The 57671-nt window shown below is 46.5% G+C and carries 43 protein-coding genes, 2 pseudogenes and 2 riboswitches (1 of these 47 running past the window's edge); of the genes and pseudogenes, 31 read left to right on the top strand and 14 right to left on the bottom strand.

The features are described 5' to 3' along the window. Positions 1-548 carry the start of an ATP-binding protein gene (locus AZ66_RS01520; RefSeq protein WP_044353314.1) on the bottom strand. It extends 1495 nt beyond the left edge of the window, so only the first 548 of its 2043 coding nucleotides appear in the window; its start codon is at positions 546-548; the stop codon falls past the left edge of the window. A 244-nt stretch (positions 549-792) separates the two neighbouring features. On the opposite strand from AZ66_RS01520, the gene AZ66_RS32330 reads away from it, so the two are divergent. Beyond that, positions 793-987 carry a DUF6054 family protein gene (locus tag AZ66_RS32330; RefSeq protein WP_044353313.1) on the top strand — a complete coding sequence of 65 codons (195 nt, stop codon included), beginning with the start codon at positions 793-795 and terminating at the stop codon, positions 985-987. 327 nt (positions 988-1314) lie between these two features. Here AZ66_RS32330 and AZ66_RS01510 read toward each other — a convergent pair whose 3' ends face one another. Beyond that, positions 1315-1788, bottom strand: a complete 474-nt coding sequence (locus tag AZ66_RS01510) for a GNAT family N-acetyltransferase (protein ID WP_044353312.1) — start codon at positions 1786-1788, stop codon at positions 1315-1317. 272 nt (positions 1789-2060) lie between these two features. Here AZ66_RS01510 and AZ66_RS01505 point away from each other — a divergent pair, with 272 nt between their 5' ends. The 6 genes from AZ66_RS01505 to AZ66_RS01480 all read left to right on the top strand — a co-directional run bounded on the left by AZ66_RS01505 (position 2061) and on the right by AZ66_RS01480 (position 6523). Then, the gene (locus tag AZ66_RS01505) at positions 2061-2816 is read left to right on the top strand and encodes a cyclase family protein (protein WP_044353311.1); all 756 of its coding nucleotides are present in this window, start codon (positions 2061-2063) and stop codon (positions 2814-2816) included. Between the two features lie 168 nt (positions 2817-2984). Next, entirely contained in the window at positions 2985-3872 is an 888-nt protein-coding gene (locus tag AZ66_RS01500) for a GNAT family N-acetyltransferase (protein WP_044353310.1), read from the top strand. A gap of 200 nt (positions 3873-4072) precedes the next feature. Further along, entirely contained in the window at positions 4073-4405 is a 333-nt protein-coding gene (locus AZ66_RS01495; protein ID WP_021254132.1) for a PadR family transcriptional regulator, read from the top strand. Positions 4406-4407: 2 nt separating this feature from the next. Then, positions 4408-4980, top strand: coding sequence for a hypothetical protein (locus tag AZ66_RS01490; RefSeq protein WP_021259638.1), 573 nt, complete (start codon positions 4408-4410; stop codon positions 4978-4980). A 249-nt stretch (positions 4981-5229) separates the two neighbouring features. Continuing rightward, the gene (locus tag AZ66_RS01485) at positions 5230-5766 is read left to right on the top strand and encodes a pyridoxamine 5'-phosphate oxidase family protein (protein ID WP_044353309.1); all 537 of its coding nucleotides are present in this window, start codon (positions 5230-5232) and stop codon (positions 5764-5766) included. 13 nt (positions 5767-5779) lie between these two features. After that, entirely contained in the window at positions 5780-6523 is a 744-nt protein-coding gene (locus tag AZ66_RS01480; protein WP_044353308.1) for a YggS family pyridoxal phosphate-dependent enzyme, read from the top strand. Between the two features lie 83 nt (positions 6524-6606). On the opposite strand, the gene pdxR is transcribed toward AZ66_RS01480, so the two are convergent. Next, complete coding sequence (pdxR, locus tag AZ66_RS01475) at positions 6607-8037, bottom strand: MocR-like pyridoxine biosynthesis transcription factor PdxR (protein ID WP_044353307.1); 1431 nt, start codon at positions 8035-8037, stop codon at positions 6607-6609. A 200-nt stretch (positions 8038-8237) separates the two neighbouring features. On the opposite strand from pdxR, the gene glyA reads away from it, so the two are divergent. Further along, a complete protein-coding gene (glyA, locus tag AZ66_RS01470) occupies positions 8238-9497 on the top strand; it encodes a serine hydroxymethyltransferase (RefSeq protein ID WP_044353306.1) in 1260 nt (419 codons plus the stop codon). Between the two features lie 92 nt (positions 9498-9589). Here glyA and AZ66_RS01465 read toward each other — a convergent pair whose 3' ends face one another. Then, the gene (locus tag AZ66_RS01465) at positions 9590-10153 is read right to left on the bottom strand and encodes a CGNR zinc finger domain-containing protein (RefSeq protein ID WP_044353305.1); all 564 of its coding nucleotides are present in this window, start codon (positions 10151-10153) and stop codon (positions 9590-9592) included. A 245-nt stretch (positions 10154-10398) separates the two neighbouring features. Here AZ66_RS01465 and AZ66_RS01460 point away from each other — a divergent pair, with 245 nt between their 5' ends. The 7 genes from AZ66_RS01460 (at position 10399) to AZ66_RS01430 (ending at position 19950) form a co-directional block, all read left to right on the top strand. Then, positions 10399-11553 carry an epoxide hydrolase family protein gene (locus tag AZ66_RS01460; RefSeq protein ID WP_044353304.1) on the top strand — a complete coding sequence of 385 codons (1155 nt, stop codon included), beginning with the start codon at positions 10399-10401 and terminating at the stop codon, positions 11551-11553. A 1253-nt stretch (positions 11554-12806) separates the two neighbouring features. After that, on the top strand, positions 12807-14204 hold the full coding sequence (locus tag AZ66_RS01450; protein ID WP_231586691.1) for an extracellular solute-binding protein: 1398 nt from the start codon (positions 12807-12809) through the stop codon (positions 14202-14204). Then, positions 14185-15069: a hypothetical protein gene (locus AZ66_RS32325; protein ID WP_231586690.1), complete on the top strand. Its 885-nt coding sequence runs from the start codon at positions 14185-14187 to the stop codon at positions 15067-15069. The genes AZ66_RS01450 and AZ66_RS32325 overlap by 20 nt, the downstream gene beginning before the upstream one ends. Next, the gene (locus tag AZ66_RS32320) at positions 15066-15989 is read left to right on the top strand and encodes a sensor histidine kinase (protein WP_231586689.1); all 924 of its coding nucleotides are present in this window, start codon (positions 15066-15068) and stop codon (positions 15987-15989) included. The genes AZ66_RS32325 and AZ66_RS32320 overlap by 4 nt, the downstream gene beginning before the upstream one ends. Positions 15990-16009: 20 nt before the next feature. Continuing rightward, on the top strand, positions 16010-17593 hold the full coding sequence (locus AZ66_RS01440) for a response regulator (RefSeq protein ID WP_044353302.1): 1584 nt from the start codon (positions 16010-16012) through the stop codon (positions 17591-17593). A gap of 47 nt (positions 17594-17640) precedes the next feature. Further along, positions 17641-18747 carry a hypothetical protein gene (locus AZ66_RS01435; RefSeq protein WP_044353301.1) on the top strand — a complete coding sequence of 369 codons (1107 nt, stop codon included), beginning with the start codon at positions 17641-17643 and terminating at the stop codon, positions 18745-18747. Between the two features lie 366 nt (positions 18748-19113). Continuing rightward, entirely contained in the window at positions 19114-19950 is an 837-nt protein-coding gene (locus tag AZ66_RS01430; RefSeq protein ID WP_231586688.1) for a YdcF family protein, read from the top strand. 113 nt (positions 19951-20063) lie between these two features. Here AZ66_RS01430 and AZ66_RS01425 read toward each other — a convergent pair. Further along, positions 20064-21114, bottom strand: a pseudogene (locus AZ66_RS01425) (2,3-butanediol dehydrogenase). A 235-nt stretch (positions 21115-21349) separates the two neighbouring features. Here AZ66_RS01425 and AZ66_RS01420 point away from each other — a divergent pair. The 11 genes from AZ66_RS01420 to AZ66_RS01370 all read left to right on the top strand — a co-directional run bounded on the left by AZ66_RS01420 (position 21350) and on the right by AZ66_RS01370 (position 42024). Continuing rightward, entirely contained in the window at positions 21350-22378 is a 1029-nt protein-coding gene (locus AZ66_RS01420; protein WP_044353299.1) for a LacI family DNA-binding transcriptional regulator, read from the top strand. A gap of 88 nt (positions 22379-22466) precedes the next feature. After that, entirely contained in the window at positions 22467-23129 is a 663-nt protein-coding gene (catA, locus tag AZ66_RS01415) for a type A chloramphenicol O-acetyltransferase (RefSeq protein ID WP_044353298.1), read from the top strand. A gap of 236 nt (positions 23130-23365) precedes the next feature. Further along, the gene (locus AZ66_RS01410) at positions 23366-26473 is read left to right on the top strand and encodes a copper amine oxidase N-terminal domain-containing protein (RefSeq protein ID WP_044353297.1); all 3108 of its coding nucleotides are present in this window, start codon (positions 23366-23368) and stop codon (positions 26471-26473) included. A 567-nt stretch (positions 26474-27040) separates the two neighbouring features. Next, positions 27041-27127: riboswitch (cyclic di-GMP riboswitch) on the top strand. Positions 27128-27210: 83 nt separating this feature from the next. Beyond that, positions 27211-27966: a 4'-phosphopantetheinyl transferase family protein gene (locus AZ66_RS01405; protein WP_044353296.1), complete on the top strand. Its 756-nt coding sequence runs from the start codon at positions 27211-27213 to the stop codon at positions 27964-27966. Beyond that, positions 27957-34688, top strand: coding sequence for a non-ribosomal peptide synthetase (locus AZ66_RS01400; RefSeq protein ID WP_231586693.1), 6732 nt, complete (start codon positions 27957-27959; stop codon positions 34686-34688). Before AZ66_RS01405 ends, AZ66_RS01400 begins: the two co-directional genes overlap by 10 nt. Before the next feature lie 244 nt (positions 34689-34932). Beyond that, positions 34933-35292 carry a hypothetical protein gene (locus AZ66_RS01395; RefSeq protein WP_021254824.1) on the top strand — a complete coding sequence of 120 codons (360 nt, stop codon included), beginning with the start codon at positions 34933-34935 and terminating at the stop codon, positions 35290-35292. A 174-nt stretch (positions 35293-35466) separates the two neighbouring features. Then, positions 35467-37116, top strand: coding sequence for a methyl-accepting chemotaxis protein (locus AZ66_RS01390; protein ID WP_021259615.1), 1650 nt, complete (start codon positions 35467-35469; stop codon positions 37114-37116). A gap of 172 nt (positions 37117-37288) precedes the next feature. Next, positions 37289-38743 carry a spore germination protein gene (locus tag AZ66_RS01385; RefSeq protein WP_052648336.1) on the top strand — a complete coding sequence of 485 codons (1455 nt, stop codon included), beginning with the start codon at positions 37289-37291 and terminating at the stop codon, positions 38741-38743. A gap of 19 nt (positions 38744-38762) precedes the next feature. Continuing rightward, the gene (locus tag AZ66_RS01380) at positions 38763-39872 is read left to right on the top strand and encodes a GerAB/ArcD/ProY family transporter (RefSeq protein ID WP_021259613.1); all 1110 of its coding nucleotides are present in this window, start codon (positions 38763-38765) and stop codon (positions 39870-39872) included. Continuing rightward, entirely contained in the window at positions 39869-41008 is a 1140-nt protein-coding gene (locus AZ66_RS01375; RefSeq protein ID WP_044353293.1) for a Ger(x)C family spore germination protein, read from the top strand. Before AZ66_RS01380 ends, AZ66_RS01375 begins: the two co-directional genes overlap by 4 nt. 122 nt (positions 41009-41130) lie before the next feature. Further along, positions 41131-42024: a DUF2268 domain-containing protein gene (locus AZ66_RS01370; protein ID WP_044353292.1), complete on the top strand. Its 894-nt coding sequence runs from the start codon at positions 41131-41133 to the stop codon at positions 42022-42024. A 180-nt stretch (positions 42025-42204) separates the two neighbouring features. On the opposite strand, the gene AZ66_RS01365 is transcribed toward AZ66_RS01370, so the two are convergent. Continuing rightward, positions 42205-43059, bottom strand: a complete 855-nt coding sequence (locus AZ66_RS01365; RefSeq protein WP_044353291.1) for a helix-turn-helix transcriptional regulator — start codon at positions 43057-43059, stop codon at positions 42205-42207. Positions 43060-43228: 169 nt separating this feature from the next. Next, complete coding sequence (locus AZ66_RS01360) at positions 43229-43846, bottom strand: class I SAM-dependent methyltransferase (protein ID WP_044353322.1); 618 nt, start codon at positions 43844-43846, stop codon at positions 43229-43231. Between the two features lie 339 nt (positions 43847-44185). Here AZ66_RS01360 and fabF point away from each other — a divergent pair, with 339 nt between their 5' ends. Then, the gene (fabF, locus tag AZ66_RS01355) at positions 44186-45421 is read left to right on the top strand and encodes a beta-ketoacyl-ACP synthase II (RefSeq protein WP_044353290.1); all 1236 of its coding nucleotides are present in this window, start codon (positions 44186-44188) and stop codon (positions 45419-45421) included. Between the two features lie 89 nt (positions 45422-45510). On the opposite strand, the gene gntK is transcribed toward fabF, so the two are convergent. From gntK to AZ66_RS30320, 5 genes and pseudogenes are all read right to left on the bottom strand, one after another. Continuing rightward, a complete protein-coding gene (gntK, locus tag AZ66_RS01350; protein WP_044353288.1) occupies positions 45511-47058 on the bottom strand; it encodes a gluconokinase in 1548 nt (515 codons plus the stop codon). 34 nt (positions 47059-47092) lie between these two features. Continuing rightward, a pseudogene (locus AZ66_RS01345) lies at positions 47093-48435 on the bottom strand (GntP family permease). A gap of 146 nt (positions 48436-48581) precedes the next feature. Continuing rightward, the gene (locus tag AZ66_RS01340) at positions 48582-49259 is read right to left on the bottom strand and encodes a GntR family transcriptional regulator (RefSeq protein ID WP_044353321.1); all 678 of its coding nucleotides are present in this window, start codon (positions 49257-49259) and stop codon (positions 48582-48584) included. A 140-nt stretch (positions 49260-49399) separates the two neighbouring features. Next, complete coding sequence (gnd, locus tag AZ66_RS01335; protein ID WP_021259604.1) at positions 49400-50299, bottom strand: phosphogluconate dehydrogenase (NAD(+)-dependent, decarboxylating); 900 nt, start codon at positions 50297-50299, stop codon at positions 49400-49402. 533 nt (positions 50300-50832) lie between these two features. After that, positions 50833-50940 carry a putative holin-like toxin gene (locus AZ66_RS30320; protein ID WP_044353283.1) on the bottom strand — a complete coding sequence of 36 codons (108 nt, stop codon included), beginning with the start codon at positions 50938-50940 and terminating at the stop codon, positions 50833-50835. Between the two features lie 216 nt (positions 50941-51156). Beyond that, positions 51157-51264, top strand: a riboswitch (SAM riboswitch). Positions 51265-51360: 96 nt separating this feature from the next. On the opposite strand from AZ66_RS30320, the gene AZ66_RS01325 reads away from it, so the two are divergent. From AZ66_RS01325 to AZ66_RS01310, 4 genes are all read left to right on the top strand, one after another. Beyond that, positions 51361-52374: a methionine ABC transporter ATP-binding protein gene (locus AZ66_RS01325; protein ID WP_044353282.1), complete on the top strand. Its 1014-nt coding sequence runs from the start codon at positions 51361-51363 to the stop codon at positions 52372-52374. Next, positions 52364-53029: a methionine ABC transporter permease gene (locus AZ66_RS01320; RefSeq protein ID WP_028532156.1), complete on the top strand. Its 666-nt coding sequence runs from the start codon at positions 52364-52366 to the stop codon at positions 53027-53029. Before AZ66_RS01325 ends, AZ66_RS01320 begins: the two co-directional genes overlap by 11 nt. Positions 53030-53169: 140 nt before the next feature. Beyond that, positions 53170-54015, top strand: a complete 846-nt coding sequence (locus AZ66_RS01315; protein WP_044353281.1) for a MetQ/NlpA family ABC transporter substrate-binding protein — start codon at positions 53170-53172, stop codon at positions 54013-54015. A gap of 5 nt (positions 54016-54020) precedes the next feature. Then, positions 54021-55118 carry an iron-containing alcohol dehydrogenase family protein gene (locus tag AZ66_RS01310; RefSeq protein WP_044353280.1) on the top strand — a complete coding sequence of 366 codons (1098 nt, stop codon included), beginning with the start codon at positions 54021-54023 and terminating at the stop codon, positions 55116-55118. 112 nt (positions 55119-55230) lie between these two features. On the opposite strand, the gene AZ66_RS01305 is transcribed toward AZ66_RS01310, so the two are convergent. Both AZ66_RS01305 and AZ66_RS01300 read right to left on the bottom strand, forming a co-directional pair. Then, complete coding sequence (locus AZ66_RS01305) at positions 55231-56403, bottom strand: YhgE/Pip domain-containing protein (RefSeq protein ID WP_044353279.1); 1173 nt, start codon at positions 56401-56403, stop codon at positions 55231-55233. A gap of 106 nt (positions 56404-56509) precedes the next feature. Further along, complete coding sequence (locus tag AZ66_RS01300; RefSeq protein ID WP_021254806.1) at positions 56510-57031, bottom strand: TetR/AcrR family transcriptional regulator; 522 nt, start codon at positions 57029-57031, stop codon at positions 56510-56512. Between the last annotated feature and the right edge of the window lie 640 nt (positions 57032-57671).

Here is a 57671-nt window from a genome sequence, read left to right as displayed (position 1 = left end):
ATATAGTCCATCGTCTCCGCAAACGAAAAATGGGCCAGCGGCAATTCGGTAATGTGTCTCCCCCTGTGCGGATTCGTTTTCCATACAAGTGGAATAGGGGAGCGTGAGGCGAATACGAGGAGGACACCCTGTGACGACATCTTCGGCCAAAATGCATTCATAATCCAGCCTTCCAGCAGTGATATATGCTCGGAATTGTCAATAAAGATAGCGATTCGATGGGAAGCTTGAGCAGAAATAAGTACTTCGAGCGGATCGACATGCTGACGATTATAACGTTCTAATTGAATGGCTGACGCTAAATATTCGAAAAATCCTACGGGCGTCGTCAGGCATGAACGTCCGTCCAGCCAGATGCTCGTCCAATGTCGTTGTTGAACAGCAAGCATCATCTCCGTCATGAGCGAGCTCTTACCTATGCCGCCCATGCCAGATATGTATAGAATACGGGAAGGGGCTTGGGGGTCGTCGAGCCAGTCGATGACGTGACTCATTTCTTTGCTGCGCCCGATGAATGGTTTGGTATGTTCCAACCAATGGAGCTGCACGGTATCGGCTGCGCCTCCTTGTGATTCATTTATATCTCATGTTAACGATTCCCTTCTCATCTGGCAATATCGATAAGATGACCGACTGCTCCATATTCGTGATCGCCAAGAGCCGGATCGTAGCGTGGGCGAATGGTTGTAGAGGATGAATCATGATCTCTTTGTGAGGTATTTACATATTCTTTGAATCATTGGTAACATTGGATGTAGCTGTAATGCCAACACAAATACCAATACACTGCCTATGCAGCTTGGCGTTACAATTAAGGGCTACCGGGCAGCTCTCATTGTCATGATCGATAACTTACGAGGAGTAACCAATGTACGTGTAGTTGCGACAGGCAGTTCCGAGGGTTTGATCTTCAATTTCGATTGGGGTGCTGCGGACGATTTCGCATCCTCTGTAGAGAGCATACTTGAGGAGTATATTATAGATTAGCTTTAAAATCGTAACTGTGTAGAACCGAGCGGTATCAGGAGTATTTCCTGAGCTTCCTCGGTTCTTTTTATTATATACATGAACTGTGGGTCTATAATGGTTTTAAATATATTTATCTAGATGACGGTGTAGTAACGAGTATTCAAGATTAGTTTTCTTTATTAGTAATGAACCGAGAGGCAGATGGGATTTATCCTGTTTGCCTCTTTTTTGCTCGGCAAACTTATCGTTATATTCGGGAGATGCCACGAAGGCTAACTGCACGCATTCGAGAGCATATTGCCTGCTGTGGAACGCGTGCTTTTTATTTGCCAGGGAAGGAGGAGGTTATAGTGATAAACAGAAAATGTATTGCTCACCAATAGTACCCTTGCATCTTTGTCCAGTGTCGGTGAATCCGGTCTTGATGTACAACCGTTGCGCGGGGATATTTTTATGATTCACAGCCAGTACAATTTCGTTGCAATCCGGAAAATGTTCAGGTATAAAGCTCTTCAAAAGCTCTAACCCTGTTGAAGCATATCCCTGCCCCTGCTTCGCATAATCGATAGAGAAAGACGTAAGCAGCAGCGCTTGTGGATTCTCGGAATATTCCTGAACTCTTGCATTCTTATTCAATACAAAAAATCCTACCGGTTGATTGCCAGCTGTTATGACGATAGGGTGCTGACCATCAGAAGTATCCAATCGTTGATTCGGCATTGCAGCAAACTGTTTTTGCTCCGCAGGAAGTTGATAGGAGTGGAGTGCCTCCAAATATGCAGGTTTGTAAAATTGCAATTCTACTGTAACCTGTTTCATCTTCTCGATTTCACCTCAACTTATACAGGAATTTGGATGTAACCTTTTTGGAATCAGTGTAGCAATTTGAATGCACATTCTCAATGTAAACCTGAATCAAGGAAGCAACTTATCTCCGATGAAAAAGGAACCTTTTCGATATGGAGAGGATAATATTCCCTCCTTGTTGAATGTAAGGACAAGAGTTGTTGGTTATAGAGCTCCGTCTCGTTGCGATTCGAGCTGCATCTAACATTCGATATATCCGATCATTCGAAGGAGATGGAATGTAGATGAAGATGATAGACTTAAGCGTACCAATTAGTCCGCGCATTTTCGAGCCGCTTCCGGCTAAGATTGAATATTCCAGCCACAAGGAAGGCGCCCAGCAGGCGGCTGCCATACTTGGACTTAAGCCAGACGATTTTCCAGAGAGCCAAGCCTGGGCTACCGAAACGGTAACGTTGAACACGCATGCCGGTACACATGTTGATGCGCCTTGGCATTACTGGCCGACCTCGGAAGGCAAACCGGCAAGGACGATCGATGAGCTCCCGCTAGAATGGTTCTTCTCGGATGGCGTGCTGCTTGATTTTAGTCAGAAACCTTCCGGTTATGAGATTACGACGAACGACTTAATCGCCGAGCTGGAGCGAATCGGCTACAAGCTGAAGCCTCTGGACATCGTCTTGATCCGTACAGATGCGGACAAGCGCCTCTATGAGGAGCATTATGCATTTCTGCATGCCGGCGTATCTGCGGAGGCGACGCGCTGGCTGATTGATCAGGGCATTAAAGTAGTTGGAACGGATGGCTGGGGATGGGATATACCATTAAACCTGCAAGCTGAGGCCTATAAGCGTGAGCCGAAGGATGGGGTTCTGTGGGCAGCTCATTTCGTTGGCCAAGAGCATGAATATTGCCGGATTGAGAAGCTGGCGAATCTGGAGCAGCTGCCAGAGCCAACCGGATTTAAAGTATGCTGCTTCCCAGTAAAAGTCGAAAAGGCAAGCGCAGGCTGGGCGCGTCCAATTGCTATTTTCGAATGAACGACAACAGGACTGGAATCGGATTACAGGTAAGAGGTTCAGGAGATCGCATTTCCATTTCACAACTGGACCTTTGAATACCGACCATACCGACCCATATTATGTCTCGAGGGGAACGGGCATGGTGCTGGAGCATATTACTATAGATGATAAGGAGAAACTTACTTCATGTCGATCATAATTCATGCCATTTCTTATGAACGTGTTAAAGAATTAGCAGCCTTTATTGCTCGATTGAATCGAGAGAAGCAGCATCATGTTGGATTTTGTGGGGATCAGGAAGACGAAATTGCGGGCACGCTTTCCGAGGAGTTCTCTGATCTTGAGTTAGATACATCCTTCGTGGTTGCCTATGAACATGAACGAATCATTGGAGCCCTCGGCTTTGATGTCGACCTAGAACGCGGTGTGGCAGAGGTATGGGGGCCGTTCATCGATGAGGAATCGAGATGGAACGACATTGCACATGAGCTGTGGAGAGCGGGAATGAAGCAACTCGGTGACAAGGTAACGACACTGCACAGCTTCTATAATGAGGAGAACAAGCGGGCTCTGCAATTTATGGATGGCATACCGTCAGCATATTTACATTCCCATCTGGTGTTGAAATGTACGCGCTCATCATTTGCCTATGCGCCGGCCCATACCCTACAGGGGATCACACCGGACTATGTAAATGCATTTATTGCACTGCATGAGGCCTCATTCCCGAACACATATTACAGCGGACAAGAAATTATGAACCGGCTTCAGGACGACCATCGAATCTTTATTGCTGTGGATAGCAGCCAGAGCTTGCTTGGCTACGTATATGTGGAAGCAGACTGCGAAGCGCAGGAAGGAAATATCGAATTCATTGCTGTATCACCGCATGCGCAAGGACAAGGTCTCGGTACTTCACTGATACAAGAGGCATTGCGTTTCCTGCTCCTAGACAGGAAGATTGACGAAATCTCCTTATGTGTGGAGGAAGAGAATGGGAAGGCAATTTCCCTCTATCAGAAGGCAGGTTTTCAGCAGAAGCATCGGCTATTGTTTTATAAAATAACCCGATAAATATATGGATAATCCACAATAAACCCAATTAACCTTCACTGGATGTTGACCCTTATAAGGTGCGGCATGCGTGGAGGTTTTTTGATTGGGAGAATGATGAACAATACCTTACTTTAAATTGTACATTGCTTTATAAGGTATAGATCGTATATACTGTTCCTGTACCTAATAAAGTAAGGTATCAGCGAGGAGTGACTTTGTTGAACGTAGATAAGGAAATATTGCGCGGTTACATTGATACGATCATCCTGAGTCTGCTGTATCATCAGGATTTGTACGGATATGATTTAAGTAAGGAAGTGAAGAAGCAGAGCCAAGGTTCCTTCGAACTGAAGGAAGGCACGCTGTATCTCTCCTTCAAGCGTCTTGAGAACAATGGATACGTGACAAGCTATTGGCAAGAGGGAAGTGCAGCAGCTCGGAGAAAGTACTATCATCTCACCGAATCGGGCAGAGCCTATTTGAGTCATAAGAAGGCAGAATGGCTCTTTATGAAGCAATTAATGGATCAATTTTTAGAAGGAGTGGAATGATCATGACGATGAGCAAAGATACAGAACATAAAATGAAGCAGTTCATTAAGCAAAATACACAATTAAACATGGCGGGCAGCGATGAACTAACATACTTTGAGAAACTGGTTCAAAAAGCGAACGCTACGTTAGGAGAAGCGAAGAAGCAGGCAGCCAAATTCAAATGGACATCACAGAAAAATCGGGAAGCGCAAGAAGATCTGATGGGTTATATGTCCGATTACATTCAAGACCTTGTGGCCGAAGAGGGAATCTCTGAAGCGGATGCATTCGAGCGTGCGAAGGCCGCGTTCTCTGTGGAGAACCCAGATAATCCGCTGCTGCACAGTGAAGCGAAATGGCTGCATTATGGGGAGCCTGCTGTTGCGGAGGCGATAGGCCTCTACTACGGCGCGTTCATGTTCATTGGCTTAGCACTTGGTGCGCTTGTTGGCGTTATTCTGCAAATGGTCGTCCTGAAAGAGGGGATAGGCGTGCTGTTCTTTATCGTCACAGGTATTGGCCTAATGCTTGGCTTGGCACTCGGAATGATGAAGAATGCGCAGATCAGCTTGGGGCGGGATCGAATAGAATAAGCTCGCAGTTCATGTGGAGCCAGAGGAACCGGAATGAGTGACTTTCATTCCGGTTTTTTCATGGAGTGCGCCTAGCTCATCCTAAGCGGAACAGACTATACATGAATGCATTCCTAATTAGGTTTGACTAAGAGGGTATCGCTTACTGGCTAATATGGATTGCATCAATTCAGTGGTTATGGACATTTATACTCATTCCAATGGCTGATAAACTCACATCATAATCATAAATTCAATAGAGGTGAAGCCATGAATGGAGTACGTTACAAAATAAGAGAAGTGTTGGATAAGAGCAAAATTGAGTCATTTCTACGCCAAGCTCGAATTGGGCATCTTGGAATGGTCGATGGTCATCTGCCGTATGTTGTTCCTCTTAATTTCGTTTGGACAGATGGGAAGCTTTATTTCCATGGAGCCACTGGTGGGAGAAGAAATCAGGTTATAGGTGAAAACCCGGAGGTCTGCTTTACGGTTTGTGAAGAGTACGGGACGATTACAGATCCAGTACCAGCCAAGACGGACACAGCGTATATGAGCGTAATGATTTTTGGAAAGGCAGAGCCTATCGCCGATCTGGATGAAGCTACATACATGCTGCAGGAAATGATTGATAAGTATGTGCCTAGTTATTATAATCGTCCATTACCCAAGCAGCACGTGGACAAATACCGATCAGCCGTATTCGGTGGTCCGGTTCAGGTGTATCGAATAGATCCACATCATATCACCGCCAAAGAAAATCCGATTGAAGAGGGGAAAATGTTTGAGCCTGGAAAAACGGTGTAAAGAGGGAAAAGACATGGGCCATCTAGTTGAGGAGAATCTCAGAACTGTGAGGCAGCAGATGGAGTTGGCTTGCCAAGCATCCGGCCGCAAGATAGAGGACGTGAAGTTGTTGTTGGCGACCAAAACCGTACCGCTTGAAAAATTGCAGATGGCCATACAGGCGGGGGAGACTCTATTTGGGGAAAATAAAGCGCAAGAACTTCGGGACAAATTCCCGCTTATGCAGCTATCTAATCAGGTGGAATGGCATTTTATCGGACATTTGCAAACGAATAAAGTGAAGGACGTTGTTAAATATGTTACGCTCATTCATTCTGTAGACCGTTTGAAATTGGGGCAGGCTCTGAACCATCAACTCGTCAAAGAGAACAAGACTATGGATATTCTGGTGCAAATCAACACCTCCTACGAAGAAAGTAAATTTGGTGCTTCTCCGGAAACGGCACTGGAGTTGGTGGAACAACTGTCCCAGTTCGACACGTTGAATGTGAAAGGCTTAATGACGATTGGAAAACTAAATGCCACAAACGACGAGACCCGGCACTGCTTCCGATTATTAAAATCGATTCAAACCCAAGTTAGGGAGAAAAAGTTACCACGTGTAGAAATGGACATCCTCTCGATGGGCATGTCTGGTGATTTCAAGGTGGCTATCGAAGAAGGGGCTACTATCATCCGCGTAGGAACAAGCGTATTCGGGCAACGTTACTTGCCGGACAGCTATTACTGGAACGAAAACGCGCGCCAGGACGATTAGGAGAGAGACAGTAGAGCGCTTATCAACACAAATTTTCTACATGGTTGTTGTGAGCAAGTCAAGGTCGTGAAGGGGATGCTGGCTTATAAAAGCATCCCCGCTAGACGATAAATCCCTTCTTCAATGGCTGTTTCTTCTACTTTAGCAAAACCGAGTACCCAACCTTTTCGATCGCTTTCCAAGCAATACGTGCTAAGCGGGTAAACGCGGATTCCGTTTTCGAGCGCTAACTTTGTCACGGCTTCCTCGTCAAACGATTGATCAGCCTCAAGAAGCATATGCAATCCCGTTTCTACGCCGCTGAGTGTGAAGTGTTCGCTCAGACCAGTTGCGATAATAGCCTTCGTCATGGCTTCATGTCTACGACGATATACATTCCGAACTCGTCTCATATGACGCATAAAATGACCATGCTCGATAAAATGAGTAAGTGTTAATTGCTCCATAATCGGCAGATGCCGATAGGTTAATTCATGGACTTGGGCAATTTGACGAATGGCCTCTTTGGGTCCGACAATTGCCGATAACCGAATGCCAGGAGCGACCATTTTGGAGTAACTCATCATATATAGCGTGTTCTGAGGTCGCTGACTGAACAGCGTTGGGAGCGGGTCACCACGATATCGAAATTCACTATCGTAATCATCCTCAACAATCCAGAACCTCTGCTCAGCAGCCATATGTAACAATTGCTGCCTGCGCGGCTCCGACATAATTGCTCCAACCGCACACTGGTGCGATGGCGTAACATATACAAGTTTGGACTCAGGATGAATGCGGTCAACGCATAGTCCGTGTTCGTCAACCGGAACGGATTCAACTTGCATGCGCCGATACTTCATCACCATCCAGGCAGCAGGGAAGCCGGGATCCTCAACCGAAACCGTTTCTCCTTGCTGTAACAGAGCTTGGGCAATCAAATCAATGCTATGCTGTGCGCCTGAGGTCAAGATGATTTGATCGACATCCACATGAACTCCCCGTTCAAGCGACAAATAACGTTGAATCTGCTCTCGCAGCGGTAGAAATCCATATGCATTTCCGTAAGCCCAATTGTCTAGGTCTGTTTCTGTAGAGGCGTGCAAAAAGGAGTGTCTCCAATTTTTTCGGAAATGCTCGTCTAGGTATGGCTCATGAGGAGTGAAATCGATCACTACTTTACGATGATCTTTGTTTCCAAACCAACTGTGTAAATGGCCGATTCCCGTGTTTAATGATGGCAATTCAGGAGGGATTGGTCCCCCAGTGGCAGCATCTTCAGAAGGACGAGTCGCATATGTCCAGTCACTAACTCTTGTTCCACCGCGACGAGAGGTTATGGTATACCCGCGGCTGAATAATTCCTCGTAAACAATCTGTATGGTTGAGCGGGAAACACCAATTAATGGAGCAAGTTCACGAGTAGGGAGCAGTAATTCCCCGGGAGGCCATTTTCCGGTTGTAATATTATGAATCGCTTGATCCAGAAGCTGCTGCCAGATGGGCCGTTTATCGTTTCGATTTATCTGTAACATTCAGACAACTCCCGCGTTTTTGGCGTAATTATGGATTGCTATAATGACTCAACTATGGATATTAACCTATTAACCAGCAATCCATTGATTGGTATACTAGCACGACAATTGTTAATTGTGCAACACAATAGGATTCTCTTCTTAGAGCGAAATTTCAGATTTATCAATAATGAAATAGGCAGACAGAGAGGATGATGATCATGAAATACTTGGAGCAGCAAGACAAAGCGGTGGCTAATGCTATTCGGCAAGAACTTGCACGCCAGCAGGATAAAATAGAACTGATTGCATCGGAGAATTTTGTAAGCCGAGCTGTCATGGAAGCCACAGGTACAGTGCTAACCAACAAATATGCTGAAGGGTATCCGGGAAGAAGATATTATGGCGGATGTGAGTATGTAGATAGGATTGAGGAACTTGCTATTCACCGTGTTCAAGAGCTATTTGGCGCTGAACATGCCAATGTACAGCCACACTCCGGCGCACAGGCCAATATGGCGGTATATTTTGCATCAGTCAAGCCTGGTGACACGATATTGGGCATGAACTTATCCCATGGCGGCCATCTTACACACGGGAGTCCGGTGAATTTTTCCGGAAAATTCTATAATTTTGTTTCTTATGGTGTCGATGAACAGACAGGGCGCATTGATTATGACCAGGTGCGAAAGCTCGCTCATAAGCATCTTCCGCGCATAATCGTGGCTGGTGCCAGCGCCTATCCACGAGCGATCGAATTCGAGTTGTTTGCCCAAATTGCGGCTGAAGTCGGGGCTCTTTTCTTTGTAGATATGGCACATATTGCGGGAATCGTTGCAGCAGGACTGCATCCTAATCCGGTGCCGTACGCACACTTTGTTACGACGACAACGCACAAAACGTTAAGAGGGCCAAGAGGCGGTGTCATCATGTGCCGTAAACCATGGGCGCAAGCCATTGATAAAGCGATATTTCCTGGAACGCAAGGCGGCCCGCTTATGCATGTTATCGCGGCAAAAGCGGTGGCGCTAGGCGAGGCATTGCAACCGGATTTCAAAACGTATATAGCAAAAACGCTTGAAAATGCTAACGTATTGGCGGAGTCGCTAATGAATGAGGGGTTAACTGTTGTAACGGGAGGAACAGATAATCATATTATTTTGGTTGATTTGCACACAATTGGACTTACGGGCAAAGAAGCAGAATCCATACTCGATGAAGTGGGGATTACAGCGAATAAAAACGCAATTCCTCATGATACGGCGAGCCCGTTGGTAACGAGTGGCATTCGCTTCGGAACTCCTGCAATGACTTCAAGAGGATTAGGACCCGAGGAGATGAAAGAAATTGCCCGGCTTATTGGACTGGTCTTTAAAAATCCCAAGAGTTCGACGATTAAAAGTAAAATACTAGAAAGTGTACGTGAAATGACGTCTCTGTTTCCTTTATATGAAGGACTTCATTCGTTAGATAGCATCTAATTTCGCTTCATTATAGGAAGTCCAGATATGTGGAAACCTCACGTCCGGTCTAATGATAAGGGGCTGGGAAGCCAGCCCTTTGCTCTACTCCATTACAGCGACGATTCGTTTTTATGTTTATGGCGGAATGTCTTATTCTTCGCTCGATTTCCGCATGCCTTCATCGAACACCATCTCCCCGTTCCGGGTCTGGATCGATCCACAAATACCCACTGGCAATCCTCCGCTGTACATACACGTATGCGATGCCACATCTTCGTTCGTCTCAGTTCGTACACAATAATGAGTAGTTGAGCTAATCCTTTAGCTGCATTTACTTGCAGAGGCACAAGCTGCTCTCCATTCTCCTGGAACACGAGCCCGAACTGGAAATTCTTCGTAAGCTGCTCCAGCTTAGCCTGTTCTACATTTCCATCGTGCTCGTTGTTCACTATTGTTTTGCGAAGTTCATTGCGAAGCTCGCACGCCAATTGCAATTCTTCCTCTGAAGCAGCAATATCTGATTCTGTGATAAGCTGGTGCTGCAAGAGCCACTCGACTAAACGGCTAGGCACTGTTAAATGCTCGATCCCGGGATCTCCCTCGTACCGCGTTCGTCTATCCTGTGTATTGAAGAAATCAGCAATCATTTCAAGCTGATCGTATCCACTCGTCATCTGCTCAACCGCTCCTATTGACACATCGCATGCTAACCATTAGGATTTATTTACCAGTTAGCTGACTGTTTAAAGTATTTTAATGGTTTTGTCCGTGCTTTATTTCTTATTACGTGCTTTATGACTTCAATAACAGTGTATCACTAGGTTGTTCTAAATTATAGATTTGATGAACTCGCGGCCGAGCCTTCCCAAGTCTTTTCTATCTATTCTCGTATTTATTCTGCCAAGGAGCGAAGATAACGATGAACATGAATCCTTTCACGGTATGTATTCCTGACGAAGAGATCGAACAATTGAAGCAGAGACTCCAAATGACGAGATGGCCGGATGAAATTCCAGGAGCAGAATGGAATTACGGGATTCCGATATCGTATATGAAGGATATTGTTCATTATTGGCTGCACGATTTCGATTGGCGCATGGTGGAACAGCGTATCAATTCCTTCTCTAATTACAAAGCGACAATTGACGAGAATGACATTCACTTTGTGTACGAAAAAGGGAAGGGAAGTCGCTCATTACCGATTCTAATTCCCCATGGCTGGCCAAGTACATTTTATGAGATGCTGGATCTGATACCGTTTTTGACACAGCCGGATAACGATGGAAGCAATGATTCCATCTCCTTCGATGTCATTATTCCTTCGATCCCGGGGCATGGGTTCTCGAGTATACCTTTGGAGTCGGGTTATGAGGATAGACAGGTCGCGAATGTGCTGGTCAAGTTGATGGAGGGGCTGGGCTATGAGCAGTTCGGGGCACATGGGTATGATTTGGGAGCGAGCGTGCTTGGCTTGCTAAGCTTGGATCATCCGGAGAAGGTCATTGGGTATCATACGACATCACCGGGGAATCCGAGTCCTTTTATTGGTAAAGGCATGGAGATGTCTGAGGCTGAGCGGGCCTTTCTTACATGTGGCGATCAGTGGTATCGCGAAGAGGGCGGATATGCGCATCTATTGGGGACGAAGCCACAGACCGCAGCGTATGGACTGCATGATTCGCCTGTAGGTCTGGCAGCCTTTATTCTGGAAAAGTGGTATTACTGGACGGTATCTGAAAAGGGTGAGCCGTTGAACCAATTCAGAAAGGACGATTTGCTGGCAAATGTCTCGATCTACTGGTTTACCCAGACGATCAACGCGGCGAACCGCTATTACTATGAGGGCAGACATATCAGGTGGCCGGGCGAAGGAGAGATCTGCAATGTGCCGCATGGCGTTTCGCTAACGAAGACGCAGCCTCATGAGCGTCCGCCGCGAGAATATGTGGAGCGCTTGTTCCCGAACATTCTGCAGTGGCAAGAACTGAATGCAGGGGGGCATTTTGTTGCGCTGGAGCAGCCTGGGCTGGTTGCAGAATCGATACGTTCATTTTTTAAAACCATTCAATATTAGATCATTAGATCATAGTAATAGACCCAGTGAAGGGGGAAGTAACTCCTCTGATATCATTGGGTCTTGTTTGTTGTTGTACATAATTGCAAGATAGATTAAAAAAACGTATGAACTAAAAGGGGAATATGGTAATTTATACAGGTGTAGACATAAAATTTAGTGAGAGAACTTTTTTACAATCGTTCCGTTGCTATAAGGAGGAAGGTGGTCGAATTGAAAAGAAGGCTGATCCTACTTGTAGCAACAATATGTGTTTTTCTCGTTACTTTTCTGATATGGCGGAGTCATTCAGAATCAAATGATTTCTCATCAATGGAGGGGGAGATCATGATCATGCAGCAAATGAAGCCGACTGAAACACCTATGTACAAGTTTAATCTGCAGACAGATGCTCTTTTACCGTTTCATAATAATTTTTTCGAACCGCGTTATAGTGTTAATAATGGGAATAAGCTTCTTGCTGTCATTCAAATCGGGTTCTTTTTACCACACAAGATGAACAAAAGTCTCCGCACATTATGTCGTTCAATCTTACGAATCATCAACTAGATGAGTATAAATCGAATGCTTCTAATCCCTCACTTTCCTACAATAAAAAATATATTGCATATCAGCAGAGTAACGAAACGAACGTTGTCCATATTGATTCCATAACAGGTAATGATCATTCTACGATACGGGTTGATACGCAAGGTGTGCTGCCATATAAACCATCTCCTGATGGAAAATACCTATTAACCAATATGTATACGAATAGCATTTCTAATGTAGTTATTATTCATATTCCTACTACTAAGATAAAAACTCTTTTACGTTCAATCTGGGCAGAGTATCTGGATTGGAAGTTGTAGCACTCGGTAGTGGGTGTACTCAAGAGAAGAGCATATTGCACGTCCGCGAAACCTCTTTTCGGTATCTAGTTTAATTAGGCCGGGAAGAGGTTTTTTGTATTTGTATCATACATAATATAAATGTTGCTGAGAAATATTGTTTGAAGTTCAAATTTTATACTATAATTTGAATTAGGACTTGTGTCGCAATCGAAATGGTTCTGTAGGAGGGATCGTGAAAGCTTCTCAATTACACGGGGAAATAAAAAATCGAAAGGATGATTTTTGTAGTGTTGAGCAGCGGTAAATTTGTAAATAGATTCATGCTGATAATTTACATGCTAACCCTTCTTGTGTTAGGCCTATTTTTTATACCTAAGTTCAATCCGATTTCAATCAGTCCTGTGAAAGAAGAATTGCAGGATGGAAAAAAACATAGCTATTGTGATCAATAGTTTGAGTTTTCCGTTTCCGGCAGGTTTGGATGAAAATCATAATCCTTATTTGGATTATATTAAAAAAAATGTCGGATTCAATGTCCGTGTTGAACTGCCGCCTGTACCCAGTTATGAAAAGATGATCGACACCATCATTTCGATGGAACAGAATCATCCCGATATGATCAACATCAATTCCCCAATCCAATTTGCCAAATTCGTAACGCAAAATAAGCTCCAGCCTCTCGATCATTGGATAGACGCATACGGAGCAGATTTGAAGCGTCTCATACCGGAAGAATTATGGAACCGCGTTCGGTATAACGGCTCAATTTACGCTATTCCGAGTGGCCAGTTGGTGAAGGCGAATGAAGTTATCTACATCCGCAAAGATTGGCTGGATAAACTGAACCTGCCGATACCCGTAACGCTGGAAGATTATAAGGCAGCAATAAAAGCATTTTCGGAAGGCGATCCTGACGGAAACGGAAAGAGAGATACATACGGATTTACGATGATGAAGGATTTGTATCATTCTTCACCGCTTTTTGGGGCATTCGGAGTGCAATTGAATCAATGGACGGAACGTGAAGGTAAGCTCGTCTATGGCAACGTTTTGCCAGAAATGAAGGAAGCGCTATCATTCTTTGCCGAGTTATATCGGCATGGATGGATTGATCCGGATTTCCCTATTTACCGCAGTAATGTTATGAACGAGAAAATAATAGAAGGAAAGGTCGGAATGTTTTCCGGAGCTTGGTATGATTCGCGGGGGGTTATTGCTCAAAGCCTGAAGAAAGATCCGCAAGCGAATTGGATAACTATTGACTATCCGATCGGCAAGAAAGGGAAGCAGGGAGTAGGTGCATTGAATCCAGTCTTCGGGTACCAAGTGGTTCCAAAAGGGAGCAGTCATGGTCGCGAAGTCATTCAATTTTTAAATTTCATTGCAGGTAAAGGCAGAACCTCAATAGTTCTGGGATTTCACAATCAAGTGTGGGATTGGAAAGACGGGAAAATTGTCAGCAAATTTAATGAACATGACAAGCACCTGTACAGAGGCATGTATTCTGCACTGGTAAATGTGGATAAACGGTGGCTGTTGCGTGCACGCAATGATTCCTACGGCAAAAAATTCCGTCTCAACGATAACATTGATAAAATAGAAAAAAATGTCGTACAAGATGCATATGGCGGCCCGCCCCCTCTTACCATGGTAAGAAAATGGAATGAACTTTATTCATTGCAGGAAGTCTTCGTAAAAATCATTCTCGGCCTAGAATCCACGAATTCATTCGACGACTACGTGAAACGATGGTATGAGAGCGGAGGCACACAAGTTACGCAGGAAGTAAACGATTGGCATGAATCGCATAAAAAATAAGGATGTAGCCATGAAACTATACCAACGTGCGCATCATAAGTTTCTGCAAACCTCGCAACTACGTCTCAGCATCTATTTCTTCATCGTGCTTCTGCCGCTGGTTATCATTAGCTTGTACGTCAATAACAGAGCGAACCAAATTATTATTCAAAAAACGACAGAACAGACTCAAGATAAGGTGGAGTCTGTCATGAATAACCTTGAATTGTCATTGCATCATTTTGAGACGTTAACGAATCTAATTGCGGCGAACCACAATATTAATGAGAAGCTGAAGGTAAACGGATCGGGGATGTCGCCTCGTACAATTGTTCAGTACTCTGAGCTGCTGCAAGAGCTTTGGAATATTTCGGCGGTGAGCCTGGTGGCTTCCCAGATCACGATATATCAGATGGAAACCCATACGATGATATCTACGAAATATGGAGGAAAGAGAATTGAATCTGCGACCGAGCGAGAAAGTTTCGCCTATTTAAATCGGCTTGCGGATCAAGCGGGTACGTTCTTGATGTCCCAACCCAAAGAGGGGAAAGAACCAGTAATCGCAGATTTAGTGGAGGCCAATTCCGTATCTCTTGTCAGAAGGCTGAATGCCTTCCCGGATAAGAACAAAGCAAGTTTACTAGTTGTAACTTTACATAAAAATGCTCTCCAGACACTCATAAGCCCGCTGTTAAGCGCCGAGCTGACCAGCTTGCAAATCACGAACAGAGAAGGAGAGTCCATTCTATCCGTTCCCAATGGCGATCCAGAAAAAAACGCGATGGAGATGTGCTCCAAGTCAGCGTGCAATCGTCTAGTTACCCAATCCGGTTGGAGGTTTTTCGGCCGATCGAAGAAATTTATAAAGAAACAAAAACGATGAGGCAATTTACCTATTTGATCATAGCGTGCAGCTTCGTACTTTCCATGCTTATTTCTTGGGGAATTTATAACCGCATCGCTTCCCCTTTAGGCCAATTAAAGAATGCAATGAAGGGCTTAATCGGTGGAGATTACGACATTCGGCTGCATACAAGGCGGAAGGATGAATTTGGTTATTTGATGGACTCGTATAATCGAATGGCTGAGCACCAAAAGCATTTAATTCAAGATCACTATGAGCAGCAGCTTCGCATTGCCCGTACGGAACTTACGTTTTTGCAATCTCAAATTAATCCGCATTTCTTATATAATACGCTGAATTCTATATACTGGACGGCACAAAACTACGAGGCAGAGGAAATAAGCGAGATGGTGCTGAACCTGTCCCACTTTTTTCGATTAAGTCTTCATAAAGGGCAGGATACATTCACGGTAGAAGAAACCATTACACATCTAAGCTACTATTTACGCGTCCAGCAGATTCGTTTTTTACATTGCTTTCAGGTCGTTTATGAGATACACGAAGAAACGAAAACGATACCCGTATTAAAGCTGCTTTTGCAGCCCTTGGTTGAAAATGCGGTTATTCATGGACTCGAGCAGATGAAGAGCAACGGATTGTTAGTCATTTCGAGCTTCCTGCAGCAGGGAAAATTGATGATTACCGTGCAAGATAACGGGAGCGGAATAAGTGGGCAGCGTTTGCAATCCATTTATCAAGTTATTCAGGAAATCGACGGAAAGACGGCTCCTTTTTCTTTTTTGGAATCCCCGGGAAAAGAGCTATATGGCTTGCGCAACGTTTGTTCCAGAATGAAGATGTTCTACGGCTCTGATGCACACATCCGATTCGAAAGCCAGTTGGGAGTTGGTACAACAGTAACTCTTGAGCTGCCTTTATCAAGTACGACAGATGAATAATGGAATAGGGAGAGGATAGCTTGAATCTTCTTATTGTGGAAGATGAAACTAGATTTTTGCAAAATCTGCTTCACATGCCTTGGCAAGATCACGATATTGAAGTAGTAGGGACGGCAAATAACGGTTCAGAAGCTCTCGCTCAGATACGAATCAAGCAACCTGATATTATTTTAATGGATATTCAAATGCCCGAAATGGATGGTCTTTCTTTGGCGTGTCAAGTGGCAAGGGATTATTCAAGTACGAAAATCATCATTCTAAGCGGTCATGACAATTTTTCCTATGCGCAGACGGCGGTGGAGCTTGGCGTATACAAGTATTTGCTCAAGCCTGCTGCTGAAATGGATATTCTCCAGTCAGTGGTGGATGCAGCCCAGTGCATTCAGGCAGAGTTGATGGAACGAACGGGTCAACTAATGGTGCAGGAGCAATGGACGCAGTACCTCCCCGTGCTACATCAGCATACGATTCGCAATCTAGCATATGGACGATATCAGATAGAAGAGCTGAAAGCATCCTGTGTTTCATTAGGGCTTCATATAGATACGGGATCTCGTTATGCGGTAATCGTTCTGGACGTGGACGAATATGCCTGTTCCAGCAATGAAGATGGCATGACCTTGGATAATCTCGTGCATGTTATTCGAGATATACTGCCGACTCCTGATTTTTATGTCTGCACGGAAGAGGATAAGGCCATTATTGTGATAGGGAATACGGGAACGCTGGAACATACTTCGCAGCAGATGCTCGGGATTCACGTTGCGATGGAGAAGCTCATTCGCAACATCAAGCAATGTCTTGGCATTGTCGTAAGTGCGGGAATTAGTGGAGGAACCGGAAAGATAGACGAACTGCTGCCCTTATATATTCAAGCCAAAAAGGCGCTGCAAAATCGGGTCGTTTATGGAACGGGAATCGCAATTCCATATGAAGAGCCGCTTCAAGCCGAAGTCACGAACCGTCCAAATTATGATCACGAGGACAAGCAACTAGAGATGGCTTTGGAGTCGTTAGATCAAGAACTTGCCATGCGAATGATTTCGAACATGTGCGAGGCGGTGAAGAACAACTCTGCTTCGTACGAAATCATGATGGAACAATTAATGTACATCGTTGGTGTATTGACACTCTTTATCCGCAAACGCGGTTGGTCCGTACAGGATGTGACGGGAGCGGATTTTGATTTTCTCTCGAATGTACAATCACTTACGACGCCTGAGCGTATGTACGACGTTTTGCATCGTGCCGTAAGAAGCATAATCTCTTATGCTGAGAGTCATGAAAGAAAGGTTACCCATCCCACTGTTCAAGCCATTATCGAGCTGCTTGAGACGGAACAGGATCAGGAATTTACTTTACATACGATCGCTGATCGCTTTTATGTGAATGCCTCGTATTTAAGTCGTTTATTCAAGCAGGAAACAGGAATGCCTTTTACTTCATATGTTCTCGAACACAAGATGGAACGGGCGAGGACGGCACTGATGAATGGTGCGAGAGTGTATGATGCCGCCACCATGATCGGATATCGAGACGTCAGCTATTTTACTAAAATATTCCGTAAATACTGGGGCGTAACGCCAAGCAGTGTGAAAAAATAATTACATTTCCAGTGAATCGTAAGGCTACTAAACTAAGGAGTGATGTTATGAACACGAAGCCAACAAAAACAAGAAAGACATGGTTTGCTGTGATGCTCACCTTCACGCTTACTTTGAGCTTGTTTGTTAACTTATTTTCTACGCCAAGGATTAGAGCGGCTGAGGACGCAGAAGGGAATGAAATGGGTAGCATTGCGATGGCTCGAAGTGACCTGTCAACAACAAATATGGTGTTTTTATACAGCGGTCATTTTGGAGACGGTCAACGGTACATTCCATATGAATCGGCAGAGCTTGAACGTTTGGATACGGTGAGGCAATTTGTTATTGCGATAGATAATAAGACAAACAAAATTGACAATTACAAAAAGAGAAATATGATTGATGATATAAATGAAACGGTGCAGACAATCGTGGACACGAACAGCGAATATAAAGTGCTTGTTTCTCTGCCAGCACACGATGTATCGAGCAAGTTAAATGTTGATCAGTTATTTGATGAATATGTAAGCTATATAAAGGAGTTAAAACGAAAGCTTGGTCCAAATTGGGACTCGGTAACGGGATTTTATTATCCAAACGAAGCCATATACTTCTATGGGACTCAAAATTACAGTTACTCGCAACTTAAAAATCAATCGCAAGTTCAGTTGTTGGAAAAACTTTCGGAGTATATAAAGAACAGTGACGACGTAGACGGAGCTACTTCCTTTGTATGGGCTCCTTATTATGGTTTTGGCCCTAACAGGGATAAAATTGTGGAAACAATTGCATACATCGTGGATGAGACAACGATCTTTGATGATGTGTATATTCAACCCCACTATTATTTTGACAATGACTACAAAATAAATTTGCAGCCACTTTACGATAGCGTGAAAGAAGGAAGAATATATGGGGATGGCGGTCGGTTGGTTGCAAAGAATCATTTAGATAAAACGAAAATCGGAATTCAAATGGAGATTGATTATAAGTATTTTACCGATACAGGGCACAAAGAAAGGTATGACCAGACAGTTGATAAGTTTAAGGATCTTCTAGGCGAAAAAGGGCGATTCAGCTTTTACTTGGGATCTAAAGGCTTGATAAATAAATATAGTAATCCATATTTCAGAGAAACACTCGATAAAGTAAACGAATTCTATACAAATTGAGTTTATGCAAGCCGATTCCTCTATTGTGCAGGAATCGGCTTGTTTTATTGTTTGGGCGGAGGATTGCTGGGACGGATCTCCTGCATCCTGTTAACGGCTGTGGATGCCATGTATATCTCATCGTGATTCATTTCGATTATGAACGGGAAAAAGGGTTGCAAAAAGGAATGAATTGCTTACAATAGTAAGGTTGGAAAGGGAGTGTATGATGAGTTTCTTTAGTTTGATTCTATTTGGGCTTTTTGTTTTTTATTTATTAGGGAAAAAAGACGGATTAGTCTGTCGTTCCTATTCATAGCGGCACTAGCGAATTTAGCGCTGAGTCTCGTAGCATTTTCCAACCAGATTCCCTGGGTGAACCTGATTGTGGCTGCGGGGATATTGGCATCCGTACCGCTCGGCGTGCTGTTTGCCACGATATACTTGCTGCTTAATGGCAGAATCATGCTGAAGAAGGAAAGCAAGAAGCTCGCGAATATGCTCTCATTATTATTGAGTCTCCTGATATTTGCGATGATCGGGATGTTTTTCTACATTTTCTTTATTTCGTATAACGACAAATTTGCTGTTTTTTACATCGGCACACTGCTCATTTTTATGTACTTTTCCTTTGTATTCGTCAGCTTTCTGGCTTATGCGATCTTCTATCACTATTGGAAAATATGGTACAAGCCCGACTTCATCATCGCGCTTGGTTCTGGCCTAATCGGAGGGGAGCGAGTTCCGCCGCTTCTAGCATCGCGTTTGGATAAGAGCATTGAGCAATATATAAAGTATCATCAAGAGCCTAAAATTATTGTGTCGGGCGGCCAAGGGCCGGACGAACTGCTCAGTGAAGCGGAGGCGATGAAGAAGTATATTGTGGCGAAGGGAGTACCGGAGCAGGACGTGCTTATGGAGGACAAATCTCGCAACACGATGCAAAATATGCTGTTCTCGAAGGCCATTATGGACGAGATGAAACCCGATCATAAAAGCATCTTCGTCACGAACAACTATCATGTATTTCGGGCAAGCATTTATGCACGGCTCGCGGGATTGAAGAAGTGTGAGGGTGTTGGCGCGAAGACAGCAAGATATTACATGCCAAGTGCGTTCATACGTGAGTATATCGGGATCATCATGATGTATAAATGGTGGCACCTCGCAGTAGTAGCAATGATCGTATTATTTACCGCCATGATGCTAAGAGCGATTATATGATATAAAAAAGATCGAGTCAGGGAACTAATTTTAATTCTTCCCCTGACTCGATCTTTTGTTTTATTTCAGTATGGATTTGTAGCGCCCTAATCCTTCGTACTTTTGTTTACGGATTATTGCGGCTTCACCATAATTTTCACTTGGTTTTTCTCTTTCAAGAGAGCCTCGAAGCCATGATCAACGACTTCATCCAATTGGATGCGCTTCGTTACCAGCTTCTCTGCTGGGAAGTAGCCTTGCTCCATCAATTTGATAACCGCAGGGAATACGTTGCGGTAACCGATGATGCCTTTCATTGTGCGTTCTTTCGTTACAATAGCATTCGGTTTAATAGTAGCCTCTCGCTCGAAAATGCTGACGATCATCACTTCACCGCCGAGCTTGGCTGCATCAATGGCATTGTTCAGTACAGCAGGAACTCCCGTTACTTCATAAGCGACATCCACGCCGCCGCCTGTCCGTTCGCGAAGCTCCTTCACGACATCGACTTGCGAAGGATCAAGTACAATTGCTCCGAGTTCTGCTGCTTTTTGCTTACGCTGCTCGGACAGTTCAATTGCATAGATCTCCGATGCGCCGGCCGCCTTCAATGCTTCGATAACAAGCAGTCCAATTGGGCCTGTACCGAATACGGCTGCACGATCCCCAACTTGAAGCTTGCTTTGTCGAACTGCATAGAGAGCTACTGCGGAACGGTTCAACCAGCGCGCCTTGCTCGTAAGAAACGCTATCTGGAATCTTATGCACCATGTGCTCGTCTGCTGCTACATATTCGGAGAAGCCTCCACCGCCGCCAGCGAGACCAAGGAATCCCATCTTGTCGCACAGGTTATACAAGCCTTGCTTGCAGGCTTCACATTCACCGCATGCGAAGATCGGCTCTACAACAACGCGATCACCCTTCTGGAATTTGGTTACACCTTCTCCAACCTCGACGATCTGTCCAGAGAATTCATGTCCCATAACGATTGGAGCTTTCTCTCCAGTTAGAGGATGGGGAGTGCTGTCTGAAATGAAGATCGGTCCTGCCGTATATTCATGCAAGTCACTGCCGCAGATGCCGCAGCATTCGACTTTAATTTTTACTTTGCCTTTACCGGCTGCTGGTTCTGCAATGTTCTCCACGCGCAAATCTTTGACGCCATGCCATCTTAATGCTTTCATGTGCTCATCTCCCCAGAAGTATAGAAATGAAATACTGTATGAAATGGAAACGGGAAAATATTTTCGGAAACGTTTCCGATATTAAATATGTCACACTCTTAGCGTGATGTCAATCACAGTCTTCTACTGCAGGAAGATCAGGTGAATAATGTGAATGCAGATGGTATGATACAGAAATAAGGCTTGGCTGGAATGGTGGAAGCAATTCCACTTGTAACGAGAGGGAGATGTACCAGTGGTTCAGAGAAAAGTCACAATCGAGGATGTTGCACAGCGAGCAGGGGTCGGATTGGCAACCGTATCGCGTGCAATCAATGACGCAGATGGCATTAGTCCGAAGACGAAGGCCAAGGTGATGCAGGCGATTGAAGAGCTGGGCTTCGTGCCTAACTCCTTCGCACGCAGCCTTAAGGTACGGCAGACGAAGCAAATTGCGCTAGCCGTTCCCGATATTCGGAATGCCTTCGTTCCGGAGATTGCCTATTCCGTCGAGCAGGCTGCCAAAAATTACGACTACCGTGTCGTTCAGATCAATACATTAGGGAATGCACGAGCAGAGCTCGAAATACTCAGGGAAGTGAAGAAGCTTCATGTGGACGGCCTGATTGTGCTACCGCTTGCTTATCCTGCAACCCTGCCCGACTTGATTAATAAATCGAGCATTCCGATCTCCGTTATTAACTATGGGAAGAAGCTCGGTGACGATGTGAAGGCGGATATCGTCAGTCTATCTACGCAAGAAGGCAAGCTAGTCATGGAGCATTTCATGAACATAGGCCGGACGCGGATTGCGTACGCGGGTGCGCCGAAGCATATCATTGAGGAGCGTTTCTTTGCCTACGAGGATGCCCTCCCGCAAATAGATAGCTCTCTGGTCTATTTCGGAGACGATTTCTCGATGCAAACGGGATTGAAGGCAGCTGATTATTTCGCAGGTCTAACGAAAATGCCGGATGCGATCTATGCGGGGAATGACATGATTGCGATGGGGCTGCTGAACCGATTCAAGGAGCTGGGGATCCGGGTTCCAGAAGACATTGCGATCGTCGGCATTGATAATATTTTGTGGGGAACGATTACGACGCCACGGCTTAGCTCTGTGTCGATCATGGGAGCAGAGGTCGCCAGAGTAGCGACCGAACTGCTGCTTAACCGGATCATCGAACAGAAGCGCGGTGTATATGAACGCGTGCAGTTTGAGCCCCGTCTCATTGTTAGAGAGTCTAGTGTGGCGATGACACGCAGCTCGCAGCAGTTGGACTGATCTATAACTTAGGGAAGAAGGGTGAGCTATGGTCAAGGCGGATGATGTGCCTCCTAATATGACAACATCATTTTAGGAGGCTAAAACCATGAAGTTCCATTTGATTGATATCGATACGTGGAATAGAAAACCTTACTATACTCATTTTTTGAACGAAACAAGATGCACATTCAGTTTGACGGCCAATATCGATATTACGGTACTGCTCGATAATCTGAGAGTTAAGAACAAGAAGCTCTATCCGGCGCTTATTCATATGACTGCCAAGATTGTGAATGCATATCCCGATTTCCGAATTTCCTATGATGAGGATGGCGAGCTTGGATATTGGGAGAGCATGAACCCGAGCTTCACAATTTTCCATCCTGAGGACAATACGTTCTCTAGTCTATGGACCCCATATATGGAAGAATTCCATGCTTTCCACGAAAGCTACCTAGCGGATGTAGGGCAGTATGGCAAGGTGAAGGGACTAATTGGTAAAAAGGATCAGCCTGCAAATACATTCCCTATCTCTTGCATTCCATGGGTAAGCTTTACGGGATTCAATTTGAATGTGTTCAATGAAGGGACGTATTTGTTGCCGATCATCACATTTGGAAAGTATTTCGAGCAAACGGGTCGAGTCCTGCTGCCCGTATCCTTGCAGCTGCATCATGCGGTGTGCGACGGGTATCATGCAGGCTTATTCGTTGGCGAGCTGCAGCGATTCGCTGATCATAGCAAGGAATGGGTAGATGATCCGAAGTAATAGTAATGCGCATGATTGAGCAAAGTAATTAAGCCGTTGGAACAAGGCCATAATTAGCCGTTGTTCCAACGGCTTTTTTCATTGATGTGGAATCTGTGAATGATGATCTGTCACAGTTTTGTCACAATTTTAAAAATTTATAAAGGAGTATGAAACATTTTCCTTGTTTGATGCATCTAAGTTGCAGGTGGTAATTTTAGACTTGGATATGATTGCAACTTAGGAGGATGAAAAAAGTGAAGAAACTAGTATCAGGTTTTGTTGCTGTGGCACTGGGCTTTACTATGGTAACGCCCGGAGCTGTGCAAGCAGCGCCTGCAACTTACACCGTATATGTGAACGGAAGCAAAATTAGTACCGATCAGCCACCGGTATACACGCAGGGTCGTGTGCTGTTGCCGATGGCAGTTATTTTCCAGTCGCTTGGCGCCAGTGTAAGCTACGATTACAAAACGAAGAAGGTAACAGCTTACAAAGGGAGCACCTCAGTAATTCTGAAACTAGGCTCCTCAGCGGCAACGGTCAATGGCAAAACTGTCTATATGGATGTTCCAGCCAATACAATGAAGGGCAGAACGATGGTTCCTGTACGCTTCGTTAGTGAATCGTTGGGCGCAACAATCAACTATGACAATAAAGCAAAAGTCGTGCGTGTAACTTCCGGCAACACACCAACATATCCGGATCGTCCGACATACCCAGATGAGCCCGACTACTCTGGCGATCTTAGAGGCGTTAATTATGTGACAACACAGATCTCAGGCCAATCTGGAGATGCCAGCGATATTCGTGTCAGCTTCTCCAAGGAGCAGAATGAACGCAATCTTGACCATTATCGCGTCATGATTGTCAAAGCTTCGAACTCCTTTAATTTGAACAAGGCGCGCTCCGTATCTTCTAACAACTATACAGTCGTGAATAAAAATAGTGACGATCCTGCAGTCAAATTGGATTCTCGCGCTCGTGACGTAGACGGAGACTACATCCGCACGAATGTGAAGTATGAAGCTTATGTATTGTCAGTGGGCAGATCGAGCAGCCAACAGGTGCTCTCGAACCCATCTTCAACCTTTACGTTAGGCGACAATGCGGTTGCGGCGGCAACGAATGTGCAAGTGCGCAATGTGGCGAATTATAACGATGGCCGCGATATGCAGGTCAGCTTCACTCGTCCTTCTAGCGACAACCAAATTAAAGACTATCGGATCATGGTCGTCAAAACGAAGGATGCATCTCGTTTCGATGCTTATGAAGCAGACCGCGTATCCAGCAATAATTATACGACCGTTTCGAAGTCCAGCAACTCGACGTTGACGACAACCTTGAGTTCGACAACTAGAGATACAGCGGGTGACTTAATTCGCAATGGCGTACCTTATACGGTATTTGTCGTAGCTGTCAGCAATACGAGCTCGTATGCTAATAAGCTATCCTCCGGCTCATCTTCGATCACGCTTGGGCAATCAGCTGGTGTTCCAGTGATTACGAAGGTTAGCCAAGTGGGCAATTATGGAGATGGACGCGATATTCAGATCAGCTTTAATCGCTCTTCCGATGAATCGCGCGTAAGCTACTACCGGATTTTTGCTGTGAAATATTCGGATGCTTATCGCTTTGATTTGAATGAAGCTAACCGGGTTTCATCTAGCAATTATTATGATGTCTCGAAGAATGGCTATAGCATTACTTCAACATTGCCATCTAATATGCGTGATGTGAATGGCTCACTAATCCGCAGAGGGGAAACATACCGCCTGTTCGTCATGTCGGTATCGAATAGCAACTCTGATTACAATGCATTGTCGGGCGCATCTGACTCCATCAATATTTCGAATAACTCAACGGTGTACAGTGCTTCCAATGTAAGAGTAAGCGATGTCGGAGATTATAATGACGGCCGCGACATGATGGTTACCTTCAACCGGGCATCGGATGAATCGAATATTAGCCAGTATCGGATTATGGTTGTGAAGACGAGCAGATCGTACCGCTTTGATGTATCCGAAGCGAACAACGTGTCCAGCTATAACTACACGTCGATGAACACGAATGGCAGAGACGTCAGCCTTAAGCTGAGCTCTACTGCGAGAGACGTAGATGGCGATCTGATCCGTAACGGAACCAGCTACCAAGTATATGTGCTGTCTGTCGGACGCGGCAGCTATGTGAACTCTCTGTCCAGCTCTTCCGATACGATTACGTTGTCGAACAATTCGACGGTATACCCTGCAACCAACGTATCGGCAAGCAGTATGGGCGGCAACTACAATGATGGACGGAACCTGGGGGTAACATTCAACCGTGCCGCAGATGAATCGAATGTGAACCATTATCGCGTCATGGTCGTGAAGTCTTCCAATGCAAGCCGTTTTAATCTAACAGAGGCCAATCGAGTTAATAATTGGAACTCAGCTGTCGTGTATCGGAGTGGCAGCAGTTTGTCACATGTATTCGATGCGGATGCAAGAGATGTAGATGGAGCACCAATTCGCAACGGCAATAGCTACCGGGTATTTGTTCTGTCTGTAAGCTCCAATAGCCAAGCGAACAATGCGTTGTCTGCTCCATCTCCAGAGGTGACGCTTAAAGGCAATGCCTCGGTTGATGTTGTGACGAATGTAGAAGCGAAGATTATTGGCAAAAACGGTAATGCCAGCGACATTGAAGTAGGTTTTAATGCACCATCCAGTAATTCGTACGTAAATGAATACCGTATTATGGTCGTCCGTGCAGACCAGTCCTATGCATTCGACGCAAATAGTGCGGGACAGGTGAGATCATCCAGCTACATTCGGGTTGGGAATCAGAGTGGCTATGTAAGACAATCGCTAACAACCGGCTTGCGGGATGTTCAAGGCAACGACATTCAAAAAGGTGTTGCTTACCGGGTATTCGTGCTTACGGTAGCTGATGATAGAAGCGGCTCCTCGAATGCTTTGTCTTCACCTTCTGGTGAATTTTCCTTGGTAAATCAATCTGTTCAGGCACCTACGAACGTGTTTGCATCGAGAGAAGGCGTGAATGATTTCAAGGCTTACTTCACGAAGCCAGGCAGCGACAACGGAATTGCCTATTACGCAGTGATGGCCGTTCCTTCCGGTTCAGCGGGTTCATTCAACCTGGATCAGGCAAATCGTGTGGCAGGAAGTAATTATAAATTGGTTAGTGTATCAGGCGATGGTTCAACCATATTCTCGCTGTCCGATAATGATGCATATGGCAATCCGATTCGCACAGGCGTTGCCTATAAAGTATTCGTGATGTCCATAGCAGATGGACGAAGTGCAACGGTGAATGCGCTGTCCACTGCATCCAACGAAATGACAGTTGGTGACGGATATTAATCCTCATGATGTGGAATAGAGAAGATAAATAGATGACATTCAATAAGAGCCTCGGAATGATTTCCGAGGCTTTTTATGTATCACCAAGAGTGGAGGAAGTTGTGTAATGAGTAAGAAATGACTACAGCGCTGTCTATTAGGTAATTGGTAGGGGAGAGGGGGATAAGCAGTAGTGGCTCTATAAAGAAATCGACAAATGTGTCGAGCAGTTGGAGGGAATTGCACGAATTTATGGGAGCAAGGATAGAGAGAATAGGGGTGTTTTTGTCGGAAATAGGGTGAAACAACCTTGAAAATGACTATAAAATGACAAAAAATGATTTTTCGTGTCGAAAAATTGAAAAGTGTTATGAAAAAGTATTAATCTTTTCATTCGAGCAACCGATATAAAATATGGGTCTTGAGTTGGATAGGGGAAGCGACCTTCCAACATGCTAATATGTAATATGTACTTTAGACCTATTCACGCGATACATGTCACAAGAACTAGTGCGTAACATTGCTATGACATTCTTGCCTGATAATCGATCTGCGACACGCAATGGATACATCAAGAAGAACAACATCAGGATTTAAAGGCAAACTCTTCGAAAGATGAGGACGCAAAACCTCGGGCCTAACATCTTCATGGATTACGGCGGCCGGGTTGCCATTTATGTTGCGGTAGCCACACAACGGTTATTTGGTGACAAGGCTATTCTAAATGGCCTTTTTTTTGCGCACAGAAGCTGGGGTAAATGATGGAAATTGTGTTGCTAAAATGGGACGAGTGTACTTCCTACGAAGACATAGATTCATTGATGGATCGATTTATCCCGTTCGTTACACCTGAAAAATACAAAAGGTTAGATAGACTTCGGAACCGTGAAGACCTTTATTGCACGGTTGCGGCTGACATATTGGCCCGCATGCTGCTATGCCAAACCTTGAAATGTTCGAATAACGAACTTGTTATTCACACTCATCCCTTCGGCAAGCCATATGTGGAGGGTGATCCGGTATTTTTCAACATCTCTCACGCCGGTGCGTTCATAGCAGTGGCATTGGATGAAGCGCCAATCGGGATTGATATAGAGCAAGCAGGAGAATGGAACATGGACGTGGCTAGGCTGATATGCTCGCCGCGTGAGTTGGAATTGCTTGCAAATACGAACGACAGTCGTGCGCGTCAGGAATTGTTTTTTTACATATGGACGGCTAAGGAAAGTGTTCTGAAGGCATTAGGAACGGGTCTCAGCCTGCCTCCCAGCACATTCGAGATTGTGCAGGAGACAGCTGTACCTATACAACATAATCAATTATGGAATGTTGATCATAATTATGTAAAGCAATATGTCGTTCCTGTAACAGGCTATAGTATGACTGTGTGCGCACAGCATATGGAATTTGCCAAGCAAATAGAGTACATCACATGGGAGCAGTTGACTCATAGGTTTACGAAATGGGTTGGATCGTATAAAGGAGAGGACGAGAATTGGCTTTCATGGAATTGACAGTAGAACGATTGGCAGGCTATGACGTACATTCTATCGAGCTGCCTGAGGAGACAATGCGTCTTCTGAAGAAGCATTCGGCCGAGCATTCGGTCAAGTTGGAATCCGTCATGTTCAGTGCGTGGGCAACGCTGTTGTCCCGGTTCTACAACTCGCAGCAAGTAACTCTTCATGCCGTTCAAGCGGGACACGGCAATGGCAACCATACAGTAGTCAGTCAGGACGACGTAACCTTGCAAGGAATTATGAGCATTCATAACAGCTTGTCGGCTTGCGCAGAAGGACGTAACCTGACTTGCTCTGAAATAGCTTCTGACAGTGATGTGGCAACGTATTGCTGGTACGGAGAAGATGTTCGGCCCATGCTTCCAGAGGGAGCGCAGGACTGTGACCTGCACAGCTGCATTCAGCATGCAGCTGGAACGGGCGCATTACCGATGTTCACGATGTATTACAAGGAAAATCAGTTCCAGTTATCGACGGTAGAGAAGCTGGGGGAGTACTTCTTGCAGCTGCTGGATGAAGCTGTGAAGCATCCTCAGAAGCGTATTGGCGAACTGGAAATGCTGACAGAGCAGGATAAGCTCCAGTTAATTGAGGGGATGAATCAGACACGAGCTGAATATCCTCATACATTCACGGTTCAGGCGCTGTTCGAGGAACAGGCTCAGCTGAACCCGGATCGAGTAGCTGTCATCGAAGATGATCGCGAGTTGACCTATTGCGAGTTGAATGCTCGTGCGAATCAATTGGCGCGCAGGCTGCGGAAGCTTGGCATCGATCGTGAACAGTCTGTTGGTATTATGGCAGAGCGCAGTGCAGAGATGGTTGTTGGTATCTTAGCGATTCTCAAGGCGGGAGGAGCTTATGTTCCACTTGATCCCGATCACCCTCAGGATCGCATTCAATATGTCCTGGAAGACAGTCGTACGAAGCTGGTACTGACAAGCAGTTCGTCAGATATCGAGTTGCCAAATACCATCGAGCAGGTTCATATGGATGACCCGAGCCTTGCTGATGAATCTAGCGATAATCTGGTATCTGTGAATCAGCCAGAAGATCTTATATATATCATTTACACGTCCGGTTCGACAGGAAGACCTAAGGGTGTCATGGTGACTCATCGCAATGTCATTCGCCTAGTAAAGCGCACGAATTATGTGAAGTTTGGCGAAGGCGACCGTATTTTGCAGACGGGATCGCTTGTCTTCGATGCCTCAACCTTTGAAATCTGGGGCTCCTTGTTGAATGGCTTAGGGCTCGTGCTCATCGACAAGACGACGATACTGGACGCTGAGCAGCTGGAGCAAGCGCTCGTCCGCCATCAGGTAACGATTATGTTCTTGACGACAGCGCTGTTCATTCAATTGGTTGATCGCAATCCGCGCATATTTGCGCCGCTTCGCCAATTGCTCGTCGGTGGAGAGCTGATGTCGCCCAAGCACTTCTATCGAGCGGCTAAGGACTGTGCACCGATTGAGATTTCGAATATTTATGGGCCTACTGAAAATACAACCTTCTCTACTTCTTATCTGATGAAGGAAGAGGGAGACGGAACAATTCCTATCGGTACGCCAATTACGAACTCAACCGCTTATGTTGTAAATGATTACGGCATGCTGCAGCCGATTGGGGCTGTAGGAGAGCTGTGGGTCGGTGGTGAAGGCGTAGCACGCGGCTACTTAAATAAGGATGAGATGACACGTGAGAAGTTCGCGGATAGTCCATTCGTAGCTGGCGAACGAATCTATAAAACAGGTGACCTTGTGCGCATGCTGCCAGACGGCAACTTGGAATTCGTCGGACGCAAGGATCATCAAGTGAAGATTCGCGGCTATCGCATGGAGCTCGGTGAGATTGAAGCGCAGATTCATGCGCACGAGCAAGTAACGGAAGCGCTGGTTGTAGCTTTTGAAGAATCGCCTGGCCAGAAGGCCCTTTGTGCTTATATAGTAGCGGAAGAAGGAATGACAGCGAGCGCAATGCGCGAGTACCTGTCTTCGCATTTGCCAGAGTTCATGGTGCCGGCATACTTCATGTTCTTGGAGCGCATGCCGCTTACGATTAACGGGAAGATTGATCGGGCCAAGCTGCCTCAGCCGGAGAAGCAGGAGCGCATATCTACCGAATATCAAGCTCCAGTAACGGATACAGAGAAGAAGCTTGCCGCGATCTGGGAGGAACTGCTTGGCATCTCTCCAATTGGCACAGCGGATCACTTCTTCGAGATTGGAGGGCATTCGTTGAAGTTGGCACAGCTGCAAGCACGCATCGCAGCTGACTTCCATATCTCGTTGTCCTTCAAGGAATTGTTCTCGAATCCGTATGTCGGCAAGCTTGCTGCAATTATCGACGGAGGAGCGCAAGAAAAATACGAATCGATAACGCCAGCCGAGAAGAAGGAGCATTATCGTCTCGCGCCAGCACAGACACGTATGTTCGCGCTGCAACAGCGGGGCGGAGTTGGCATGGCCTACAACATTCCACTTGTGTACGAAGTGAATGGCCAATTGGATACTGGCCGCCTGAAGAAGGCTCTGCACCAAATCGTAGAGCGCCATGAAGCATTCCGTACTTCATTCCATTGGGAAGAGGAACAGATCGTACAGAAGGTGCATGAGACAGTTGATTTGGATGTGCCGATTATAGAGGCCGAGGGCCGTACGGCTGCTGAACTGGCGAATGAATTCGTCCGTCCATTCCAGTTGGAGGAGCAATCGCTTCTACGAGCTGTGATTGCGAAAGTGGCAGCAGACCGCTACGTGCTGATGCTGGATATTCACCATATCGTCTTCGACGGAACCTCGCTCAGTGTGTTTGCAGAAGAACTGGCAGCACTCTATAAGGGCGAGGAGCTGGCCCCAATCAAGCTGCAATATAAGGACTATGCGGAATGGCAGTCCACGCGTGTACAAGATGAACAAGCACATGAACAGTATTGGCTGAGTGTGCTTGAAGGGGACATCCCACTGCTGGATCTTCCATACGATTATATTCGTCCGAATGTGCAGTCATTTGAAGGCGATATGGTTCGTATAGCATTGTCTGCCAAGACGGTGGAAGGTTTGAAGCAGCTGGCTCTCCGCCAAGGAACTACACTCTATATGGTGCTGTTGTCGGTATATAATGTGCTCTTGTCCAAATATGTGGACAAGGAGGATATGATTGTAGGCTGTGCGATTGCTGCTCGAACACATACCGATGTAGATCGAATGATGGGCATGTTCGTCAACACCTTGCCGATTCGCAGCTTCCCAGAGGGCGGCAAGGCCTTTGCTGATTATTTGAATGAGATGAAGGATACGCTTCTGCTTGCCTATGAGCATCAGGATTACCCGCTCGATAGCCTGGTTGAACGCCTGCAGCTGAAGCGGGATGTAAGCCGCAATCCATTGTTCGATACCGTATTCGTTATGCAGAATATGGGGGATCTTTCGCTTCAAGCAGGAGATGCCGTCTTCACACAGCTGCCTTATCACAACGGCACATCGAAGTTCGACCTGACGCTGGAGGCGATCGAGCGTGAAGAGGAACTCGAATGCAACTTTGAATTCTGTTCGAAGCTGTTCAAACGGGCAACTGTAGAACGAATGGCAGGGCATTTCGAGCAGCTTGCTATGCAGGCAGCACAGCAGCCGTTGTGCAGCATTGGAGAACTTGAACTGATTACGGATCAAGAACGGGAAGAAATCGTGCACCACTTCAATAATACGGATGCCGAATATCCCCGCCATGCGACTGTACACAGTCTGTTCGAGAAACAGGTGAGTGTAACGCCTGATCGCGTTGCGCTTGTGTCTGGTGAACGTGAAATTACCTATGCGGAGCTGAATGCGGAGGCCAATCGTTTGGCGCATTATTTGCAGAAGCATGGGACGAAGGCGGAACAGCCGGTTGGTCTGTTCACAGAGCGCACGCCAGAAATGATTATTGGTGTACTCGCAATCTTGAAGGCTGGCGGTGCTTATGTGCCGATCGATCCAGATTATCCGCAGGAACGGATTCAATATATGCTGGAGGACAGCCGTGTTAATATCGTACTCGCAAGCGACCATTTGGCTGAACGATTGCCGGAAGGACTGAGCAGCATCAGTTTCACGGATTCGGAACTAGCTGTACAGTCAATGGAAAACATAGATGACCTCAATAATCCTGAACATATCGCGTACTTAATGTACACATCGGGATCGACAGGGAAGCCGAAGGGAGTTATGGTTACCCATCGCAACGTGATTCGTCTTGTGAAGAATACGAATTTCGTATCATTCCAAGAGGGTGATCGCATTTTACAGACCGGTTCTCTTGTATTCGATGCATCGACATTTGAAATATGGGGAGCTCTTCTGAATGGACTTCAACTTGTACTCGTTGACAAGCCGACGATTTTAGATGCTGAGCAGTTGGAACAAGCGATTGTGAGGCACGGCATCACTATGATGTGGCTGACTTCACCGTTATTCACGCAGCTGGTTGAGAAAAATGAGCGCTTATTCGAACCTGTGCGAACATTGCTCGTTGGCGGAGATGTATTGTCTCCGAAGCATATCTACCGAGTGCTTCATGCCTGTGCGCCAATTCAAATCGTGAACGGATATGGACCGACAGAGAATACGACCTTCTCCTGCTGCCACCATATAGCAGAGGAGCAGGACGGATCGATCCCAATCGGAGCGCCGATTGCGAACTCGACAGCCTATGTCGTGAACAACTATGGCAAGCTGCAGCCGATTGGCGTAGCGGGCGAGCTGTGGGTCGGTGGCGATGGCGTGGCGCGTGGTTACTTGAATCGCGAGGACTTGACGAACGAGAAGTTCATCGACAGTCCGTTCAAGGCTGGAGAGAAGCTGTATAAGACAGGCGACCTTGTTCGTTGGCTGCCGGACGGAACAGTGGAGTTCTTAGGACGCAAAGACCATCAAGTGAAAATTCGCGGATATCGCATGGAGCTTGGTGAAATTGAAGCGCAAATCCGAACTCATGAGCTCGTGAAGGAAACACTCGTTACCGATATTGAGGAGTCGCCTGGACAAAAGGCGCTCTGTGCGTACATTGTAACGGAGGGTACGGTGACAGCTGCGGATATTCGTCAGCATCTGCTTGATCATTTGCCGGATTATATGATCCCGACTTACTATGCGTTCCTCGATCAGATGCCGCTGACCACGAACGGTAAGATTGATCGCGCGAAGCTCCCTGCACCATCGAAGCAGGAGTGGACAGGAGCCGGTTATGTAGCGCCTGATAGTGAGACGGAGATGAAGCTTGCAGAGCTATGGCAGGATCTGCTTGGCCTAACAACGGTCGGCGTGTGCGACAACTTCTTCGAGCTAGGCGGCCATTCCTTGAAGGCAATTACGCTTGTTGCGCAGTTGAAGCAGGAATACGAGGTCGACGTCAGCGATGTATTCGCATATCCGACAATTCGAGAATTGGCATTGCGGATGAAGTATCGTCCGAACCATATGAAGGATAAGCTGGAGCGAATTCGTGCTATGTATGCAGAGGAAGCGGCGGTCGTGGAAGATAAGGCCGTAACGGAGGCTTGGAAGCAGTACCGCAGCCGCAACAAAGCTCATCACAACCGAGAGGTATCGCAGTTGAACTATGCTAAGGTTCTCCTTACAGGTGCAACAGGATACCTGGGAGCTTACCTGCTTCGCGATCTTCTGCATTGCACTGACAGCAAGGTGGTTGCTATTGTTCGCGGGACATCTCCGGAGCAGGCTCGAGACAGATTGTACGAGAAGCTGGCCTATTATTTCGGTGCAGTACTGACAGACACACACGGACATCGAATCGAAGTTGTTAACGCGAACTTGAGTGACGAACATCTCGGACTCGCTGAACACGAATATGCTAAGCTGGCAGATGAAGTGGAATGCATTATCCATGCTGCGGCCAATGTGAAGCATTATGGCCACTATTCTGAATTCGTACTGAACAATGTTACAGCGACGGAGCGCTTGTTGGAGTTGGCAGCAACCGGTACGAAGAAGGGATTCCATCACGTCTCTACAATGTCGGTCGGGATGGGAACGATTGAAGGCAAGGAAGCCGTTCTCTTCACGGAGGATGACTTGGACATCGGACAAGTGCATGACAACTATTATGTAAAGACGAAATTCCAAGCGGAGCAATTGGTAGAACAGGCGCGTCTGCAGGGTCTGCATACGAACATTTACCGAGTTGGTAACATTGTATGTCACTCAGAGAGCGGTCAGTTCCAGGAGAATATTCAGGACAATGCGTTCTACAAGACGATGAAGTCCTTCATCCAATTGGGGGCCGTTCCTGATTCCGGTCAGGATACAGATTTATCCTTCGTAGATCAGGTGAGCCGTGCGATTATTACACTGCATGACAAGCCCGCCCTGCATGATGAGATCTACCATATCTATAATCCGCATCTGATCAGCATGTCTGAAATGCTGGCTGGGCGGAATGATGTTCAGGTTGCGAAGCTGCCAATGGAGAAGTTCCTATCCTATCTGTTCGAGCAGTATGAACTGGGGGCGAAGCTTGAGGCAGTCGAGAATGTGATGCTGCATAACGGGTGGATGGATGAAGGCGCTGCGCTGACAGCGTTCGAGCTTACTGCAGAACGGACGGCATCTACACTTGCTGCATTAGGCTTTACCTGGACTGTACCTGGTGAAGCTCAAGTCACGAATATGCTGCGACACGGATTCGAAGTTGGCTTCCTATCTCTTACGAACAAGTAGGCCAGCAATTCGGAGCGATATTATGTGCAGGGGGGATGGCATCGAGAATGGCAGAAGAGAGGTTGATTGCGGTTCATATGCAGCTCGAAGAGTGCCCTATCATAACTTGATAGGCATACGGCAATCAGCAAAAAGACCAAAAAGCATTGGCATGAAACGACATATTGGGTAATATTCAGTATGTGCAGTAGACAATCAGTAACACCATACTTATGAATTTATTACATCTAGGAGGAGATTTTCCATGTTCGAAACGAAATACGAAGCATCTAAAAACCGTGTGTATGTTAAGCTTGAAGGTATGATGACAATTGAAGAGGCCAAAGAATACGATCAAGCTGTTCGTCGTGAAGTTGATAAAGCGAAGGAAGGCTACACATTCTGCATCGATATGGCGAAGGCGCAACCAGCACCAGCTGATGTGAACGATTATTTGGCAGGATTGCGCGACTACATGGCAAACAAAAAAACAAAGGGATCTTCTATGATCGTAAGCTCCGCTCTGACGAAGCTGCAATTGTCTCGCTTGGTTAAAGATCTCGGCGGTGCATACGGCGTAGCTCAAAGCTACGAAGAAGCAGATCGCTACTTGGACAGCTTGTAATCTTATAGTTCTTATCTTTTCGTCTTATTGAAGGATACTGAATGATATGACCTGCCCGTTCCCGGACGGGCAGGTTCTTTTTTTTTTTTTGGTGACGAGCAAGCTTGAGCAAGTGCAATGAACGACTACGCGTGGTATCGGAAGATACCCTATTACATAAAAGGTGTGACAGGAATGAAATCTCAATCTATCAACGAACGAATACGGGCGTTATGGAATCACTGTTTTCAATCACTGTTAGCGCGGATATTATTGCCTATCAGTCTTATTACTCTGCTTGTCATTATAACGACCAGCATGGTGAATGCCAGCTTTATTCGAAGTGTCGTTACTGACATCATGATCGAAGACACACAGACGGCAGTTCGGCAAATTGGGAAATTCGTAGTGCAGCACGGCAAGGACGATCCAAAGGCTGTATTGAATATGGTTGCGTACAAGGATAACAGCACTTCATTGCTTGTGAAAGATGGCAAGGTGATAGCTCGATTTGGTAAGGAGCTGTCCAGTGAGATCGAAGATAGTCTGCATGCACTTTACACTGGCGAGCAGAATGAAATGAAGTTGGACATTGGACTCGGTGGATACGCATATGCAGCGAAGTCAGGACATTATACCGCAGTAGTAATCTCGCGATTTGATGATTTTGACAACAGTCTTGATTCTTACAATTGGCTGATGTGGGCGGTGACCATCGGATCCTTGCTCATTATCACGAGTGTGACTTGGATGCTTGTGAATCGTCTGTTTGTTAAACCGATCCACAAGGTTTCACGTACCGTTGAGCATATAGGGTCTGGGGACTTTACCCATCGTGTTGGAATAGCTGAGCAGCGCAAGGATATTTGGGGAAATGTAGCCCGCAGCTTTTCGAGCATGCATAGCAATCTGAAGGAATTGGTCGATCAAGTTGTCGATACAAGCGAGAACATTAATACGACTTCGAATGACTTTGCAATCAGCTCACAGGAAACGAGCAAATCATCGGAACAGATTACAATCTCGCTGCAGGATATATCAATGGGCGTAGACGAGCAGGCCAAGAAGCTTGCTGAGGTCGGTCAAATGATCGAGGATGTGACGATGGCAATTGGCGAAGTGGATCAAACGGTGAAGACGATTACAGGTGAATTCACGAAAGCCAATGATAAGGTTGTGCATGGCAATGAAATCGTCAATAAAACGATTACCCATATGAGACAGCTGTCTGATAATGTGGAAGCAAGTGCTGGCATGATGAGCAGCCTACAGCAAAAGTCCGATAAGGTCGGCGAAATTCTAGCGATTATTACGGATATTGCGGGGCAAACAAATCTGCTTGCACTGAATGCAGCGATTGAAGCTGCTCGGGCAGGGGAACATGGCAGAGGCTTCGCGGTTGTGGCCAATGAAGTTCGCAAGCTGGCTGATCAATCGAATCAGGCCGCTCTCGAAATTCAGCAGATTATTGCAGAAGTTCAATCCGAGACGGGAAATGCGGTCGAGACAATGGAGAAGAGCCATCATTTCGTCCAATCCGGCATTCAAAGTGTAAATGATACGGGTGACGTCTTCCATTCCATTGTGGCGATGATGCAGGAAATATCCAATCTAGCCAGTATGGTCGAGGCGATCGTCCAGGAGGTCAATATTAGCTCTCAAGACATGCTTGAGCGTGTTCAGGGGGTTGTGGCCATTTCGGAGGAATCTGCATCAAGTGTACAATCGATTGCCGCCGCTACTGAAGAGCAGAATGCGGTTATGGAAGAGCTGGCAAGCTCAGCCGAGGAATTTAAGCGCATGGCAATGGGATTGCAGGATTCATTGACGAAATTTAAATTTTAATATTTATTTTAACAACTAGATTATACCGTACTTGAACCGATACCTGTCTTAGGTATCGGTTTTTTTTATGTCATGGCGATTCTCGCATGAATTTGCGCGCAGCAGGGAATAATTTGTCTGATCATCCAGCATGTTCGTCATCTTCAAAGTGATTACAGGAGGAAATTGACTTATGGCGGACTTTGATTTCGCAGCTTCCCTGCAAGAACAAATATCGGCATTGTTTCATCATCGCGTCCATCTTGTGGTAAGAAGCATTTCGCCGTCAGTTGCCATATGCTATATGCCCCAGCATGTCGATACGAAGGAGCTTCACACCTCTATTCTATCTCCGTTGCAGCAGTTGGGGCAGACACCGACGATCGAGGATCTTCGCAGTTCGCTTCCTATCGGAGAAATCATGGATGTTGCGGCTATCCCGGAATGCGCACCGCTGATTGTGAAGGGATGGGTCTATATTGCGACGCCTCAGGCTGGCATTGCGGCAAATGTAGCGGACTTACCTAAGCGGTCTCTTACCTCGCCAGAGAATGAGACGACCATATTAGGCCCAATGGTTGCTTTTACTGAGTCAATTGGCATGAACACGACCTTGCTTAGAACCTCCATTCCAGATACGGAGCTATGCAGTGAAGAGTATAAGATTGGGAACAAACGAAATACGACGATCCATCTCATGTTTATGGCAGATCGGGCGAATCCAGATCGAGTTGAGCTGGTACGTCAACGTATTAAGCAGCTTCGTCTCAATGATGTTACGGGCAGCTCAGAGCTCATGCACATGATTCAGGATAATGATTTGAGTGTCTTCCCGCAATTGATGCTAACCGAACGGATTGATTTGGCAAGCCATTCGCTGATAGAAGGCAAGATCATTATTCTGTTGGATGGGAGTCCGCTTGTGATCGTAGGACCAAGTGAATTCATTGACTTCTTCTTATCCATGGAAGATCGCTATTTAGGATGGGGAATTGGGACATTTATTCGGGCACTGCGAATGGTTGCGTTAATTCTCTCTGTATTCTTGACTCCTGCCTATGTGGCCGCACTTACTTTCCATTATGAAATTATTCCTTCCTCTTTGCTCGTATCCTTAATTGAGTCACGCTCCAAAGTCCCATTTCCGCCTTTATTTGAGACGATAATTCTGGAAGTGACCATGGAACTGCTTCGGGAAGCGGGGGCTAGGCTGCCGACGAAGGTTGGACAGACAATGGGCATTGTAGGCGGTATTGTCATTGGGCAGGCAGCGGTTCAAGCCGGATTTACGAGTAATATTCTCATCATGCTAGTGGCACTTGCGGCGCTTGGTTCTTTTGCAACACCAGACTATTTAATGAGCAGCAGCTTGCGGCTCGTCCGATATCCGATGGTGATCTTTGCAGGCATTTGGGGCAGCATCGGTATTGTGTTTGTAACCTCCTTGGTAACGATGCACCTCATTCGTCAGACGAGCTTAGGCAGGCCGTATTTTTCACCAGTTCACCCGATTAAGGAATCTGACTTGGCTTATGATGAGGTACTGCTTCCAGAACCAATGGGCTTGACTGCAACAGGGCATAAGGTTCGTAAATATGTTCGATCCATTTCTCTTCGTTCGCTATGGACCGGGAAGATTGATAATTAGTCATTTGTAGGTGAAAAAGATGAATAGCGGAACATCACACAAATATCAATTCAAAGCCTACATGCTGCTGTTCCTCGTATGCAACGTGCAGGTCGGTGTAGGAATATTCGGATTTCAGCGGTACATCTATAAGGAGGCGGGGCATGATGCATGGATGTCAGTCCTGCTTTCAGGAATAGCTACCCATTTGATCGTCTGGATTATGGTCAAAACTTTAGAAATGCATAAGTCACTTGATTTGTACGGCATTCAACACGTACTGTTCGGCAAATGGATTGGCGGTATATTGAGCATCTGCATGATGCTCTATTTCCTGACGAATATGACGACCATTGTCAGAACGTATATTGAAGCGATCCAATCTTGGATTTTCCCCGATTTTCCGACATGGCTCCTTTCACTTATATTGCTTGTGCTTATGGTGTATGGCAGCTTGGGCGGAATTCGAGTCATTTTACAAACGAGCTTTATCAGCTTTTTCCTGATTATCGCGACCTCCCTTTTCTTCAATTATCCGATCCGCTATGTGGAATGGAGCCGTTTACTGCCGATTTATGATACGACTGCACAACATATTTGGGTAGGGGCAATTAAGATGGGGTTTACGATTACGGGGTTTGAAGTGATATTTATGCTCTATCGCCATGTGCAGGACAAAAATAAGGTGATGCGCTATGCACAAGCGAGCGTGCTCTTCACCAATATCCTGTACTTGTTCATTATGATCGTGTCGATCATCTATTTCAGTGAGAATCAGATACTTCGTACGATTTGGGGCTCCATTAATTTATTGAAAATTATTAAGTACCCCTTCTTGGAGCGGATCGAGTTCATTGCAATTCCTTTCTGGATGCTAGTTGTGCTTCCTGGTATCATGCAGCTGGCTTGGAACGTGCTTCGGGGCACTGTGCAGCTGTTTGGATGGAATGAGAAGCTGACATTGTATGGCTTGGCTGTTATTGTGATCGTGGCATCCAGCACCCTCCATAATCGTGAACAAGTGAATCAGCTCAATGATTTTATCGGGATATACTCTGTGATTGTCTCTTATTGTTATCCGTTCCTTTTGTTCGCTTTGACGTATGTATACAAGTGGCGCAAACGTGAAAAGGGGAGTGATGCGCATTGAGATCGTTGCTCAAACCGATGTTGAGGGTAGTTGGTGTGTTATCCGTACTGGCATTTCTTATAGGCTGTGTACAGTCTAGTGTGCTGGAGAAGTTGGGAATAAGTGTGGCGATCGGGTTTGACGTTCTGTCGGAAGAGAAGTTTAATGTCACTTCAGTTCTGACTAATCCGGAGCCAGGTGCGAAGAAGAAGACGAAGATCGTCACTGGTATTGCAAGCAGCACCAAGGGAGCTCGAATTAACAACAACCAGCAATTGGCCCACACACTTGTGAATGGTCAGGTTCGTGTCGTTGTCTTCGATGATAAGCTGGCCAAGCAAGGGATTACGTATATTGTTGAGAATTTGACGAGGGATCCGTTTTTCGGTGATATGATTTTTCTCGCAGTCAGTGAAGGGCCGTCTCATGAATTGCTGGCCGGCAGTTATGAGCAGGTTCCGAATATTGGAACCTACTTGTATGAAATGCTGCAGCAGCATATTCAAGATGATTGGGTTCCTTCCTGTACGGTTCACGATTATCGGAGCGCCTTCTATAGTGCTGGTCAAGATCCGGTACTCCCAATGCTGCGCAAGCTGTCTAACGGAGTTGAGGTTTTTGGACTGGCTCTGCTTCAGAATGATCGAGTAGTCGGAACGATCGAACCAGGGGAAGGATATTTACTCAAGCTGCTGCTTGGAAAATTAGCGTCATTGAAAGAGGTCAAAATTGATCGTGATGAGCTGCGTCCTTATTTGCATGAGCAACGGAAGGAGGACGGGCATGTACGGGTGGTCTTCGCGAACCTGGGCAGTAAAAAACATATTCGTCTCCTCTCAGCTTCTCCCCTGAAATTTCAAGCCAATTTACGCATCAATGTGGAGCTGCATGAAATTACAGATGAGTACGATTTTAGCAAACCCCAGGCAAACAAACTGCTTCAACAAAAAATAGGAGAAGCATTGACGAAGGAAACCGAAGCGCTTATTAAAAAGCTCCAGCGCCTCGGTTCGGATCCGATTGGCTTCGGCGAGGTCTACCGCAGCTCGGTAAGGCACTCCAAACTGACAGCTGACAAGTGGAAGAAGATGTTCCCTGAGGCAAGCATTCAATCTCAAGTTGAGGTAAACATTGTTCGAACAGGTACGATTGAGTAATCGGAATTTTTTGTGAGTTACATGCGCTGAATGATTGACTCTCACGTAACGTGATCGTGTAGCCTAATGGTATTCCGCCTTGTCGGAGAGGAACATACCATGAAGAGATGCAGGTGAACCTAATGAACATTCACATGGAAGACACGTTACGTCAGTATAAAGCATTGTTGACTATGCCAAATGAGCAGAGAAATGGCTATTTCAGGCATACAATGATGAAGCCGTTTCGATCGATGTGGGAGACCATTCATGTACCTATAACAGCGCAGCAGCCGAACGGCTATGATGTGGTAATGGCTACTCAAATGATGGGCTTCCTTCCGCTTCAGCATCAGGAAGGAATCGAGAAGGCAAGGAAGCGTCTGCAGGATATTCGCATTCTGGAACTCGCGAAGGAGACATTGTTGGGATGTATCCACCGAATAGATTCAGCGGGGCTGGCAGTCAAGGCAGAGGAATTGATATTTGGCGCGTATCTTGCTGATCCTGACAAGTTAAGCAGTTATCAGGGGTATACCGGATTTGGCGGTATTCCAGGATATATCCTCATTATCCTAGATCCGAACAGCTACAATATTCCGCGACTGCCGGCGCTGATCGCTCATGAATTCCACCATAACGTTCGCTTCTCCTATTTCGATTGGAACCATGGAAATGTTACGCTAGGCGACTATATTATCATTGAGGGCCTGGCAGATTCCTTTGCAACTGTAATGTATGGAGAGGAGCTGCTTGGTCCATGGGTGGCGAATATACAGGGCAAGGAGCTGGATCATTGCTTCGAGGTAATCCGAGGAGCATTGGATACGAAGGGATTCGCTGAGGTGAGCAGCTATATGTTCGGCGATGAAGCTGCTGCGCGTGAAGGTTATCCGGCAGTCGGATTACCTGCGGGGGCCGGGTATGCGGTTGGCTATCATGTTGTACAGTCCTTCTTGAAGAGGAACCATGTATCTATTTATGAAGCGACCCTGCTGTCGACGGAGACCATCATACAGGGGAGCGGTATGGTGTAGGATTATCGATTGATTGTAAGGCTCTCAAGAACCGGAAGAATGGCTCCATATTCGGATGAGGCAAGCCCCTAAGCAGCGGTGGAAATCTCTGCTTGGGGGCTTTTCGTTCTTCAGATCTTTCGTTCGATAATTTCTTTGGTTTATTGTTGCTTTCGTTGCTGTAAGTTGGTTACGGCAGGGCTATTCATTCAGTAGTTCATCTCTTCTCATAAAACGGACTAGCTTCTCCTCGGTAGAGGAGTGTTCAATTGGGGTGAATACACTGCACCGCAAGTCCATGTTCCCCTGCAAGAGAAGCGAGGTAAGGTTGAACAGCATCTTGCCTGCTTTCGCGTGACGGAATTCAATCGTAACATCGGGGGCAATGCTGACTTGGCTTGCTTCCCATAGTGCATGGAATTCGGAATGAAGCTCTGACATTTCGTCTACGAAGTCTGGATACCATTCATCTCCCACGTACTGACCATAGTAGGCGCGGAATATCGCGAGGAAGCCTCTGACGAAGTGTTCCCAATTGACGGCTAATGAGCGCAGCTCTTTTCTGACGAAGACAAGTCGAATCAAATTCCGCTGCTCTAATGGAACCTGATCGAAATCGAGAAATACATATGCCGCAGCGGCATTCCAGCCAACAATGTGGAAGTGCCTATCCGTAATGATGGTTGGGCAATGCGTTAGCTCATTCAATATTTTCCCGAGCGATGGCGGAATTTTCGCAATACTCATTTCCTGCTGTGGTGGACTAATATGCTTCTCAAGCGCAAGATCATATACATATTTCCGCTCATCCTGATTCAGTTGCAGAGCGGCAGCTACCGCGTCCAGAACAGATGGAGACACGGTGATGTCGCGCCCTTGCTCCAGCCAGGTATACCAAGTCGTACTGACTCCTGCCAATTGCGCTACCTCTTCTCGGCGCAGGCCAGGTGTTCGGCGTCTAGTACCAGCAGGCAGTCCTACGGACTGCGGTTGAATGCCTGAGCGCTTGGACTTTAGGAAGGTGGACAGGGCTTCTAATCTCGTTTGGTTGGACATGGCTATCCCTCCTATCAAGCCAGTTGTACATTTAGTTTTTATTTCGACTATGTAGAGCGTGAATGATCAGATCAGCAGTGGATTAGCAACGGATCAGGAATAATCATGAACGTTATATTGTTGTATGATTCCCAACTTGCATGCCGCAGCATGGCTCCATGGCCTTACTCTAGTATATCATTTTGCGCAGCGTAATCGATTGGAAGTGCAAGTTGTCATCATCCAATGGGACAGTGTGGAAATCTATGATCTGAAACCAACGGGATAGAGCCTTCTGAATGGCATTGTCCGTGTGAAAAGAGAAGAATCGCTGCGGATTGCACCAATCCGCCTCCCATACTCCTTCTGAGTCGTATCCACCATATAATCCAATAAAAAGCAGTCCATTCGGAGCGAGCACTCGATGCATTTCTTGCAAAACCCGATCCAGATCTTGCTTCGGCGCATGCAGCAAGCAATTTAGCGCGTAGACAGCTTGAAAGCTATGATCGGCAAAGTCCAACTGATAAAAATCCATTACTTTCGCATTCAAGCCTCTTTCGATGCACTTCTTCACCGATTCACTGGATAGATCGATGCAGGTTGTCTGCATTCCGCTCTGTTGAAAATAAAAGCCGTCGATCCCTGTTCCCGCGCCGATTTCGAGTATAGTAGTTTTCCCCTCACTGCTTATCAACTCACGAAATTTCTCTCTTTCGTCTATTTTCCAAGAAGACAAGGACTTGCTGGATCTTCTCCGGGCATCCTGATCATACGATTGGGCTAGTGCAGCTTTGAAGTTGGACATGAAATCTACTCTACCTTTCTGCCAATATATTACGAACATTTGTTTCCTTAATTATAGATAAGTATTCCTAATTATGTCAACGAATGATGCAAGAGAGCAGCTGAGGAGTGCTCGATATGGATGATATTTATTGTTTACTGCTGGAGTCAGGTAGTAATTATACTAGTATAACCAACAACTTGTAATAGGATAAAACCTGTGTGACAATATCGTAAACCAATGAATAGGCATGAGGCGACTCATGAATGATCCAAATAGCTAGGTAGATTCATATTTCACAATGAAGACAGTGTCGTCATAGAGGCTTGTACGATCACGATCTGTGAGGAGGAATTAGAGTTGGAACCCGTAGTGATTACAGGAATGGGAGTCATCTCCCCGATAGGAAATGATGTAGAGACATTTTGGAGGAACTTAGTTGCTGGACAATCAGGGATATCCTCTATTGATACATTTGACGTGAGCGGCCATAAAACGAAAATTGCCGGTCTTGTGCGTGAGTTCGATGGGGATGGACTTCTTGGACGCAAAGAGGCAAGACGGCTGGATCGCTTCACTCAATTTGCGCTTGCTGCCGCCGAGCAGGCATGGGCAGATTCTGGGCTGGTGCTGGATCAGATTGACCCTGAGCGCTTAGGCGTCTATGTGGGGTCAGGCATTGGCGGAATTGAATCCTTGATTGAAAATGTCGATATTTTGCGAAGTAGAGGTCCTGGGAGAGTCAGTCCGACCTTGGTGCCAGCCATGATGGCGAATGCAGCGTCTGCACAGATCAGCATCAAATGGGGAGCGCTGGGTCCTACGATGTCCCATGTCTCTGCTTGTGCGATCGGCAATACTGCGATTGGTGAGGCGTTCCGGCTCATTCGCTCGGGAGGAGCAGACATTGTATTTGCAGGCGGAACGGAAGCTGCTGTTACCGACTTATCGCTGGCCAGCTTCGGCAATGCAACGGCATTATCAACAAGAAATGATGATCCGACGAAGGCTAGTCGGCCCTTCGATGCGGAGCGGGATGGATTTGTCATGTCTGAGGGCGCGGGCATACTCATTCTAGAATCGTTGTCGCATGCCTTGCGTAGAAAGGCACGAATCTATGCAGAGGTTATCGGATACGGAATAAGCTCGGACGCTTACCATATTGTTGCGACCCATCCTGAAGGGCGAGGTGCCTATCTCGCGATGAGAACAGCTCTGCAGGATGCATCTGTCTCTGCCGAGGAAGTAGATGTAATTAACGCGCATGCAACGAGTACGGAGGTTGGCGATCTGGCAGAGACAACGGCGATTAAAAGAATGTTCGGTGAGCATGCTTATCGGATTTCGATTACAGCAAATAAGTCCATTACGGGTCACATGCTGGGTGCTGCTGGGGGAGTAGAGGCCATTTCACTCGTGAAGAGCTTACAGGAGGGACTGATTCCGCCGACGATTAACCTTGAGAACCCTGACCCGCTCTGCGATCTGGATTATGTGCCGAATGAAGCGCGCAAGGCCAATGTGAAGGTGGGACTATCTAATTCTTTCGGCTTTGGCGGTCATAACGCCGTGATCGTGTTGAAGAAGTATGAGTAGTTGAGACGCATAACTGGATAATAGGTACAAAAGAGCCCCTGACTTGCAGCAAATCCGCAAATTCAGGGGCTTGGCGTTTTTCAGCACGCTTAGGATTCAAGACGCTTACGTTGGAAGCGGGCAATCGCTTCGTATTCTTCATCCAGCTTGCGGAATATCGAGATATAGATCGGAAGCAGCTCATGATAAATCGCTGCATCCTCCGGATTAGGTTCATGCTTGTGCGTAGCGCCTACCATATCAGATACGATATGGAGTGAATCGGCTCTTCCAGTTGCGTATAGACCAAGCACGACAGCACCGAGGCAGGAGCTCTCGTAGCTCTCAGGGACTACAACTTCTTGATCGAAGATGTCAGCCATCATCTGCCGCCAGAGCGGTGAACGAGCAAAGCCGCCAGTGGCATGAATCTTGCTTGGGCGTCCCATCTGCTCTTCCATTGCAAGCAATACGGTGTACATATTGAAGATGACGCCTTCCAGCACAGCGCGAATCATATGTTCCTTCTTGTGATGCATCGTGAGGCCGAAGAAGGAGCCGCGCGCGTCCGCATTCCAGAGCGGAGCTCGTTCGCCAGTTAGATAAGGATGGAAGAGCAGTCCGTCTGCCCCCGGCTGAACCTGCTCGGCAATGCGAGTAAGCAGATCATAGGCATCAATGCCAAGCCGCTTGGCTGCTTCAACCTCGGAAGCAGCCAATTCATCGCGTACCCAGCGGAACAGCATGCCGCCATTGTTCACAGGTCCGCCGATGACCCAGTGCTTGTCTGTGAGGGCATAGCAGAAGATTCTGCCCTTTGGATCGGTAAGCGGTTGATCCACAACAGTACGGATCGCGCCGCTCGTTCCAATCGTTGCAGCAACTACACCAGGCTCGATCGCATTTACACCAAGATTGGAGAGCACACCGTCACTGGCTCCCACAATCGTTGGGGTAGTCGGGAAAAGTCCCATCTCCTGCGCGTAAACTTCATCCATCCCTATCAGCTGATGTGTAGTTGGAACGAGTTCGGACAGCTTGTCAGTCGATATGCCCGCAAGTTCAAGCGCTTCTTCATCCCAAGCGAGCTGCTGCAAATTCATCATCCCTGTAGCTGATGCAATCGAGTAATCGACAACATACGTATGGAACAGCTTGAAGAGTACGTATTCCTTAATGGAAATGAATTTAGCCGCCTTATTTAACATTTCCGGAGCTTCATGCCGCATCCACATCAACTTCGTAAGCGGGGACATCGGATGGATGGGAGTGCCTGTCCGCAAATATAAGGCATGTCCCTGCGGATTCTTCTTGAGCTGGGCTGCATACTTGCTGCTCCGATTGTCTGCCCACGTGATGCAAGGGGTGAGCGGATGGCCATCTGCATCGACGGCGATGAGGCTATGCATCGCTGAGCTGAAGGACAGGAACAGTACATCCTCAGGCTGTGCTTGAGCAGCGCTCATCGCTTGCTTGACAGAAGAGACAACGGCTTGGAATATCCGTTCTGGATCCTGCTCGGCTATCGTTGCGTTTGGTGTATGCAGTGGATAGCCTTGGCTGCCAGTGGATACGACTTTGCCATTCTCTTCGAATACGACTGCCTTCGTGCTCGTCGTTCCCATATCGATTCCGATCATGTAGTTGGGATGATTCATAGGGATAACCTTCTTTCTTTCATTGCCATATATGTTACACTACTGTGCTCAACAGCAGAATCAATGCTAATCCGACGACAGATAGAATCGTCTCCATCACTGTCCATGACTTAAGTGTCTCTGGGACGGACATGTTGAAAAATTCCTTCACCATCCAGAACCCTGCATCATTGACGTGGGACAGAACGATCGAGCCTGCGCCAGTTGCCAGTACAACCAATTCTACAGGAACACCTGGAGTCATCGCCAGTACTGGAGCAACAATACCAGCAGCGGTCGTCATGGCAACGGTTGCAGAACCAGTTGCGACACGAATCAATGCTGCGACGAACCAGGCGAATAGGATGACGTTAATGTTCGCTTGTGTGGCAAGCTCTGCGATCGCACCGCCAACACCACTGTTAATGAGCACTTGTTTGAACGCACCGCCGCCGCCAATGATAAGAATGATCGTTGCGGTAGGAGCGAGACATTCGCTGGTGAAGCGGGATATCTCTTCCTTCTTGAAGCCGCGCGCATAACCGAGCGAGAAGAAGGAGAAGACGACTGCAATCAGAAGCGCGATAATTTCATGGCCGATGAATTTGCACAGTACGGCTAAGCTGCTAATGCCTTCAGGATCGACGATGTCTGCGACGGAGCCAATCAGCATAAGAATGACAGGCAGCAAAATGGTGAACAGCGTAATGCCGAAGCTTGGGAGCGGCCGATCGCTCTTCTGCGCGAATTGCTCGGCGAGCTTCGCTGGCGGCTGTAATTGAATGCGTTTACCAATGAACTTGCCAAATAGCGGCCCTGCGATAATTGCTGTTGGGATTCCCACGAGCAGAGAATAGAGAATCGTACGACCGAGATCCGCTTGATAAGCGTCGATGGCAATCATCGGTGCCGGATGCGGCGGCACGAGTCCGTGTACGGTAGATAGTCCCGCCAAGATTGGAATGCCGATCTGCAGCAATGATTTGTTTGTTTTGCGTGCTACAGTGAACACAATTGGAATTAATAAAATAACGCCAACTTCAAAAATACTGGGATACCTACAATAAAACCAACAAGGAGCATTGCCCAGTGAACGCGTGATTCTCCGAATTTATCAATAAGGGTAGTGGCGATTTGCTCTGCACCGCCGGATTCCGCCATCATCTTGCCCAGCATGGTGCCGAGCGCAATGACGATGGCTATCGTGCCAAGTGTGCCGCCAAGGCCTTGTGTAATCGATTGCACAACATCTTGCGGTTTCATGCCTGTTAACAGACCGAGCATTAATGCTGATATAAGCAACGTCACGAAAGGATTCCATTTCAGCTTGGCAATGAACACAATGAGAAATACGATAGTAAGAAGTGTCCAAAATAGTAATGTCACATTGTGACTCATTCCGAATAGTGTGCTCATGATGTACGAGCCTCCTTTTGAAAAGTGCCGATTGTTATGAATGATTCCAAATATAGCGTTTCCAAAACAAACTTGAATACTTGTCGACAACTTAAAATTAAAAAACTTTGTATCCTTGCAGCTTGCCGTTACGAATGCGGCAAGCTGACATGCAAGGTACGGTTCGAGTCGGCGAAGTAGGCTGAGACAACCTGCTGGATCGTATGAGTATCCTTCGACTGGAGTCCTCTTACGATCGTACGGTGCTTCTCAATTACAGTGAACAGCTTCGCTTCACCCTCAGAGAATACTTCTTCCGTAGTCATCAGCATGACGGTCTTCACGATCAGTCGAATGCTCGTCCACAGATGCATGATGCGTTTATGCTCTGCTGCAGCAATGATCGCTTCATGGAACGATAAATCCTGATAAGCGAATTCAACGGCATCATTGTACTTAACCGCGAGTTCCATCTTGTCGATAACCTGCAGCAGCGTCAGAATCAGACCATCTGTGTTCACGATGGCGAGCCGCTGCTGGACAAAGCTCTCAATGAGATAGCGAACATCGTACAGTTCTTCGACGTCGATAAGACTAAGCCCTAAGACAACAGCACCCATGCGTTCCAAGCGTATAAGCCCTTCGTTAGAGAGCGTTTTCAATGCTTCGCGAACGGGAGAGCGGCTGGTGCCGAAGTCGGCAGCCACTCGATTCTCCGATATAATTTCGCCCGGCTTGATGGAGCCGTTAATAATTTGCAATCGCAGCTCACAGGCGATGGATTCCCCAAGGGATGCGCCCTGCAGCCACTGTTTCGGATAGTGTATCATGCGTGAACTCTCCTCATGAATGGTTTCCTGAACCCATATCTCACTTTACAGATTTGGTTCTGATTGTACCACAGTGCTGCATGGCGCGACCATCGGGCTTGTGGTGATTCTATCTTCACTATCGATATAGGAAATGACTATTCCTTCGTTACAACTTGATGTCCGCCGAACTCATTGCGCAGTGCAGCAACTACCTTACCGTGGAAGGAATCGGACTCAAGCGAACGATATCTCATGAAGAGGGACATCGCGATAACTGGTGCGCTTGCTTGCAGCTCCAGTGCAGTTTCCACTGTCCATTTGCCTTCGCCAGAGCTTTGCATAACGCCGCGAATGCTGTCCAGCTTCGGATCTTTGGAGAAAGCATTTTGCGTTAGATCCATCAACCAGCTGCGGATAACCGATCCGTTAGACCATACGCGTGCAACTTGTTCATAATCGAAATCGAAGTCGCTCTTATCCAATACTTCGAAGCCTTCCGCGATAGCTTGCATCATTCCATATTCAATACCGTTGTGAACCATTTTCAGGAAATGTCCACTTCCGCTCTTGCCTGCATACAAATATCCTTGATCTACCGCAATGTCCTTGAACAGTGGCTCAAGTGTAGCGAATACTTCTTGGTTGCCGCCAATCATGAAGCAGCCGCCTTCAGCTGCGCCAGATACTCCGCCGGATGTTCCGATATCGAAGTAATGGGCACCCAGTGCATGCACTTTCTCGCCTCTAGCGATGGATTGTTTATAATGTGAATTTCCTCCGTCAATGACAATGTCTCCTGGAGAGAGAAGAGGAAGCAGTGTGTCAACCACTTGATCCACGATTTCTCCAGCTGGAACCATCATCCAGATGATCTTTGGAGCATCCAGCTTCGATACGAGTTCTTCAATTGTATCTGCAGGAATTGCTCCTAGGTCAGCTGCTTTTTGACGTTGTTCAGCATTTACATCAAAAGCGACTACCTGATGCTTGTGCTGCAATATGTTATCTACGAGGTTGAAACCCATTTTTCCAAGGCCAATCATGCCTAATTTCATGCTGTATTCACTCCTGTGATCATGCTGTAAAGTACAACAAGTATACTTGTATACAACTTAGTGTGATCTTATCTTACTGTCTTCTTGCCTATCTGTAAAGTGGAAGTTGTAAGCGCTATATCTCGGCTCAGGGGTATGCTGTCTCATTTAGAGTGATTCTTAGTGGCGGAAATTATGTATCTATATTGTACGTGTGGATAAAAACATGAAATAGCAGGAATTAGCCAACGCCGTCCATGTCAGCCAGCAGATGATCAGTCTGATTGGAAAAGGGGAATTCAATCCTTCTCTCCAGCTATCATCATGATTGCGAAGACATTAACGATATATTCAGAGAATGTGTTGATGAGTTAGGATACCAAAGTAAATGATGTGAGGTACTCTGTTTGTGATCGCATTGCATGTATATATTCCCAGTGCTATAATAAGAATAAATAAGGAGTCGGCGGCAACCGACCCCTACACAATAGCCGCTTTTAAGGGCGGAAGGCTTTTTGGAGCAAAATAGACCGCTTCCTTTGACCTAGGGCGGTCTATTTCTGTTTGTTGAGGTATATCAGCAGCGTAATAATCAACGTGATTAACGCGAGTATCCATATTCCGAATTGGAGCATAACGGACAATGCTTCATATACACTCACATGCATCACCTCCCTTCCGGAGGATAGCCGACCGCCCTTGTAAGCCATTCTATTGTATGTTCCATATTATAACATATTTAGCCTAGTGAAGCTTATATGAATGTGTACTAAGTCCGAGAAATAAAGGGACTGATTTCTGAAAATGAAATGAAAATATTGTTGACAACTCATATTTTCAGATGTATTATTTTCAACAACAAACGACAACTTCATACTACCTTATCAAGAGCGACTGAGGGACTAGGCCCTATGACGTCCAGCAACCTTACCAGTGAGTAAACGGTGCTAAATCCTACGGAATGATTCCATTCTGAGAGATAAGTGTGGCGATACTGCCAATTCAACCTCTTTCTCTCTTTGGGAAAGAGGTTTTTTAGTTTTTCAACTAGGTATAAGCAGCAGAATGGCGGGGTGGGCAAAATGATTGAAATTCGGAACTTGGTCAAGGAGTACCAAAGCAAGACATCGACCATCATCGGCGTAAATAACGTTTCCCTCCGAATCAATAAAGGGGAAATTTACGGGATTATCGGACGAAGCGGGGCGGGGAAGAGCTCATTGCTGCGCTGCATCAACCTGCTAGAGGAGCCTACATCAGGGAGTATCCTCGTCGATGGCGTTGATTTGACGAAGCTGCAGGGAGAGAGCTTGCGACAGGCAAGATTGAAGATCGGTATGATCTTTCAGCACTTTCATCTTATCCGCTCCAAGACGGTATTCGAGAATATCGCATTTGCTCTGAAGGCCAACAACAAGTCGAAGGCAGAGATTGAACCGCGTGTCATTGAATTGCTTGACATGGTCGGCTTGGCTGACAAGCGAGATTTATATCCTGCTCAGCTCAGCGGCGGGCAGAAGCAGAGAGTAGGTATCGCCAGAGCGCTGGCCAATGAACCGCATGTGCTGCTGTGTGATGAAGCAACGTCTGCGCTGGATCCTGAGACGACTCAGTCAATCTTGGAGCTGCTGAAGAAAATCAATCGCGAGCTTAACCTGACGATTGTATTGATTACGCACGAAATGGAAGTGGTGAAGGACGTCTGTGACCGGATGGCGGTGATGCAGAACGGCAATGTGGTAGAAGAGGGGCCGGTATATAACATTTTCTCTAATCCACAGCATCCGATGACGCGCTCGTTCATCAGCAGTCTGTTCCAATTCAATCTTCCAGAACGATTGATTCAGCATTGCAAGGGAACGATCGTGAAGATTCACTTCGTGGCGCCGCAAGCGGAGGAAGCAATCATTACTGATGTAATGACGAACTTCAAGGTTAGAGCAAATATTTTGCATGGCAAAATTGAGTACATCCATGACAACCCGCTAGGCATTCTGATCTTGGAGCTGAATGGAGAAGTATCAGAGCTGCGGCAAGCACTCGACTACATCAAAGAACGAACCTATCGATTGGAGGTCATCCATCATGCTGAGTGATTCGATCATCCAACTGCTGCCGGACTTGGGCAAGGCATTTGTCCAGACGCTCTATATGGTTGGAATTTCGCTGTTTGCTGCCATAATTCTGGGTCTTCCCATTGGAATTCTGTTATTTGTAACCGATAAGGGGCTATTCCTCGAAAATGCGTTTACGAAAAATGTATTAGGCTTCATCGTCAACATGATTCGCTCAATTCCGTTCATCATCTTGCTGGTGACACTGCTGCCTTTGACGAAGCTCATTGTTGGCTCAACGATAGGACCGACGGCTGCTTCTGTATCGCTCTCTATTGCGGCAATTCCGTTCTTCGCCCGCTTGGTAGAGACGGCGCTGCGCGAGATTGACAAAGGTGTCATCGAAGCGGCAATCTCCATTGGTGCAACACCGTGGATGATCATTAGGGATGTACTTCTCCCTGAAGCGAAGCCAGGCATCATTCAAGGCGTGAACATTACAGCAATCAGCCTTGTCGCTTATTCGGCAATGGCCGGTACAGTCGGTGGAGGCGGAATCGGTGATTTGGCGATTCGATTCGGTTACTATCGCTACGACAACACGGTAATGTTTACCACGGTAATCATTCTGATCTGCTTGGTACAGATCATTCAGTACGGCGGAGACTTCATAGCGAAGAAAGTAGACAAGCGATAATGCATTCGCTGTCGATCATTTGAAGTCAACCGTTACGAAGCAACGGAAGAATAATATCAAGATCACGCCGTCTTTTTGGTATTGAAAAAGGGACATAAGGCACCAAATCCATACAAAAAACATATACGGAGGTCATCAACATGAAGAAAACAGCTCTTATTCTTTCTCTTATTCTAGCAATTGGCTTGCTGGCTGGATGCGGCAGCAAAGACGCATCAACGGGTTCAGGAGACGCAAAGCAGGAAGAAAGCAAAGCAATCAAGATCGGCGCAACAGCAGGCCCTTATAGCGATATGATAACGAAGGCGATTAAGCCGATATTGGAGAAGAAAGGCTATTCCATTGAGTTGGTTGAATTCGGAGATTATGTGCAGCCGAACCTGGCATTGTCGAATGGAGATTTGAATGCGAACCTGTTCCAGCACAAAATCTACATGGAGAACTTCGCGAAAGAAAATAAAATTGAATTGTCCGAGCTTATTTCCGTACCGACGGCACCAATGGGCATTTACTCGTCTAAGTTCAAATCTTTGGATGAGATTGCAGACGGAAGTACAGTAGCGATTGCGAACGATCCGACGAACCTGGCGCGTACATTGGGATTGCTGCAAGATGCAGGACTCATTACAGTGAACAATGACATCGATCCACTGCGTGTATCGGAGAAGGACGTGAAGGACAATCCGAAGCATCTTGTTCTACAGCCAATCGAGGCTGCTCAGCTTCCGCGCGCAGTAGATAGCGCTGACCTGTCTCTTGTTCCGGGCAACTTCGCGCTTGCTGCGAAAATGAACCTGCTCGATGCTCTGAAGCTCGAAACTATGCTGGATGATTACCGCAATCGTGTCGTTGTGAATACAGCTGATTTGGACAAGCAGTTCGCGAAGGACTTGAAGGAAGCTGTTGAATCTGCCGAATTCGAGAAAACAATAGATGAACAGTTCAAAGGCTTCGGCAAACCAGAGTGGATGCTGAAAAGGAAGTGACATCGATGACGAAAGAAGAGCAAGCTATCGTTGTTAGAGGTACGCCGGCAGTCTACCATTGTGAAGCGGGCATCTTGGACAAGCTAGATACATTATTGGCACCGTATCAATACAAGCGGGTGATCGTCGTGCATGGTGATCGTTCCTTGGAGGCGGCGAAGCCCTATTGGCCGAAGGAGACGAACACAACGCTGTTATATCTTCGTTATCAAGGGGAATGCACATTGCAGGAAGCGCATCGGATTGCATGCTATGCCCAGGCCGAACGAGCGGATGTCATTCTTGGACTCGGCGGCGGCAAGGTAATGGACTTGGTCAAGGCAGCAGGCAATACATCGGGGCTGGATACGATTCTCGTGCCGACGCTCGCCTCGAATTGCGCAGCATGGACGCCGCTCAGCGTGTTCTATAACGAAGAAGGACAATTCACACACTATACCGTTTTTCCGAAAAGCACACTTATGGTGCTGCTTGAACCACGCATTGCCTTGCATGCACCTGTTGATTATCTGCGTGCAGGGATTGCCGATACATTAGCGAAATGGTATGAGGCGAATGTACTCATTCGTGATTTGCAGCATCGTTCAGCCGCTGTGCAGGTTGCGCATCTTACAGCTCGTCTATGCCAGACTGCACTTCTGGAGCATGGACGGCAGAGCATTCACGACGCAGAGCAGAAGCAGCTATCCGATGCGTTCGTAGAGGTAGCGGAAACGATCATTATGACAGGCGGCCTTGTTGGCGGATTCGGCGATCATCTTGGCCGAATAGCTGGAGCACATTCGATCCATAATGGTCTGACCGCTGCGCCAGCAACACATCATTTGCTGCACGGCGACAAGGTCGCATACGGCATCCTCGTTCAATTGGTGCTGGAGGATAATGTTGCGGAAGTGAAGAATTTGCTGCCGTTCTACGAAGACTTAGGCTTACCTTATCGACTAGGTGACCTTGCATTATCTGCGGAAGACCGTCCAACGTTGGAGAGCATTGCGCGGCAAGCGACTCTCCCACAGGAATCCATACAGCTGATGAAGCCAGAAGGCGTAACCTCGGACGAGGTATACGAAGCAATCGTGAAGCTGGAGCAAATTGTATCGTGAGGAAGGAATGAAGCGCCATCTGTCCGTAAAAAGTGCGGCGGATGGCGCTTCATGCCATGTATTGCGTATTTCGCGGTATCTCGTTGTGTCTACGCATCATATATAAGTTTGCTTACGAAGCTAGCTGTCCATGTTCTTTCGGTTTGCGCTGCAATAACTGTACCCCTCCAACAATAACAGTCGTCAGTAGGATGACCGCAGTCAAGATAAGCAAGAGCGCATGGATTGAATCCGATGTAGCTGGACCCCCGTTCACTAGGTTCATAATGCCAGTTACGGCATAGGTGCCAGGGGAGAATTCACTGATTTTCTGATAGAAAGATGGCAGCAGTTCGCGCGGCAGCAGAGCTCCCGAAGTGATCAACTGGATCGACAGCAGCGCAATATTGACCCATGCACCGGTATCGCTAAAGAGGTAAAAGGACAACTGAGCGACAAATAGAAACGTGATGACGTAAGCGAGTTGGAATAGCCACATCATACCGAAGCCTTGTTCGGAATGAACCCCCATCAGCGCCACCATTCCCGTGCCGACCGTTGTAATGATCAGGGAGGCGACAATATTGAGCAGGGAGCGAGCTGTCAGGAGTGTCCATTGGCCACATTTTTGTTTGATAGCTTTGGCAGCCTTGTTCATTTCCATGGTGAACTGCATGCAGCCAACGAAGGAAGCCAGCAGCAGCATCATGGGAACCATCGTCCACGAGAAGTTCGAGATGGGATGAACGTTATTCATCTCGGCTACGACGCGTGCAGACATGGATTCGGATAGGCTGCTTGCTTGCGACTGTGGAACATGTACCTGCTCCAGTACTTGAGTCATGCCCGTACGAACCGCATGTTCATTGATTGAAGTCGTAATTTGGCTGGCGACAGATTGCATTACACTTTTGACCATGCTTGGATTGGATTCGTTCACAGCATATGTGATGACAGCTTTCTGTGTCGGATCCGTTAGCTGCTTAGAGAAATTCCCTGAAATATGCATAACCATTTGCACCTTGCGTTCTTCAAGCTGTGTCATCACTTGATCAAGACTCGCTTCCTCTTTCATGTGAAATGGCAGCTTCTCCATAATCGATTGCACCGCTTGCTTGCCAGCCACTTGATCCTCATTTACTACGGCAATGGCTAACCGATTCACATTGTCTGTCAAATGATCGTACCCGGTCAGCCAGATCAGGCTGAATAGCACTTGAAAAGTAAGCGCGGTAATAAGGCCGATAATGACCGACGGCGACTGTAACAGGTGAAGAAAAGTGGATTTTACAGACATTTTGTTCATGAATCAACACACCTCATTTTTAATATTTATTTATTAATCAATAAATACAGTGCCAAAAAAAGTGCGACCTCAAAAAGGCAGCAGATGAATAGTGGTTTCACTATGTTTATTTAGATGGCCACGGAGATAAATTAGGCGCTTCAAGCACTTCTGACATCGTAATAATTAGACCTGAGCCGATGAACATGCTGGCTGCGAATTTGGCATTCGGAATCCCAGCTTGTTCAAAGCGCCGTATGACCGTCTGGTGTATCGCAGTGAAATGGTCGCGCACCGAATCGCGAATTGCTGGCTCTGAAGTTGTAAATGCCTGCATCGTCACGAGCATCTCATCGCGATGGGTCTCAATGAGCTTCCCGAAGGCCCGTCCCATTGTCTCTACAAACTGTTCGGGAGGAGCATCCACGCTGGAGAAGGCCTCTTCAATCTTCTCTGTGGCGCGGTCGAGAACTGCGATGAACAATTCCTCTTTGGATTTAAAAAAGTGAAACACATATGGCTGCGTTACACCAGCCGATTTGGCTATTTTGGCGGTTGTCGTCTTGTAAAAGCCATGTTCCGCAAAGGAGGCGACAGCAGCATCAATGATTTGATCCTTGCGAGATAAAGATGGGTCTTTTGGTGACATGTTGGTTCAACACCTTGTCAGAATTTTTGTTATTTATTAATCAATAAATTAATGTATATGCTTCCTTTTGTCAAGTGGGGAAATGGCCATAGTATACATAAATCTAACATCCTCATGAAGGGCTCACATTTTCATTTTTTGGATTTTATTGCTTGACTTTTTCGTTGGAAGGAGTAAGATAATTTCCATATCAATCAGGCGATGACCAAAGACATGATTTCCAGCACGAGCTGTCCAGAGAGAGAAGCGATTGGTGCAAGCTTCTTCAGTTATGGTTGTGGAATTACCCCTTTGCAGCCGTGATGTTGAACCTGAGGGTGATCATTTGTAAATGGTACTTGTACCATTGCAATCCGCTTCTCAGCAGTAAGCATCACCGACCCATCCTCGTTACCGGATGTCCAATGAAGGATCTTGCAATTGCAGCGAATGGCGGCTTATCTCGTTCCAACACGCAATGCAGGATTGAATTAGGGTGGAACCACGAGACAGAACGCACTCGTCCCTTTCGGGAGAGATGCGTTTTTTGCGTTCTCTCAGGCGTTAATCATTCACTTGCGACTATGAGGAAAGGGAGGCTGAAGCATGGAGATCAAGGTAACATTTCCAGACGAATCGAACAGGAGGTATTTGCAAGGCA

Source organism: Paenibacillus sp. E194, from assembly GCF_000935845.1.
GTDB classification, from domain to species: Bacteria; Bacillota; Bacilli; order Paenibacillales; family Paenibacillaceae; genus Paenibacillus_B; species Paenibacillus_B alvei_B.
Note: the sequence above shows the minus strand (reverse complement) of the source record. Positions and strands in the feature narration are given on the sequence as shown.

What these genes read in the sequence shown, in the direction of transcription:
- AZ66_RS32330 (WP_044353313.1), top strand. Translation starts at nt 793, where the DNA reads ATGCAGCTTGGCGTTACAATTAAGGGCTACCGGGCAGCTCTCATTGTC.
- AZ66_RS01510 (WP_044353312.1), bottom strand. Translation starts at nt 1,788, where the DNA reads ATGAAACAGGTTACAGTAGAATTGCAATTTTACAAACCTGCATATTTG.
- AZ66_RS01505 (WP_044353311.1), top strand. Translation starts at nt 2,061, where the DNA reads ATGAAGATGATAGACTTAAGCGTACCAATTAGTCCGCGCATTTTCGAG.
- AZ66_RS01500 (WP_044353310.1), top strand. Translation starts at nt 2,985, where the DNA reads ATGTCGATCATAATTCATGCCATTTCTTATGAACGTGTTAAAGAATTA.
- AZ66_RS01490 (WP_021259638.1), top strand. Translation starts at nt 4,408, where the DNA reads ATGACGATGAGCAAAGATACAGAACATAAAATGAAGCAGTTCATTAAG.
- AZ66_RS01485 (WP_044353309.1), top strand. Translation starts at nt 5,230, where the DNA reads ATGAATGGAGTACGTTACAAAATAAGAGAAGTGTTGGATAAGAGCAAA.
- AZ66_RS01480 (WP_044353308.1), top strand. Translation starts at nt 5,780, where the DNA reads ATGGGCCATCTAGTTGAGGAGAATCTCAGAACTGTGAGGCAGCAGATG.
- pdxR (WP_044353307.1), bottom strand. Translation starts at nt 8,037, where the DNA reads ATGTTACAGATAAATCGAAACGATAAACGGCCCATCTGGCAGCAGCTT.
- glyA (WP_044353306.1), top strand. Translation starts at nt 8,238, where the DNA reads ATGAAATACTTGGAGCAGCAAGACAAAGCGGTGGCTAATGCTATTCGG.
- AZ66_RS01465 (WP_044353305.1), bottom strand. Translation starts at nt 10,153, where the DNA reads ATGACGAGTGGATACGATCAGCTTGAAATGATTGCTGATTTCTTCAAT.
- AZ66_RS01460 (WP_044353304.1), top strand. Translation starts at nt 10,399, where the DNA reads ATGAACATGAATCCTTTCACGGTATGTATTCCTGACGAAGAGATCGAA.
- AZ66_RS01450 (WP_231586691.1), top strand. Translation starts at nt 12,807, where the DNA reads ATGGAAAAAAACATAGCTATTGTGATCAATAGTTTGAGTTTTCCGTTT.
- AZ66_RS32325 (WP_231586690.1), top strand. Translation starts at nt 14,185, where the DNA reads ATGAATCGCATAAAAAATAAGGATGTAGCCATGAAACTATACCAACGT.
- AZ66_RS32320 (WP_231586689.1), top strand. Translation starts at nt 15,066, where the DNA reads ATGAGGCAATTTACCTATTTGATCATAGCGTGCAGCTTCGTACTTTCC.
- AZ66_RS01435 (WP_044353301.1), top strand. Translation starts at nt 17,641, where the DNA reads ATGAACACGAAGCCAACAAAAACAAGAAAGACATGGTTTGCTGTGATG.
- catA (WP_044353298.1), top strand. Translation starts at nt 22,467, where the DNA reads ATGAAGTTCCATTTGATTGATATCGATACGTGGAATAGAAAACCTTAC.
- AZ66_RS01405 (WP_044353296.1), top strand. Translation starts at nt 27,211, where the DNA reads ATGATGGAAATTGTGTTGCTAAAATGGGACGAGTGTACTTCCTACGAA.
- AZ66_RS01400 (WP_231586693.1), top strand. Translation starts at nt 27,957, where the DNA reads ATGGAATTGACAGTAGAACGATTGGCAGGCTATGACGTACATTCTATC.
- AZ66_RS01395 (WP_021254824.1), top strand. Translation starts at nt 34,933, where the DNA reads ATGTTCGAAACGAAATACGAAGCATCTAAAAACCGTGTGTATGTTAAG.
- AZ66_RS01390 (WP_021259615.1), top strand. Translation starts at nt 35,467, where the DNA reads ATGAAATCTCAATCTATCAACGAACGAATACGGGCGTTATGGAATCAC.
- AZ66_RS01385 (WP_052648336.1), top strand. Translation starts at nt 37,289, where the DNA reads ATGGCGGACTTTGATTTCGCAGCTTCCCTGCAAGAACAAATATCGGCA.
- AZ66_RS01380 (WP_021259613.1), top strand. Translation starts at nt 38,763, where the DNA reads ATGAATAGCGGAACATCACACAAATATCAATTCAAAGCCTACATGCTG.
- AZ66_RS01370 (WP_044353292.1), top strand. Translation starts at nt 41,131, where the DNA reads ATGAACATTCACATGGAAGACACGTTACGTCAGTATAAAGCATTGTTG.
- AZ66_RS01365 (WP_044353291.1), bottom strand. Translation starts at nt 43,059, where the DNA reads ATGTCCAACCAAACGAGATTAGAAGCCCTGTCCACCTTCCTAAAGTCC.
- AZ66_RS01360 (WP_044353322.1), bottom strand. Translation starts at nt 43,846, where the DNA reads ATGTCCAACTTCAAAGCTGCACTAGCCCAATCGTATGATCAGGATGCC.
- gntK (WP_044353288.1), bottom strand. Translation starts at nt 47,058, where the DNA reads ATGAATCATCCCAACTACATGATCGGAATCGATATGGGAACGACGAGC.
- gnd (WP_021259604.1), bottom strand. Translation starts at nt 50,299, where the DNA reads ATGAAATTAGGCATGATTGGCCTTGGAAAAATGGGTTTCAACCTCGTA.
- AZ66_RS01325 (WP_044353282.1), top strand. Translation starts at nt 51,361, where the DNA reads ATGATTGAAATTCGGAACTTGGTCAAGGAGTACCAAAGCAAGACATCG.
- AZ66_RS01320 (WP_028532156.1), top strand. Translation starts at nt 52,364, where the DNA reads ATGCTGAGTGATTCGATCATCCAACTGCTGCCGGACTTGGGCAAGGCA.
- AZ66_RS01315 (WP_044353281.1), top strand. Translation starts at nt 53,170, where the DNA reads ATGAAGAAAACAGCTCTTATTCTTTCTCTTATTCTAGCAATTGGCTTG.
- AZ66_RS01310 (WP_044353280.1), top strand. Translation starts at nt 54,021, where the DNA reads ATGACGAAAGAAGAGCAAGCTATCGTTGTTAGAGGTACGCCGGCAGTC.
- AZ66_RS01305 (WP_044353279.1), bottom strand. Translation starts at nt 56,403, where the DNA reads ATGAACAAAATGTCTGTAAAATCCACTTTTCTTCACCTGTTACAGTCG.
- AZ66_RS01300 (WP_021254806.1), bottom strand. Translation starts at nt 57,031, where the DNA reads ATGTCACCAAAAGACCCATCTTTATCTCGCAAGGATCAAATCATTGAT.